At 41.6% G+C, this 56307-nt stretch carries 53 protein-coding genes; 29 read left to right on the top strand and 24 right to left on the bottom strand.

The window, feature by feature from the left end:
• Nucleotides 1-284: 284 nt before the first annotated feature.
• Nucleotides 285-2891, bottom strand: a complete 2607-nt coding sequence (acnD, locus tag AXW61_RS09665) for a Fe/S-dependent 2-methylisocitrate dehydratase AcnD (protein WP_062034155.1) — start codon at nt 2889-2891, stop codon at nt 285-287.
• 261 nt (nt 2892-3152) lie between these two features.
• On the opposite strand from acnD, the gene AXW61_RS09660 reads away from it, so the two are divergent.
• Nucleotides 3153-3875 (top strand): aminomethyltransferase, encoded by a 723-nt coding sequence (locus AXW61_RS09660; RefSeq protein WP_062034154.1) that lies wholly within the window; start codon nt 3153-3155, stop codon nt 3873-3875.
• A gap of 73 nt (nt 3876-3948) precedes the next feature.
• On the opposite strand, the gene AXW61_RS09655 is transcribed toward AXW61_RS09660, so the two are convergent.
• Entirely contained in the window at nt 3949-5139 is a 1191-nt protein-coding gene (locus tag AXW61_RS09655; RefSeq protein ID WP_062034153.1) for a PQQ-dependent sugar dehydrogenase, read from the bottom strand.
• Nucleotides 5140-5475: 336 nt separating this feature from the next.
• Nucleotides 5476-5721 carry a hypothetical protein gene (locus tag AXW61_RS09650; RefSeq protein ID WP_004695190.1) on the bottom strand — a complete coding sequence of 82 codons (246 nt, stop codon included), beginning with the start codon at nt 5719-5721 and terminating at the stop codon, nt 5476-5478.
• Nucleotides 5722-6014: 293 nt separating this feature from the next.
• On the opposite strand from AXW61_RS09650, the gene AXW61_RS09645 reads away from it, so the two are divergent.
• Nucleotides 6015-6824 (top strand): tetratricopeptide repeat protein, encoded by an 810-nt coding sequence (locus AXW61_RS09645; RefSeq protein WP_062034152.1) that lies wholly within the window; start codon nt 6015-6017, stop codon nt 6822-6824.
• Nucleotides 6825-6865: 41 nt separating this feature from the next.
• Here AXW61_RS09645 and AXW61_RS09640 read toward each other — a convergent pair whose 3' ends face one another.
• The 3 genes from AXW61_RS09640 to AXW61_RS09630 form a co-directional block, all read right to left on the bottom strand.
• On the bottom strand, nt 6866-7789 hold the full coding sequence (locus tag AXW61_RS09640; protein WP_062034151.1) for an AEC family transporter: 924 nt from the start codon (nt 7787-7789) through the stop codon (nt 6866-6868).
• A gap of 100 nt (nt 7790-7889) precedes the next feature.
• The gene (locus AXW61_RS09635; protein WP_062034150.1) at nt 7890-9005 is read right to left on the bottom strand and encodes an NADH:flavin oxidoreductase/NADH oxidase; all 1116 of its coding nucleotides are present in this window, start codon (nt 9003-9005) and stop codon (nt 7890-7892) included.
• A 108-nt stretch (nt 9006-9113) separates the two neighbouring features.
• Nucleotides 9114-10394 (bottom strand): carbohydrate porin, encoded by a 1281-nt coding sequence (locus tag AXW61_RS09630; RefSeq protein WP_062034149.1) that lies wholly within the window; start codon nt 10392-10394, stop codon nt 9114-9116.
• Between the two features lie 353 nt (nt 10395-10747).
• Here AXW61_RS09630 and mutM point away from each other — a divergent pair, with 353 nt between their 5' ends.
• From mutM to AXW61_RS09615, 3 genes are read left to right on the top strand one after another with little or no spacing between them, the layout of a single operon-like run.
• The gene (gene mutM, locus AXW61_RS09625) at nt 10748-11602 is read left to right on the top strand and encodes a bifunctional DNA-formamidopyrimidine glycosylase/DNA-(apurinic or apyrimidinic site) lyase (RefSeq protein WP_062034148.1); all 855 of its coding nucleotides are present in this window, start codon (nt 10748-10750) and stop codon (nt 11600-11602) included.
• Nucleotides 11599-11889 carry a peptidylprolyl isomerase gene (locus AXW61_RS09620; protein WP_062034147.1) on the top strand — a complete coding sequence of 97 codons (291 nt, stop codon included), beginning with the start codon at nt 11599-11601 and terminating at the stop codon, nt 11887-11889. Before mutM ends, AXW61_RS09620 begins: the two co-directional genes overlap by 4 nt.
• Nucleotides 11886-12314: a hypothetical protein gene (locus AXW61_RS09615; RefSeq protein ID WP_062034146.1), complete on the top strand. Its 429-nt coding sequence runs from the start codon at nt 11886-11888 to the stop codon at nt 12312-12314. The genes AXW61_RS09620 and AXW61_RS09615 overlap by 4 nt, the downstream gene beginning before the upstream one ends.
• A 1-nt stretch (nt 12315) precedes the next feature.
• On the opposite strand, the gene AXW61_RS09610 is transcribed toward AXW61_RS09615, so the two are convergent.
• From AXW61_RS09610 to typA, 3 genes are all read right to left on the bottom strand, one after another.
• Nucleotides 12316-12651, bottom strand: a complete 336-nt coding sequence (locus tag AXW61_RS09610; protein ID WP_062034145.1) for a gamma-glutamylcyclotransferase family protein — start codon at nt 12649-12651, stop codon at nt 12316-12318.
• 127 nt (nt 12652-12778) lie between these two features.
• On the bottom strand, nt 12779-13213 hold the full coding sequence (gene mscL / locus AXW61_RS09605) for a large conductance mechanosensitive channel protein MscL (protein ID WP_062034144.1): 435 nt from the start codon (nt 13211-13213) through the stop codon (nt 12779-12781).
• Nucleotides 13214-13414: 201 nt separating this feature from the next.
• A complete protein-coding gene (gene typA / locus AXW61_RS09600; RefSeq protein ID WP_010327435.1) occupies nt 13415-15253 on the bottom strand; it encodes a translational GTPase TypA in 1839 nt (612 codons plus the stop codon).
• 171 nt (nt 15254-15424) lie between these two features.
• On the opposite strand from typA, the gene AXW61_RS09595 reads away from it, so the two are divergent.
• The 3 genes from AXW61_RS09595 to AXW61_RS09585 all read left to right on the top strand — a co-directional run bounded on the left by AXW61_RS09595 (nt 15425) and on the right by AXW61_RS09585 (nt 19361).
• On the top strand, nt 15425-16795 hold the full coding sequence (locus tag AXW61_RS09595; RefSeq protein WP_062034143.1) for a uracil-xanthine permease family protein: 1371 nt from the start codon (nt 15425-15427) through the stop codon (nt 16793-16795).
• Nucleotides 16796-16862: 67 nt separating this feature from the next.
• Nucleotides 16863-17888: a class I SAM-dependent methyltransferase gene (locus AXW61_RS09590; protein ID WP_062034142.1), complete on the top strand. Its 1026-nt coding sequence runs from the start codon at nt 16863-16865 to the stop codon at nt 17886-17888.
• Between the two features lie 9 nt (nt 17889-17897).
• On the top strand, nt 17898-19361 hold the full coding sequence (locus AXW61_RS09585; RefSeq protein WP_062034141.1) for an amino acid permease: 1464 nt from the start codon (nt 17898-17900) through the stop codon (nt 19359-19361).
• A gap of 688 nt (nt 19362-20049) precedes the next feature.
• Here the strand turns inward: AXW61_RS09585 and omp38 are convergent.
• Nucleotides 20050-21066, bottom strand: coding sequence for an outer membrane protein Omp38 (omp38, locus tag AXW61_RS09580; protein ID WP_062034140.1), 1017 nt, complete (start codon nt 21064-21066; stop codon nt 20050-20052).
• 375 nt (nt 21067-21441) lie between these two features.
• Here omp38 and AXW61_RS09575 point away from each other — a divergent pair, with 375 nt between their 5' ends.
• From AXW61_RS09575 to AXW61_RS09565, 3 genes are all read left to right on the top strand, one after another.
• On the top strand, nt 21442-21966 hold the full coding sequence (locus AXW61_RS09575; RefSeq protein WP_062034139.1) for a GspH/FimT family protein: 525 nt from the start codon (nt 21442-21444) through the stop codon (nt 21964-21966).
• Between the two features lie 100 nt (nt 21967-22066).
• On the top strand, nt 22067-23242 hold the full coding sequence (locus tag AXW61_RS09570) for an acetyl-CoA C-acyltransferase (protein ID WP_062034138.1): 1176 nt from the start codon (nt 22067-22069) through the stop codon (nt 23240-23242).
• Nucleotides 23243-23425: 183 nt separating this feature from the next.
• On the top strand, nt 23426-23878 hold the full coding sequence (locus AXW61_RS09565; RefSeq protein ID WP_062034137.1) for a VOC family protein: 453 nt from the start codon (nt 23426-23428) through the stop codon (nt 23876-23878).
• A gap of 14 nt (nt 23879-23892) precedes the next feature.
• Here the strand turns inward: AXW61_RS09565 and AXW61_RS09560 are convergent, their stop codons facing one another.
• The 6 genes from AXW61_RS09560 to AXW61_RS09535 form a co-directional block, all read right to left on the bottom strand.
• Nucleotides 23893-24246: an SMR family transporter gene (locus AXW61_RS09560; RefSeq protein ID WP_058870222.1), complete on the bottom strand. Its 354-nt coding sequence runs from the start codon at nt 24244-24246 to the stop codon at nt 23893-23895.
• A 103-nt stretch (nt 24247-24349) separates the two neighbouring features.
• Nucleotides 24350-24835 (bottom strand): DUF934 domain-containing protein, encoded by a 486-nt coding sequence (locus AXW61_RS09555; protein ID WP_062034136.1) that lies wholly within the window; start codon nt 24833-24835, stop codon nt 24350-24352.
• Nucleotides 24828-26471 (bottom strand): nitrite/sulfite reductase, encoded by a 1644-nt coding sequence (locus AXW61_RS09550; RefSeq protein WP_062034135.1) that lies wholly within the window; start codon nt 26469-26471, stop codon nt 24828-24830. Before AXW61_RS09550 ends, AXW61_RS09555 begins: the two co-directional genes overlap by 8 nt.
• A gap of 381 nt (nt 26472-26852) precedes the next feature.
• Complete coding sequence (locus AXW61_RS09545) at nt 26853-29255, bottom strand: glucose/quinate/shikimate family membrane-bound PQQ-dependent dehydrogenase (protein WP_062034134.1); 2403 nt, start codon at nt 29253-29255, stop codon at nt 26853-26855.
• Between the two features lie 184 nt (nt 29256-29439).
• The gene (locus AXW61_RS09540; protein WP_062034133.1) at nt 29440-30717 is read right to left on the bottom strand and encodes a carbohydrate porin; all 1278 of its coding nucleotides are present in this window, start codon (nt 30715-30717) and stop codon (nt 29440-29442) included.
• A 119-nt stretch (nt 30718-30836) separates the two neighbouring features.
• Nucleotides 30837-31955, bottom strand: a complete 1119-nt coding sequence (locus tag AXW61_RS09535; RefSeq protein WP_062034132.1) for a CaiB/BaiF CoA-transferase family protein — start codon at nt 31953-31955, stop codon at nt 30837-30839.
• Between the two features lie 209 nt (nt 31956-32164).
• On the opposite strand from AXW61_RS09535, the gene AXW61_RS09530 reads away from it, so the two are divergent.
• The 4 genes from AXW61_RS09530 to AXW61_RS09515 all read left to right on the top strand — a co-directional run bounded on the left by AXW61_RS09530 (nt 32165) and on the right by AXW61_RS09515 (nt 37518).
• Nucleotides 32165-33175 (top strand): AraC family transcriptional regulator, encoded by a 1011-nt coding sequence (locus AXW61_RS09530; RefSeq protein ID WP_004695134.1) that lies wholly within the window; start codon nt 32165-32167, stop codon nt 33173-33175.
• A gap of 191 nt (nt 33176-33366) precedes the next feature.
• Complete coding sequence (locus tag AXW61_RS09525; RefSeq protein WP_062034131.1) at nt 33367-34572, top strand: acetyl-CoA C-acetyltransferase; 1206 nt, start codon at nt 33367-33369, stop codon at nt 34570-34572.
• A 283-nt stretch (nt 34573-34855) separates the two neighbouring features.
• Complete coding sequence (locus AXW61_RS09520) at nt 34856-36988, top strand: 3-hydroxyacyl-CoA dehydrogenase NAD-binding domain-containing protein (RefSeq protein ID WP_062034130.1); 2133 nt, start codon at nt 34856-34858, stop codon at nt 36986-36988.
• 188 nt (nt 36989-37176) lie between these two features.
• Nucleotides 37177-37518: a hypothetical protein gene (locus AXW61_RS09515; protein ID WP_005400239.1), complete on the top strand. Its 342-nt coding sequence runs from the start codon at nt 37177-37179 to the stop codon at nt 37516-37518.
• 32 nt (nt 37519-37550) lie between these two features.
• On the opposite strand, the gene AXW61_RS09510 is transcribed toward AXW61_RS09515, so the two are convergent.
• Both AXW61_RS09510 and AXW61_RS09505 read right to left on the bottom strand, forming a co-directional pair.
• A complete protein-coding gene (locus AXW61_RS09510) occupies nt 37551-37985 on the bottom strand; it encodes a GNAT family N-acetyltransferase (protein ID WP_062034129.1) in 435 nt (144 codons plus the stop codon).
• A 59-nt stretch (nt 37986-38044) separates the two neighbouring features.
• Entirely contained in the window at nt 38045-39259 is a 1215-nt protein-coding gene (locus tag AXW61_RS09505; protein WP_062034128.1) for an SAM-dependent methyltransferase, read from the bottom strand.
• A gap of 106 nt (nt 39260-39365) precedes the next feature.
• On the opposite strand from AXW61_RS09505, the gene AXW61_RS09500 reads away from it, so the two are divergent.
• The 3 genes from AXW61_RS09500 (at nt 39366) to AXW61_RS09490 (ending at nt 42029) form a co-directional block, all read left to right on the top strand.
• Nucleotides 39366-40007: a hemolysin III family protein gene (locus tag AXW61_RS09500; protein ID WP_062034127.1), complete on the top strand. Its 642-nt coding sequence runs from the start codon at nt 39366-39368 to the stop codon at nt 40005-40007.
• A 143-nt stretch (nt 40008-40150) separates the two neighbouring features.
• Entirely contained in the window at nt 40151-41464 is a 1314-nt protein-coding gene (locus AXW61_RS09495; protein WP_062034126.1) for an MFS transporter, read from the top strand.
• Nucleotides 41465-41606: 142 nt separating this feature from the next.
• Nucleotides 41607-42029: a hypothetical protein gene (locus AXW61_RS09490; RefSeq protein WP_062034125.1), complete on the top strand. Its 423-nt coding sequence runs from the start codon at nt 41607-41609 to the stop codon at nt 42027-42029.
• A 7-nt stretch (nt 42030-42036) separates the two neighbouring features.
• Here the strand turns inward: AXW61_RS09490 and AXW61_RS09485 are convergent, their stop codons facing one another.
• A complete protein-coding gene (locus AXW61_RS09485; RefSeq protein WP_062034124.1) occupies nt 42037-43047 on the bottom strand; it encodes a metallophosphoesterase in 1011 nt (336 codons plus the stop codon).
• 101 nt (nt 43048-43148) lie between these two features.
• Here AXW61_RS09485 and AXW61_RS09480 point away from each other — a divergent pair, with 101 nt between their 5' ends.
• Nucleotides 43149-44777, top strand: coding sequence for a phospholipase D family protein (locus AXW61_RS09480; protein ID WP_081408285.1), 1629 nt, complete (start codon nt 43149-43151; stop codon nt 44775-44777).
• A 4-nt stretch (nt 44778-44781) separates the two neighbouring features.
• Here the strand turns inward: AXW61_RS09480 and AXW61_RS09475 are convergent, their stop codons facing one another.
• Nucleotides 44782-45606 carry a lysophospholipid acyltransferase family protein gene (locus AXW61_RS09475; protein ID WP_062034164.1) on the bottom strand — a complete coding sequence of 275 codons (825 nt, stop codon included), beginning with the start codon at nt 45604-45606 and terminating at the stop codon, nt 44782-44784.
• Between the two features lie 387 nt (nt 45607-45993).
• Between AXW61_RS09475 and hflX the strand changes: the two genes are divergently transcribed.
• The 5 genes from hflX to AXW61_RS09450 all read left to right on the top strand — a co-directional run bounded on the left by hflX (nt 45994) and on the right by AXW61_RS09450 (nt 49686).
• Nucleotides 45994-47325, top strand: coding sequence for a ribosome rescue GTPase HflX (gene hflX, locus AXW61_RS09470; RefSeq protein WP_062034123.1), 1332 nt, complete (start codon nt 45994-45996; stop codon nt 47323-47325).
• Between the two features lie 43 nt (nt 47326-47368).
• A complete protein-coding gene (locus AXW61_RS09465; protein ID WP_004695106.1) occupies nt 47369-47740 on the top strand; it encodes a hypothetical protein in 372 nt (123 codons plus the stop codon).
• Between the two features lie 10 nt (nt 47741-47750).
• Nucleotides 47751-48425, top strand: a complete 675-nt coding sequence (locus AXW61_RS09460) for an LrgB family protein (protein WP_004695104.1) — start codon at nt 47751-47753, stop codon at nt 48423-48425.
• Nucleotides 48426-48512: 87 nt separating this feature from the next.
• Entirely contained in the window at nt 48513-48956 is a 444-nt protein-coding gene (locus AXW61_RS09455) for a DUF2147 domain-containing protein (protein WP_004695103.1), read from the top strand.
• A gap of 280 nt (nt 48957-49236) precedes the next feature.
• A complete protein-coding gene (locus AXW61_RS09450) occupies nt 49237-49686 on the top strand; it encodes a DUF2147 domain-containing protein (protein WP_004695101.1) in 450 nt (149 codons plus the stop codon).
• Between the two features lie 47 nt (nt 49687-49733).
• Here AXW61_RS09450 and AXW61_RS09445 read toward each other — a convergent pair whose 3' ends face one another.
• The 3 genes from AXW61_RS09445 to pdxA are packed head-to-tail and all read right to left on the bottom strand — an operon-like array spanning nt 49734 to nt 52394.
• Complete coding sequence (locus AXW61_RS09445) at nt 49734-50579, bottom strand: symmetrical bis(5'-nucleosyl)-tetraphosphatase (protein ID WP_062034122.1); 846 nt, start codon at nt 50577-50579, stop codon at nt 49734-49736.
• A 1-nt stretch (nt 50580) separates the two neighbouring features.
• Entirely contained in the window at nt 50581-51393 is an 813-nt protein-coding gene (rsmA, locus tag AXW61_RS09440; RefSeq protein WP_062034121.1) for a 16S rRNA (adenine(1518)-N(6)/adenine(1519)-N(6))-dimethyltransferase RsmA, read from the bottom strand.
• A 32-nt stretch (nt 51394-51425) separates the two neighbouring features.
• Nucleotides 51426-52394 carry a 4-hydroxythreonine-4-phosphate dehydrogenase PdxA gene (gene pdxA / locus AXW61_RS09435; RefSeq protein WP_062034120.1) on the bottom strand — a complete coding sequence of 323 codons (969 nt, stop codon included), beginning with the start codon at nt 52392-52394 and terminating at the stop codon, nt 51426-51428.
• A 492-nt stretch (nt 52395-52886) separates the two neighbouring features.
• Here pdxA and rplM point away from each other — a divergent pair, with 492 nt between their 5' ends.
• On the top strand, nt 52887-53315 hold the full coding sequence (rplM, locus tag AXW61_RS09430) for a 50S ribosomal protein L13 (protein ID WP_004695096.1): 429 nt from the start codon (nt 52887-52889) through the stop codon (nt 53313-53315).
• Nucleotides 53316-53327: 12 nt separating this feature from the next.
• Nucleotides 53328-53714: a 30S ribosomal protein S9 gene (rpsI, locus tag AXW61_RS09425; protein ID WP_004695095.1), complete on the top strand. Its 387-nt coding sequence runs from the start codon at nt 53328-53330 to the stop codon at nt 53712-53714.
• 126 nt (nt 53715-53840) lie between these two features.
• Here the strand turns inward: rpsI and AXW61_RS17925 are convergent, their stop codons facing one another.
• Nucleotides 53841-54170 carry a hypothetical protein gene (locus AXW61_RS17925; protein WP_062034119.1) on the bottom strand — a complete coding sequence of 110 codons (330 nt, stop codon included), beginning with the start codon at nt 54168-54170 and terminating at the stop codon, nt 53841-53843.
• A 123-nt stretch (nt 54171-54293) separates the two neighbouring features.
• On the opposite strand from AXW61_RS17925, the gene AXW61_RS09415 reads away from it, so the two are divergent.
• From AXW61_RS09415 to AXW61_RS09405, 3 genes are read left to right on the top strand one after another with little or no spacing between them, the layout of a single operon-like run.
• Entirely contained in the window at nt 54294-54947 is a 654-nt protein-coding gene (locus tag AXW61_RS09415; RefSeq protein WP_004695093.1) for a glutathione S-transferase N-terminal domain-containing protein, read from the top strand.
• 8 nt (nt 54948-54955) lie between these two features.
• Nucleotides 54956-55387, top strand: coding sequence for a ClpXP protease specificity-enhancing factor (locus AXW61_RS09410; RefSeq protein ID WP_062034118.1), 432 nt, complete (start codon nt 54956-54958; stop codon nt 55385-55387).
• Between the two features lie 17 nt (nt 55388-55404).
• The gene (locus AXW61_RS09405) at nt 55405-56064 is read left to right on the top strand and encodes a hypothetical protein (protein WP_062034117.1); all 660 of its coding nucleotides are present in this window, start codon (nt 55405-55407) and stop codon (nt 56062-56064) included.
• The last annotated feature ends 243 nt before the right edge of the window (nt 56065-56307 follow it).

The following is a 56307-nucleotide window of genomic DNA, read 5'->3' as shown; positions in this document are numbered from 1 at the left end:
AATTGGTTGTACGATAGATTTTAGGTGTGGGCTTATTCATTTGAGAATTATATTGTGGAATAAGCCTTTAGAGATAGGTTTGTGCAACAAAGCCCCATGTCTTTAATAATTAATTCTTCCACGCCACACCTCTAATAAAAATAAACCCCACTTAACAGTAGGGTCTTTTTACAACAATTTCAATGACTTTAATCTCCCCTAGCCCCTCTTTTTAAAGAGGGAAACTCCCTCCTTTTTCAAAGGTGAGGAATATATTCCGTAAGGGGAGGATTTAAAGAATTACATCAAGCCACATTACCTTCCAAGAAATCCTGTGCAAAGCGCTGTAACACCCCACCCGCTTCATATACAGACACTTCCTCTTCGGTATCTAAACGACAAGTGACAGGCACTTCAACAATTTCACTCTTGCCTTCATCCGTTGAACGCTCAATCACTAAATTCAAAGTTGAACGTGGCGCAATATTACCAATCACGCTATAAAGTTCCGTACCATCCAAACCTAAAGTTTTACGGTTTACACCCGCTTTAAACTCAAGAGGCAATACGCCCATACCCACCAAGTTGGTACGGTGGATACGCTCAAAACCTTCAGCGACAATTGCTTCCACGCCCGCAAGACGCACACCTTTTGCAGCCCAATCACGGCTTGAACCCTGACCATAATCCGCACCCGCAATAATAATTAACGGCTGCTTACGATTCATATAAGTCTCAATCGCTTCCCACATACGCATTACTTCACCTTCAGGCTCAACACGTGCTTTCGAACCTTGCTTGATCGTACCGTCCGCACGAACCACCATTTCATTAAACAATTTCGGATTGGCAAAGGTCGCACGTTGTGCCGTCAAATGGTCACCACGATGTGTTGCATACGAGTTAAAGTCTTCTTCAGGTACACCCATTTTATGCAGATATTCACCTGCTGCCGAATCCATCATAATTGCATTCGATGGCGATAAATGATCCGTGGTGATATTGTCAGGTAAAATCGCAAGCGGACGCATATTTGACAATGTACGAGGTGCAGCTAAAGCCCCTTCCCAGTACGGCGGACGGCGGATATAGGTACTTTGCGGACGCCAGTCATATAAAGGACTTGCTGCTTTTTCAGTAACACCCAAATCAAACATTGGAATATACACTTTACGGAATTGTTCAGGTTTCACCGCTTCTTTAACCAATGCATCAATTTCTTCATCAGAAGGCCAAATGTCTTTCAGGTAAATTGGATTACCGTCTTTATCTGTACCTAATGCATCTTTTTCGATGTCAAAACGAATTGTTCCTGCAATCGCATAGGCTACAACCAGCGGAGGTGATGCCAAGAACGCTTGTTTTGCATAAGGGTGGATACGACCATCGAAGTTACGGTTACCCGAAAGTACCGCAGTTGCATACAAATCACGGTCAATAATTTCTTGTTGTAGTTTAGGATCTAAAGCACCAGACATCCCGTTACAGGTGGTACATGCATACGCCACAATACCAAAACCGAGTTTTTCCAAGTCGTCCAACACACCTGCTTCTTCCAAATACAATGCTGCGGCTTTAGAACCTGGTGCAAATGATGATTTCACCCACGGTTTGCGGGTTAAGCCCAATTCATTGGCTTTACGTGCCAATAAGCCCGCAGCAACGGTATTACGTGGGTTTGATGTATTGGTACAAGAGGTAATCGCAGCAATAATCACAGCACCATCAGGCATTAAACCATCGGTACGATTTTCAACAACACCTGCAATGCCTTTTTCTTTTAAATCCGCAGTTGATACACGAGCATGTGGGTTTGATGGGCCTGCAATATTACGTGTTACCGTTGAAAGATCGAAGCGAAGTACACGTGGATATTCCGCTTGTTTCATATCTGATGCCCAAAGACCAATTTCTTTGGCATAGTTTTCAACCAGTGCAACTTGCTCAGCTTCACGACCTGTCAAGGTTAAATAATCAATCGTGTTTTGGTCGATATAGAACATTGCCGCAGTTGCGCCATATTCAGGGGTCATATTGGAAATCGTGGCACGATCACCTACAGACATGCTGTCCGCACCTTCACCAAAGAACTCAAGGTACGCACCAACTACACGTTCTTTACGTAAGAATTCAGTCAATGCTAAAACGATATCGGTTGCTGTGATCCCCGCTTGACGTTGTCCAACAAATTCAACACCGATAATATCGGGTAAACGCATCCACGATGCACGACCGAGCATCACATTTTCAGCTTCTAAACCACCGACACCAATCGAAATCACACCAAGTGCATCGGTATGTGGCGTGTGTGAGTCTGTACCGACACAAGTATCTGGGAATGCCACACCTTCACGGCTTTGCACCACAGGAGACATTTTCTCCAAGTTGATTTGGTGCATGATGCCATTACCCGCAGGAATCACATCAACATTTTCAAAGGCTGTTTTTGTCCATTCGATGAAATGGAAACGGTCTTCATTACGACGGTCTTCAATGGCGCGATTTTTCTCAAAGGCATCGGGATCAAAACCACCGTATTCCACAGCTAAAGAGTGATCGACAATCAACTGTGTTGGCACCACAGGATTCACTTTGGATGGGTCACCGCCTTGGTCTGCAATCGCATCACGTAAACCTGCAAGGTCAACCAATGCCGTTTGTCCAAGGATGTCATGGCAGACGACGCGAGCTGGATACCAAGGGAAATCGTGATCTTGTTTTGAGAAAATCAGTTCTTTTAGTGACTGCTCCAAAATGGCAGGATCACAACGACGCACTAACTGTTCAGCCAATACTTTTGAAGTGTATGGAAGTTTTGCATAAGCGCCTGGCTGAATCTGTTCAACGGCTTCTCGCACATCAAAGTATTCTAGCTGGGTGCCTTGCAGTGGTTTGCGGTGATTATTGTTCATAGCGTTCCTGCCTTTGGTGTTTCATTTTTCTTCACTGTCTTTACTAGACAATTCATCTTTGTCTGCTAGGCATACTACACTGTCGAAAACCTATTTCCCAAATTACTTATATTTCATAAACTTAGATATAAAAACAGGGTTTTTTGAAATATTTAGTTACATTAACTTTTAAATATTTACGCTAAATATGATTTTTTCTGAAAAATAGCGGAAAATAGCTCTCATTCTTTAGTATTAGATTTTAAGGTAGGCGAGCAATTCATGAGCGATCTAGCTTTCTCCTCTTTCACTTTAATTGGTGTAGATGCCCTCAAATTTTTACAAGGCCAAGTGACGGTCAACGTTGAAGCTTTAGCTGAAAATACAACGCAATACACCGCCATTTGTGACTTGAAAGGCCGTATCCACTTTGGCTTGTGGTTGACAAAACGCAATCCTGAGCATTTTGAAATTGTCACCACACAAGACCAGTCGGAAGAGTTTGCAAAGCACATTAAAAAGTTTGGCGCTTTCTCTAAAATGAAACTTGAACCTGTGGGTTCAGTTTTCCCAACCTTTACGCAAGACCGTACCACCTTTTCTGCTGAGCCTACCGATATTGCTGCATGGCAAGTGCAAGCCATTACTCATGGTGAGGCATTTATTGACCAAAGCATTGAGCATATGTTTCAACCTCAAGAACTTCGGTTACACCAGCGTGGAGGGGTACACTATGACAAAGGCTGTTATTTGGGACAGGAAGTGATTGCACGTTTATGGTTTAAAGCTAAACCTAAAGCATGGTTACATTTAATTCAGGGTACAGGCAGTGCACCTGCGCAAGCTGAACAGTTGAATAAAGGTATTCAAGTGGTGAACAGCGCTGCGATTGATGGCGGTTATATCGCGTTGGTGGTGGCACGTCCTGAGTCTTTGACCGAACTGGATGTGACGGTTTTAGACTTACCAGAACGCTTAAATGGTGATGTGGCGAGACCTGCTTAAGTCTTTAAATTTTATATTATTATGATAAATGAGCCTCTAAAACTTATTCTTGGTTTTGGGGGCTTTTTTAAACTTAGAGCGATGAGGAATATTTCTTCCTCACATAATAAACCACACCGCCCTTATCATCAGAAAAATAAAAGGAATTTGCATCTATACGGTAAATATCTGCAGGTCGACCATACACATTTTTACCCACTAAAAAACCATCCATAAAGGTTTCAAGTTTTTGCCCTTTACGCATAATCACAATTTTATAACCATGACCAATCGTGGCATCCGTAGAACCATGCAGAGCCACTAAAAAAGTATTTTTAATGAGGTCATCCGTATTTGGATCATCAAAATAGTCAAAGCCTAGTGCAGATGAATGCGCAGGAAAATAAGCGTAAGGAGATGGTACATTTTTACATCCTGTTGGACGTTTAAATTTTGGGTCTGCTAAAATTTTACCATTCGACGAATAACAAGATGGCCAACCATAATCTGCATCACGCTTGAGTGCATAAAAAGCTTCATCAGGTTTATGTTTACCCAAATGGTCTGCACCTTGATTGGTGGCAAATAAAAATTTACCCACCCATTTCAAACCGACAGCATTACGCAAGCCTGTGGCATAAATCTTTTGTTCAGAACCATCGGGGTTCATTTCTAAAACTGTCGCTCGAACTTTTTCTTTCTCAGTACAAGCATTACAACTGGAACCGGCTGAAACATAAATTTTACCGTTCCCACCTACTGCAATGGTTCGTGTTAGATGCCAGCCACCATATTTATAACTTAGACCATAATCAGGAAAAGTCGCTAAAACTTCGGTTTTGTACGTGGGTTTCATCTCACCTTGGGTAAATTTCCGTCGGGTGAGCTGATGCGTTTCAGCCAAATACAGCCAATCTTGTCCTGAAGAATCGGTATAAAATTGGACTGAATTTGGATTCTTCAAACCTGTCATATAAGGAATAATTTTGCCGAATTTTCCTGTTTCAGCATTCCATTCATCCAAAATATAAACGATGCCTTTTTTATTGTCGGTCAAATCGTGCATATCTGTGACAAATATTCTACCGTCAGGTGCTTTGCTAAAAAAACGAACACGTTTTAAGCCCTCAGCCGCAGGAATGATTTCGTAATTTGCGGGGAGATTTAGAGAAAAGCGCTTCCCATTTTTCAAGCTGATTTGATGAGGCACAAGATTTGGCTGCCCTGCTAAAACTGCCATTGAACCAACTAAACATATGAATAAGATTGAGAATATTTTTATCATTTAGAGACGTCTCGATTCATCTTATGAAAAGTAACCTTCTTTTTTATAGGATATAACTTGAATGATGAGTGCATAGTCAAACGCTTTTGCTAGAAAAACGTATAGGCTCTTCTATACAAACTATTATTTTATATTATCTTTTAGCCTGACCACTGCAAGTATCTTTGCAGTGGGTAAATCCATTCACACTCGTTCTGCGGCTATAAACAGAACATAAAAAATATTGCTTTAACTCTATAGCAAGCATCAGTACTTGGGTAAAAGGCTCATCCAAGGACTTAAACTATTTTTAGAGCCTTATTTAATAGTTCACTCATTTTCAATGAATATGAAATATCAAAAATCATGAAACAGTTTATTCATGTCTTTGCAGAGATAGTCTTTAAATGAAAAGTCTCGTGCATGTTTAGCATCAAATTTTGCGGTCACACCGTCTTTTTCAAAAATATATACACGGTCATCTTTGCTCACTAAAAACTCACCACCTAATTTCATCAATAAGGCATCAATTTTTTCGCCATCTGGAATCGACTCATCGGCCAAAACTTTTAAATAATTTCGCTTAATTGACTTAATAAACATGCTGAACTCACTACTCATTTTCAGCGCTATTTAAACAGAATCTAAGCCAGAATCCTAATAAAACCCGAATCTCATCAGCTACAAATACCAATAACACGTTTCAGACTTTTCCACTGCACAGCACGCGGTTTGTATTGGAAAAAGATATACCGATCAACACAATCAACGGAAATTTGTAAGACCAAGACACAATTCAGATATTTACATTCACACAATTCAACTTATGATGTGAAATGACTCAAAAAAAATACACACATAGATGGACTTATGTGTAAGAAAAAGGTTTATAAAACATGAAGAAAATCGTACTTGCAAGCTTAATTGCACTCTCTAGCCAGCTTGCACTTGCAGCCTCCACTCAAGATACCATCACCCCCGAATTTGCCAAGATTGAAGAAATGGTTAAAGCCAACAATATGGCGGGGGCATATCAAGCGTTAGAAAAACTGGCAAAGTTTGGCAACCCACAAGCCATGTACAACTTGGCTTATTTGACTCAGACTGGCCAAGGCACAGCGAAGAATGAGAAGAAAGCCATTCAGCTCTATCAAGATGCTGCAAACAAAGGCTACCCTGTTGCGCATTATGTGCTTGCGAAAAACTATGTCACGGGTACTTTAGGCTTGCCTCAAGACATTAACAAAGCCAAACAACACTTTGAAGCCGCATCTAAACTAGGCTTTGATGATGCAACCGTTGAATATGCCGTGCTGTTATTTTCTGAAAATAAACCAGAATCTGAAAAGTTAGCCCTTAAGAAACTTGAGCCTTTGGTAAAAAAAGGCAACTATCAAGCCATTCATGCACAAGCCCTGTACGACATCAGCACAGGCTTTAAAAACAAACAAGAAGCACCCATTCAAAAAGGCCTCAACAGCATTCAAGACTTAGCCAAAAAAGGCTATATTCCTGCCCTGATGGCCGTAGGCAATATGTTTACTAATGGCAATATCATTCCGCAGAACTTGCCTGAAGCGAAGAAAATTTTCACCGCTTTAGCCAAGGAAAATGTGCCACAGGCCAAAGAGTCTTTGGCGATGGTTGATAAAATGATTGCCGATCAAGCCAAAGCTCCTGCTGCAACAGCTGCGGTCAAAAAATAAATAGCTTCTTCAAAAAATACTCTCAATTGAGAGTATTTTTTTCACCACCAAAGACCAATCAATACACTAACCACCACAAAACTCAATAGCGTGCTGATCATCAGTGGAGTGAGTGCTTTTTCATTCAAACCATACACTTGCCCAAAAATTCCAAATAGAGACGGCATCGGCAAAGCCGCAATCAAGGTCCCTGCATAAATCATCTTTGGGTCCAATGCAGTCAAATAGGTCAACCCTAAATAGACCAAGAGTGGCATACAAATATTTTTAGACACCACCAGATAAACCGTTTGCAGGTTAAAAGACTGAATAGTGAGACCCACCATTCCCCCACCAATAATAAAGAGCGCTAAAGGTGCAGCAGTCTGGCCTAACATCGCAAACACTTGGTCGATTAAATGTGGAATTTGAATTTCGAAAATCGCACAACTCATACCAAGCATCACCGACAAAAACAGTGGATTTTTAAGTAGCGTAAGAAATGTAGTTTTTAAAATGGAGGCTAAATTGGCCTGTCTTTGTCGCCCTATTTCTGCCAGCGTGAGCATCAATGGAACCAAAAATACACTTTCAATGATCACCACCAATGAAATGTAAATCATCGCTTCACTTCCCATCAGCAGCGTCAAAATCGCTGCTCCCAATAACCCCGTATTGGACATGGATGCACCCAGTGAAAAAACTGCGGCGTGGGTAAAGTGATTCTTAAACAGCTTTTGACCTAAAATAAAAGCCGTAATAAATAAGCCAAAGGTCACAGCGGCATAAACATAAAAATATGACGGATACCAAATTTCATGCAAATCTTTTGAAGCTAAGGCATGCAACAATAAAGCAGGTAACGCAATTTTGATGACAAAAGTACTGATTGCAGTCATTTGCTCTTTAGCGAGCAACTGGATTTTGACAGAGGCAAAACCGAGAAAGAGCAGGAAAAAAACTGGAAAAATTACCGAAAAAATCATTCAAGCTGTTCCTTTTCCAGATGATGTAAGTAAAGACCTATCCTAGGATACACCTTTACTCAGTTGAAATATTTTAAAAGACCAATTGGCGAATATGTGATTAAAACGCAGAAAATAAATCTTTGATCCCGTGTGGCTGACACCGTAAATACTGCGGTGCGATAGAGACTTTCCCACCCAGTTCTGCGGCTGCATGCCACGGCCATCGTGGGTCATACAACATGGCACGCGCAAGACCAATAGCATCGGCTTCTTTTGCTTCTAAAATATGTTCAGCCTGCTTGGCTTCTGTAATCAAGCCCACCGCAATGACTGGAATTTTCACCGCTTGTTTCACTGCATGGGCAAAAGGCACTTGATATTTGGCCTTAATCTGAATGTCTTGTTCCACATGCAAGCCACCACTTGAAACATGAATATAAGCCGCACCGAGTTGCTCCAATGCTTTCGACAGCCCAACCGTTGAATCAATATCCCAACTTTCTGTTGCAGTCGACTCCATCCAGTCGGTAGCAGATAAACGTATACCCACGGGATAGTTTTCAGGAACAGCTTGTTTAATGGCTTGGAACACTTCTAAGGTAAATCGAATGCGGTTTTCAAAACTTCCGCCATATTCATCGGTACGTCGGTTCGAAAGCGGTGACATGAATTGATGCAACAAATAGCCATGGGCTGCATGTAGTTCGATCAGCTCAAAACCTGCATCTACAGCGCGTACTGCAGCACTAGCAAAGTCATCGATGATGTCTTGCATCTCCGTCACACTCAAAGCATGTGGTGCGTGCTCTTCGGGCTTAAAGGGCACATCACTGGCAGACACCGTTTGCCAACCATGCGGTTCATTCGGTTTGATCTGACCTTTTCCCGACCAAGGTCGGTCGGTCGATGCTTTACGCCCTGCATGTGCCAGTTGGATGGCAAAAGGCATTGGAGAGAGTGTTTTGACTTTTTGAAGCAAGACCTTCATTTGTGCACGTTGCAAATCATTCCACAGCCCTAAATCCGCAAAACTGATTCGTCCCACAGCTTGTACGGCTGTCGCTTCAATAATACATAATCCCGCACCAGACAAAGCATAATTGGCCCATTGTTGCTCATGCCAATAGCTCAGCTCACCCGCATCATTGGCTGAGTATTGGCACATCGGTGCAATCACGATTTTATTTGTTAAGTTTAGATCCCCAAATTGAATGGGTTGAAATAATAATGGCATCATAGCTCTCCCTGTACTCATTATGATCTATAACAAATAAAGTGCCTTGCATTCAACGCTAAAAGTGCAAATCTGCTGTCAAACCTTTGCACTTTTATAGCTATCCATTTAAAAAATAATGCGGCTTCCAAGCCCCAAGACCAGTGCATTATCCACCACATGGCTTGAACCTGAGTTGACCACATACTGAATGTTGGGACGTAACATTAACCACGGCGTAGCGTTATAGCTATAGTTCAGTTCAATATTGTATTCCGCGCTCGCATCATACTGTGCTTTACCCGCAGTGAATCGATCATTTAGGTGTACTCGATTCACACCCAAACCTAGAATATCCGTCGGATGCTGTTCAAATACCCCAATATATTTCAGCCCCACTTGTTGTGAGTTATCTACTTTATTAGTAATGCGGTCATGCCATGTAAAGTTGGCAAAACTATGCAAACCTTGGCGCCCTGCACCCGTTGAAGTCAGTTGCTGTTCGATGACAAGCCATCCTGCAAATGTCCGGTCTTCGCCAACCACACCTTTGCCATAAGCCACGTCATATTGGTTATTCGGATCATCTGCGGTGTTATAAATCCCACCAACCCGATAGCTCCCCGCCAAACCATTGAACAGTGCTTTCGGTGTCCAAATCACTTCCACAGGAATAGTCACACCATCGGCATGCTCTGTGTCTAGGCTCCAACCTTGTCCTTCGGCTTTTCCATTGCCATTATCTGGATTGAATTCATAAACACCCACTTGAGTTGTCACTTCAGGGGTCAGTTGGTACTTAATACGACCACCCCATTGTGAAACCGGCGTATTCATCCAGATATTACCCTGCCATTTCCCCATTTGCGCGGCACAAAAGGCATTACTGACAAAATCACACGCCATCACATCAAAATCAGAACCCAAACCCAGTCGCCCAACTTTGACACTGAGCCCTTGTTCTTTAAATCGCTTTTCAATCGAAAGCTCAGATAAACGGCTGTCTTGGTTTCCACGGCCATAGGTGGCTTGCACATTGGCTAATTGCGGTGCAGAAGGATCTTGCAAATCTCGAATTGAGGTACTTTGTCCTTGACGCGCAGTCGCAACAAAACGAATGGTGACCCCTTCCCAGCCGGCTAGCTTTTCTAAATCAAATTGTGTACCTAACCAAAACTGCGAAGCGGTACTTGGGCTTGCACCTGCATTATGCCCGCCATCCGCCAAATAGTTGGTATCTGTTAAAGCATTGGCTTCAAACTTAATGCCTTTTTGCGCCAATTCAGTTCGTTTTCCCTGCCAGTCACCAAACAAATACTGACCCTGTACATCTAACATCTGCTCCGCATGACTCACTGTCGCCCAGGCACACATTGCTGTTGCAAATAAAGAGAAAGAAAACTGTCGCATAAAACCCAAGCCCCAAACTAAAATGAAGAACAATCCATTTCATTTAAATGAAAAATTTAATGAAAAGTACATAATTTTTAAACAAAGATCTCAGCAAAATTTTTATCATTAAGTCAAAAAAAAGTTATCAATATTGCCCACAGCTATAAATAGAAGATTGGGTTTGGGTGATTCATGACAGTTTTCACTCAATTCAAGAGTGTAATTTAAGGAGGATGATTCCTGATCACAACAGACAACCCCGCAGTTTAGCTTTGTACAAATGCGCTAAAAGCAAGTCCCTGACTGAAATCACTTGCAATCTTGCGTGTACACCGCAATATTAGCCTCAAGTTTTATCGTCTCATGTTGCCATGCCAGAATTACCTGAAGTTGAAACCACCAAAGCCAGTTTAGCGCCGTTATTAGATCAACAAGTGCTCAGTGCTGAAGTTCGCCAGTCGAGCCTGCGCTGGCCGATTCCCACCGATCTCAACAAACTGGTGGGACAGCGTTTAATTCAACTCAAACGCCGCTCTAAATACATTCTGGCCGTTTTTGAACAAGACACTATGCTTTGGCATTTGGGCATGTCAGGGAGTTTCCGTATTTGTGAGGTCGGTGAAACCCTGCGTAAACACGATCATTTGATTATTCGTTTTGAAGATGTCGAGCTACGCTATCATGACCCGCGCCGCTTCGGCTGTATTTTATGGCTGGATGAATATTCGCAAACCAAGTTAATCGATACCCTTGGGCCTGAACCGCTGAGTGCTGATTTTAACGCTGAATATTTAAGTCAAAAGTTAAAAAGCAAACAGGTCGGCATAAAAGTTGCAGTCATGGATAACCATGTGGTGGTTGGTGTCGGAAATATCTATGCCACAGAGAGTTTGTTTAATTTGGGCATACACCCTGCGCAAGTGGCGTCTAGTTTAACACCCAGCCAAATTGAAAAATTGGTGGTCGAGATTAAACGTATTTTGCAGCAGGCCATCGATTTAGGTGGTTCTACCCTGCGGGACTATTCCAATGCGATGGGTGAAAATGGCTACTTTCAACAAACCTTATTGGCTTATGGCCGAGCAGGTGAAATGTGTGTGAACTGCGAAACCACGCTTGAAAACATCAAACTGGGACAGCGTGCTTCTGTGTTTTGTCCCGAATGCCAACCGCTGAAAAAAGTGCAACCTAAGCCCAAAGCCACAGTTCGAGGAAAAATCAAATGAAAACTGCTATTGTTCGTCATATTTTGGTCAAAGACAAAGACCTCGCTGAACAACTGAAAAAGAAAATCCACGATGGTGCCGATTTCGCCAAAATTGCCAAGCAATATTCCACCTGTAACTCAGCTAAGCGCGGTGGTGAACTGGGTGAAGTCAAAAAAGGCCAATTGGTGCCTGTAATTGATAAATTGGTTTTTAGTGCAGCTGAAAAGGTACTACATGGCCCCATCAAGAGCCAATTTGGTTTTCATTTACTAGAAATTAAATTTCGTATGGATGGCTTAAGATGATTAAACAAGATGGTATTAAGCTTACAAAAATTGAATATCGAACACTCAATTCAAAAGCACAAGAAACATATAATTTCCATAAAATGGCAGCGATACTAGCAGATTATGGCTACAACTGTCTTTGGCTTAATGACGACTGGAATGGCGCAGATTGTATTGCTGTTCATATTGATGGTATTTCAGATTTTAAAATTCAGCTAAAGGGCAGTATTTCCTTTGCACGAAAATATTGGGCAAAGAATATCTATATTGCCTTTTTTGAACAAGGTGATTTATATATTTACCCTCATGACTATATATTAGTACAAGTAGAAAATAATATTGCAGATAAGACATGGTTGGGAAAAGGGACATATTTCCAAACTAAAATTACCAAAAAATTTAGAGAAATTCTTGAGCCTTATAAAGTTCCTAAAGTAAACTAGTTCATCGTTGCTTTGGTTTCATCTCATAAGTCCACGCATCAACAAGTTCACCAGAGGCTAACACTCCCTGCACCTTTACCCGTTGGTACTGTATCCCTTCAAATTCATCCAACGCATCCCAATGTTCGGTTAATTTTTCACTGCTAAAAAAATATCCTTCAACTGCTGCTGCTTGCGGATCTAAAACAATGGCGAATAAGCCTTTGTCAGGTCCCCAATCCAAAATATGCACCACGCCATGCACATAGCCTTTTTGCCATGTTCCACCTATACGCTCTAAAAGATGGGCATTTTCATGATTTGGACGGAGCGTCCCATAGACAAATAATTGGTTCATATGGCATCACCACAGCTATTCAATCAGCGCGCATCATAAAACCAAAACTGTACAAAAACCAGTCTTCGGATAAGTCTCAGACATAAAAAAACGGCACTTGATGTGCCATTTTATTTTAACGGTTCGATTACTGACGTTTTTTCAATTCATCACGAATTTCACGTAGCAACGCGATATCTTCTGGCGTTACTGCTGGTTCTGGCGCTACTTCTTCTTGTTTACGGCGCATACGATTAATCATTTTCACCATTAAGAACACCACCCATGCCAAAATGATGAAGTTAATTAAAATCGTAAGGAAGTTACCATAGGTCAGGACATTTACACCTGCTTTGGTTAACTCATCTAAAGACTGTAAATTGTTTGGGTTATCGCCCAAAACAAAGAACTTTTGTGTGAAATCCACACCACCGCCAGTGATCACAGTAATCAATGGCATGATGATATCTTTCACTAATGAGTCAACAATTTTACCAAATGCCCCACCAATAATCACACCGACAGCCAAGTCGATCATGTTGCCTTTTACCGCAAATTCGCGGAACTCTTGAATAATACTCATTTAAATCTCCAGTTTTTTTTGAATTTAATTTATGTGACGAAGTATACATTAATTTTATAGCTTCATTTCCACGTAATTTACTCGGAAATCATCTGCTTTTATATATTGGTTTGCTAATTTTAAACAAAAAAATGCCATCAATAAATTGATGGCATTTTTAAATTTTGCTGCCCCGCATGAGGACAACATCATTTTTAAAACTTATTTACCAGAACGGTTACGTTTACGTTCGTTTTCAGTCAAGTAACGCTTACGGATACGGATTGACTTAGGTGTTACTTCAACTAATTCATCATCTTCAATGAATTCAAGCGCTTGTTCAAGCGTATATTCAACAGCAGGAACAAGAGTCAACGCATCATCAGTACCAGAAGCACGTACGTTTGTTAACTGTTTTGCTTTAGTTGGGTTAACTGTCATGTCATCTGAACGAGAGTTAATACCAATGATCATACCTTCGTAAACTTCTAACTGAGGTTTAGCAAATAGACGACCACGGTCCTGCAATGTGAACAATGCATAGCCAAGGCAAGTACCTTGAACCATAGAAATCAACACACCGTTTTGACGTTTCGCAACAGTACCTTGTTTCATTGGACCGTAATGCGAGAAGCTTGAAGTCATGATTCCTGTACCAGAAGTCATGGTCAAGAATTCTGAACGGAAACCAATTAAGCCACGTGAAGGAACAGTTGCTTCAATACGGATACGGCCTTTACCGTCAACTTCCATATTCGTCATTTCGCCTTTACGGTGACCCATTTGTTCCATTACAGAACCTTGGTGCTGTTCTTCAACGTCAAATGTTACGTTTTCATATGGCTCTTGCTTTTCGCCATCAACTTCTTTCAAGATTACTTGTGGACGAGATACGCCCATCTCGAAGCCTTCACGACGCATGTTTTCAATAAGAACTGAAAGGTGGAGTTCACCACGACCTGATACTTTAAAGCTATCAGGACTATCAGTATCTTCAACACGAAGTGCAACGTTATGAATTAATTCGCGGTCAAGACGTTCACGAATATTACGTGAAGTAACAAATTTACCTTCTTTACCAGCAAACGGAGAGTTGTTTACTTGGAAAGTCATCGTTACTGTAGGTTCATCTACAGACAATGCTGGTAAAGCTTCAACATTTTTAGGATCACAAATGGTGTCAGAAATATGAAGTTCATCAATACCTGTGATACACACGATATCGCCTGCTTGAGCAGATTCAACATCAACACGTTCTAAACCATGGTAACCCATGATTTTTAAGATACGACCATTACGTGTCTTACCGTCTTTATCAATCACAGTTACTGGTGTGTTTAATTTTACAGAACCACGTTGAATACGACCAACACCGATAACACCTACGAAGCTGTTATAGTCAAGTGATGAAATCTGCATTTGGAATGGACCATCAACATCGACTGCTGGTGGTTCAACAATGTCTACGATGGTTTGGAACAATGGCGTCATATCTTCAGCAAGTTCTTCTGGAGATGGACCAGCAACACCACGAAGACCTGAAGCGTAAACAACTGGGAAGTCTAACTGTTCGTCAGAGCCACCAAGGTTATCAAATAAATCAAAAACTTGGTCAATTACCCAATCTGGACGCGCGCTTGGCTTGTCGACTTTGTTGATAATTACGATTGGCTTCAAACCACGTGCGAACGCTTTTTGCGTTACGAAACGAGTTTGTGGCATTGGGCCTTCTTGAGAGTCAACAAGAAGAAGTACACAGTCAACCATCGACATTACACGTTCAACTTCACCACCGAAGTCTGCGTGTCCTGGGGTGTCGACGATGTTAATACGGTATTCTGTATTGGTACGTGCATCTAACCATTTGATTGCAGTGTTTTTTGCAAGAATGGTAATACCACGTTCACTTTCAATCGCGCCTGAATCCATGACACGCTCAATCTCGCCTGCACGATCGCCAAGTGCACCTGATTGCTGTAAAAGTTTGTCTACTAGAGTGGTTTTACCGTGGTCAACGTGCGCAATGATGGCAATGTTGCGGAGAGTTTTGATATCTGACATGTAAATTCGATACGCCTAAAGTTTGAGGGCAAATTATACAGAAAAATAATAGAATTTAGTAGTGACAGTTTATTGACAGACTCATTTTTTTTGATAAGTGGTGTGTAATTAATTTTGTAAAGCTGTGTAAAGCGATTAGAATAGCGCCACCTTGCTAACACCCTTTGACATATGTCTGATCAAAATCTCTCTCCCAATCAAACAGATCAACTCGATTTGGTCTATGGTTTAAACGACCGCCCTCGCCCAATCATTGCTTTTCTTGCTGCCTTTCAACATCTCCTTGCAATTATTGTCCCAATTGTTACCCCAGGCTTACTTATCTGCCTAGCGCTTGGTGTGTCGAAAGAAGACACCAACATGATTTTATCCATGTCTTTGGTCATTTCAGGGATTGCAACCTTCTTACAATGTAAAAAAGTTGGACCTTTTGGTGCAGGCTTATTGATTGTTCAGGGCACCAGTTTTAACTTTATCGGCCCGATTATTGGAATCGGCTCTGCCATGGTTGCTGCAGGTACTCCAGTAGAATCCGTCATGGCTGCAATTTTTGGTGTGGTAATCGCAGGTTCATTTATTGAAATGGGCGTGTCACGTATTCTGCCTTGGGTGAAAATGCTCATTACCCCATTGGTCACAGGCATTGTGGTGTTATTGATTGGTTTGACGCTCATTAAAGAAGGTCTGATCAGCATGGGTGGTGGCTATCAAGCCATGTCAAACAATACCTTTGCGAATGCAGACAACTTAATCATGTCGTGTACAGTGCTAGCACTGATCATTATATTGAACCGTATTCGTATTACTTGGGTGAAAAGCTCGGCTATTTTAATCGCACTGATTGTCGGTTATGTATTGGCAGGGTTTATGGGGCATCTCGACTTTTCCGGTCTTCAGGATGCACCTCTGGTTCAAATTCCAGCCCCAATGCACTTTGGTTTAGACTTCTCTTGGAGTTTGTTTATTCCAATGGCCTTTATTTACCTTGTGACCTCTTTAGAGGCGATTGGTGATATAACAGCAACCTCTAAACTCTCGAACCAACCTGTCGATGGTGCAACTTGGATGGAGCGTATTAAAGGCGGTGTCTTGGTGAATGGTGCAAACTCTTTCCTTGCTGGTATTTTCAATACCTTTCCTAGTTCGGTCTTTGCACAAAACAATGGCGTGATTCAACTCACTGGCGTTGCGAGCCGTTATGTCGGCATTTGGATTGCTGCGTTATTGGTGATTTTGGGTTTACTCCCTGCTGTTGCAGGGGTGATTCAGGCAGTCCCTCAAGCTGTTTTAGGCGGCGCTGTAATGGTGATGTTTGGAGCTGTTGCCGCTTCGGGAATTAACATTCTGTCAGGTATTCATCTTGACCGCCGCGCACTACTGATTATTGCCATTTCATTGGCGCTTGGCTTGGGTGTTGCACAAGTTCCACAAATTTTGGAACACTTACCTGAATTATTCCGTAACATCTTTAGCTCGGGTGTTGCGACAGGTGGTATTGCAGCCTTGTTATTAAATATTATTCTTCCTGAAACGAAAAAATAATTGTTCATTTCAGTATGCACTTTGCCCAGCACTGTCTGGGCATCGTTTTTACAATGGAGTATATAAAATGGATCCACGAAGTGAAGTTGTTCTTCGCCAGCAGGAATTTCTCTCTGGTTCAGTTTTACTGGTCAATGCACCGTGTGACGAATTAAACACACAGCTAATTGGTACTGTAGAACCACATTTTTGGACATGGAATTTTAACGAATTACAATATTTCCAAAACCAACAAAGTGATGTGCATTTTGGTACAGATTTGCCTGATGTCGCTTTTGATCAAGCCATCGTGTTTGTTCCAAAGTCAAAAGAACTACTCAATTATGTCCTACACCAACTGGTGAGTCGTTTGGCCGTAGGTGCATCGATCTTTTTAGTCGGTGAAAAGAAAGGCGGTGTAGAACGCGCTTCTAAACAGCTGCAATCTTTTGGTAAAACCCTCAAATTAGACAGCGCTCGACATTGTCAAATGTGGCAGTTAGTCACCGAAAAAACCGTAACCGCAAAACCTTTGGCCGATTGGGCACAACTCTATACCGTGCCAACACCAAAAGGTGAATTACAGATTTGCGCATTACCGGGTGTGTTTAGTCAAAATCGTCTAGACGTGGGCACAGCTGTGTTATTGCCTCACCTTTCACAGGTCACTTCTGGAAAAATTGCAGACTTTGGCTGTGGTGCAGGTGTAATCAGTGCTTATTTGGCCAAGTTAAATCCGAAAAATCGCATTTTTGCACTGGATGTCGATGCCTTTGCATTGGCTTCAACAAAAATGACTTTTGAGAAAAATAACCTTTTACCAGAACAACTTGAGATTAAGGCGGTACACGGAATTGAGGATGCTCCTCTGTTTTTACACGCAATCGTCAGTAATCCCCCATTCCATCAAGGCATTCATACAGATTACAATGCCAGCGAAAATTTATGCAAAACATCCCGTCGCCATCTTAAATCGGATGGCGAGTTGTGGATTGTTGCCAACCGCTTTCTGAATTATCCATTACTCATTGAGCAAAGTTTTGGCCAATGTACAACCAAAGCCGATCAACAAGGCTTTAAAGTGCTGTTTGCTAGCACACAAAAGAAATCTTAAGGAACAATGATGAGCGAAACGACTCAACCAGCTCAACTCAAGCGGAAGCTTGGAGCTCGCCATCTGAATATGATCGCCATTGGTGGTTCAATTGGTACAGGTTTATTCCTTGCCTCAGGTGCAACCATTGCAAATGCTGGCCCTGGCGGGGCGTTATTGGCCTACTGCTTAATTGGTGTGATGATTTACTTTCTCATGACCAGTCTGGGTGAGTTGGCAACACATAACCCAACATCCGGTGCATTTTTTACCTATGGCACCAAGTATGTTGAAGGTGGTTTTGGTTTCGCCCTTGGCTGGAACTATTGGTATAACTGGGCCATTACGGTTGCATTTGAATTGGTTGCAGTCCAATTCATTATGAAATTCTGGTTTCCCGACCTACCTGGTTTCTACTGGAGTGCTCTCTTCCTAGCCGTTGTCTTTGGGATCAATGCACTGACAGTCAAAGGCTTTGGTGAAAGTGAGTTCTTCTTCTCCTTGGTTAAAGTTCTTGCCATCATTGTATTTATCATCATTGGTATTTTCATGATCGCTAAAATCATGATGACGCCAGGTGTCGCAACTTTTGCCAACTGGACCAAAGGTGAAGCACCCTTCGTTGGTGGCTTATCGGCACTGATTGGTGTCGCGATGATTGCAGGATTCTCGTTTCAAGGTACCGAAATGGTCGGTGTTGCTGCAGGTGAATCAAAAGATCCGCAAAAGACGATTCCGATTGCCATCAAACAGATTTTTTGGCGCATTCTACTGTTTTATGTAGTGTGTATTTTCATTATCGGCACACTCATTTCATATGATGATCCACTTCTGCTACAAGCAGCTTCATCAGAGAATATTGCACTCTCTCCATTTACCTTACTCTATGAAAAAGCTGGGTTTGCCTTTGCTGCCAGCGTGATGAATGCTGTGATTTTAACTGCGATTCTATCGGCAGGTAACTCAGGGATGTATTCATCGACGCGTATGCTGTTCAATATGGCTCAAAATGGCAGTGCACCTAAAGTGTTTGCCAAATTAGACCCACGCGGCGTACCCATGAATGCACTTTATGCGACAACCGCAATTGCTGCACTTTGCTTCTTAACTACTTTCATTGGTGAAGAACAAGTTTTCAACTGGTTGCTTAACATGTCGGGTATGTGTGGCTTTATCGTTTGGTTAGGGATTGCTGTTTCACACTATCGTTTCCGTAAAGGCTATGTTGCCCAAGGGTATAAGGTTGAAGACTTAGCTTATCGTGCAAAATTCTTCCCCTTTGCACCGTGGTTTGCCTTTATTCTATGTGCGATTGTTGTTTTAGGTCAAAACTACCGAGCAGTACTTGATGGCGAATGGCTCTCTGTTTTATCGACCTATATTGGTATTTTCTTATTCTTGGTGATTTGGCTAGGCTATAAATGGAAATACAAAACCAAACTGGTTTCTTATCAAGAGATGGATGTCAGTCCAATGAATCCTGATCGCGAATAAAATCCATTCATAATAAAAGACAGCCTTCGGGCTGTTTTTTATTGCCCTCATTTCATTTTTTATTCTTTCATTCAAAACATAAAAAATTAATAAATAAAGTAATTTTCAATAAGACAGTTCAATTATTGACGTCACATAAAAGCGATACCTATGATTCGGATCTAGCCTAAAATTAGTTAATATTCTTCGATCAATATCGGCTCACTTGTGCGATGAACAATTAACATATTGAGGCAGTAAAAAGGCATATTTGATTTAGCCTCTCAATTCACACAGCCATAACTAAATGTTACGGATCATTGAGCACTGATCTCGATCTAATTTTTAGACAGACAATAAAGTAACTTCAAATTATCCCAAGCTAGAAATGTTATCTCATTGGCAAACAAACCCATGTAAAAGTAGATAACTAAGAATCCCCATTCACTCTAAAAGCAAAGTTATTATGATGTCGTGAAAAATTAGTATATGAAACTACCCTTTTCATTCTTCTTATATTCATCCTCTAAAATGAAATACTTCTAACTGTGTCTTATGTCCTATGCGTAAATAACCATGACCAACGTAAGCCTTAAAGACTTTTACATTGAGCTTGAGTTTATTTTCAACGATGTGAGTTAACATAAATTTCATTATTTTAGACATAAAAAAACGACTCCGAAGAGTCGTTTTTTAGTTAAAACTCAGATTATTGAGCTTGAACTGTACGGCTGCCAGAAATTGTCGCGAATACACGACGGTTCATAGCACGACCTTCTTTAGTGTTGTTGTCAGCAATCGGTTGGTCCCAAGCGAAACCTTGAGTAGACAAACGAGCTGGGTCAACGTTGTATTCGTTTACTAGAGACGATTTAACAGAGTTAGCACGAGCTAAAGATAAACGTTCGTTCAATGCACGTGGACCAGTGTTGTCTGTGTGACCTTCGATGCGAGCAGTAGCGTTTGGATATTCAACTAACTTCTCAGCAACTTTAGCGATTTCTGGCTTGTATTGGTCTTTGATGTTTGATTTGTTTGTATCAAAGAACACACGAAGTTCCATGTTAAGGTCTTCAGTTAACTCTTGTGGTTGAACTGGAGCAACTGGCTCAACTGGAGCAACTTCTACTACTGGAGCAGCAGGTTTCAAGTGACCACCAAGAACTACGTTAAGACCAGCAAGTGCTGTGTAGTTCCAGAAGTCTTCATCGATGTTGTAAGTAGCACGAGCTTCAGTACGTAGAGATAAGGCATCGTTTAAGCGCCAGAAAGCACCAAAACCAGCATTACCTAGGGTACCTTCATCATCAGGTAGCAAACCATCATAATCATATTTGTAGTGACCAGCACCTAAAAGTACGTATGGCTTGATTTTGCTGTCATAGTTTTTAGTGATCAAATCAGAAGTAACATAGAAGTTACCATTGATTTGGGTTTGCTTATATTCACCATATGTTTCAACGCTATCTTCAATATCACCTTTTACTTGGTTGTATTCAGCTTCGAAACCTAACCAAGGAGTCAATTCAACACCAATAGCTGCACCAACAAATAAATCATCTTTTAATTCAGCTGATTCTTCATAAAGATGATCTTCGTAGCTGTTATTGTGTTTAGTGTCTTGCCAAGTATAACCAAGCATTAAAGGAGTAATAGTTACGCCCGCGTTTGCAGCAGCTAAAGGAGCAGCTACGAGCATTGCTAATGCAATACGACTCATTTTCATGGATTTATCCTCCAGAGATAACAATTGTTTTTCAAGCTTAAGCTTAAAATTATTTAACCATTCTGAGATAGGCTTTTTTATACCCCAGTTTTATTTTTAAGCTATTCGCAATGAATCATACAAACACTTTATTTTTTTTCCAAGTGCTTGATAACTTTAATCAAGTAAATTATTGACAAAATTACTTACAATTTCCGTTGTAATTCGGTAATTTTTTACTCAATTTTTACTTGCGAATAGCTTATTTTCACTTGTATTACATTTTAACAGTTTTTTAAACAAGTTGAGTACTACTAATTATGTATAAAATTTGTTTGATAAACAAAGCTTTAATAAATAAAAAATAGCTCTATAACAACAAAACTGGATAACCATATGTTTTTTATCAATAAAAAAGGGTTCACTTTATTCGAACTCATGATCACTATTAGCATTATTCTGATCATTTGTACAATCGCACTTCCTCACTTTCATCAGTATATGGCCTCACAAGAGCGCAGCAAAACACTGAATACATTACGAAATAGTATTCAGGCAGCCAAAAATATGGCCAACCTGCAACGTCAAAATATCACCATTTGCCCAAGTCAAGACCTCGTTCAATGCCAAAATCATCAGTGGAACATGGGCTTTATTGTATTTATCGATAATAATAAAAACCGACAAGTAGATACCAATGAAACGATTATTCGGACAGAACAACAGCAGCTTAAATATGGCAATCTTGATTGGCGTGGCGCACTCAGTCTTCCATCTTTAAGCTTTAAAGCTGAAAATGGTCTCCCCCTTGGCTCAAATGGAACCTTCTATTACTGCTCTATACAAAGTCAGGATCACTTTAAACTGGTCATGAGCAAAATGGGTCAGACCCGAACAGAACTCATCAATACTTGTAACTAGACCCATGAGTCCATAATCACGTTTTCAGCTTTTCTCTCTAGCAAATTTGCATATACTGCTTAAGTTTCCAACAAAACGCATAAGTGATTCGGAGAAGAAAATGGCAGACATCGTAATTGTGAATGGTGCTCGTACGGCAATGGGCGGTTTTCAAGGCAGTTTAGCCAGTGTAACCGCGCCTGAACTCGGTGCTGTGACAATTAAAGAAGCAATTTCTCGTGCTGGCCTACACGCAAACGATGTAGAAGAAGTAATCATGGGGTGTGTTCTACCTGCGGGATTAAAGCAAGGTCCAGCGCGTCAAGCGATGCGCCAAGCAGGTTTACCTGATTCAACAGGTGCTGTGACCATCAATAAATTATGTGGTTCTGGCATGAAAGCGGTAATGCAAGCTGCAGATATGATCAAAGCAGGTTCGGCAAATATCGTAGTTGCAGGTGGCATGGAGTCGATGACCAATGCTCCTTATGTTTTAACCAAAGCACGCGCAGGCTACCGTATGGGGCATGGCGATGTTAAAGACCACATGTTCCTTGATGGCTTAGAAGATGCAGAAACAGGTCGATTAATGGGTTCTTTTGCACAAGATATGGCCAATACCCGTGGCTATACGCGTGAGCAAATGGATGCCTTCGCGATTCGCTCTTTAGAACGCGCACAAACAGCGGTCAACGAAGGTTACTTTGCCGATGAAATCGTGCCTGTGACAGTTTCATCTCGCAAAGGTGATGTTGTCGTTGATAAAGATGAACAACCATTCAATGCCAATATTGCAAAAATTCCAAGCCTTCGCCCTGCTTTTGCTAAAGATGGCACCATCACTGCAGCAAATGCAAGCTCAATCTCAGATGGCGCATCCGCACTAGTTTTAACGTCAGCAGAAAATGCATCGAACAAAGGTTTAACACCATTAGCGAAAATTGTGGCTTATGCATCCAATTCACAGCATCCATCAGAGTTCACCATTGCACCAGTCGGTGCAATTGAAAAAGTGCTTAAGAAAACAGGTTGGAATGCACAGGACGTAGATCTTTGGGAAATCAATGAAGCTTTTGCGATGGTGACCATGTGTCCAATCGATGACTTCAAACTTGATCCTGCAAAAGTGAACATCAATGGTGGAGCTTGCGCATTGGGTCACCCTGTCGGTTCAACCGGTTCACGTATTATCCTGACTTTGATTCATGCGCTTAAACGCACAGGTGGTAAAAAAGGGATTGCAGCACTCTGCATCGGTGGTGGTGAAGCAACTGCTGTAGCGATTGAATTACTTTAAGATTCAAGCAACTTTCTTTTATTGACATATTTTATACAATGAAAGACTGGCTGATTAGCTGATATAAAAGCGACATTTATGAAAATCCCTCGACTGCGAGGGATTTTTTATTACAAGATTGTATTAGGGTCGATCTTAACGACTTGTTAAAATAACGACGAAAAAAACAACAAGGATAAGACAATGCAACTGAATCACTACCTCAACTTTGATGGTCAAACTGAAGCCGCTTTTAATTTTTACAAGTCTGTCTTTGGTGGAGAGTTTGCAACGTTCATGCGTTATGGAGACTTACCTTCAGATGAAAGTTCAGTTACCCTTTCCGACGCTGACCAACAAAAAATCATGCATGTTTCGCTTCCCATCAATGCCAGCACGATTCTGATGGCTTCGGATACCAATGATCAGTTTTGTGCCCAAACCAATACTGTTTTTACTGTAGGCAACAACCACTATATTTCCATTAACTTAGATGCCCATGAACAAGCCGATGCAAAACGCTTATTTGATGCACTTTCAGCCAATGGAAAAATAGAGATGCCTCTAGAGAAAACATTTTGGGGCGCACTCTATGGTGCATTTACCGATCAATTTGGAGTGAAGTGGATGGTGAATTGCCAATTAGAAGAAGGATAAAATGCATCTTCTTTTTAAACATCAATATTTGAGAATTGCGCAATAATAGTGAGCCCCAAGGTAATAAAACCGATACCGAGCCATCCAGCCAAATCGATGTTCTGCCCTAAAAATGCTTTAGCAAGAAGTGCTGTGGCAATGACACCAATGCCAGACCACAGCACATATAAAATTCCCGCTTGCATAAATTTTAAGGCATAGGCGGCACACGCAAAAGAAATCATGTAAAGCACCAGTGCAATACCTTGATCCAATTTATTGACCAAGCCATTACCTTTTGCGGAATAAAAAGTCGAAAGCACATCTGTAGCAATAGCAATAAGTAACCAAATGACACCGGGATTAATTTTTGCAAAAAGTGCCATCATGTCCATTTTACCTGCTTCTTTTTCTTCAATTTGTTCATCAAAAATGCTGCGTATAAATACAAAAAAGCTGGACCAAAGTCCAGCTTTTTATTCACTTGAAAATTTAAGCGCCCGTTTGATAACTGGCTTGTGCAACGGCTGTTGATGCTTGATATGGATTTCTAAAATCATTTAAACCCGCAGCAGCTTCAAGAATGTCTTTACCTTCTTTAATAACAAAGGTATCAAAGCCTGAACGTTTCATGTAATTCAAGACATCTTTAAACACATCACCTGTTGCGCGTAGTTCACCTTGGAAACCTTGGCGACGTAATAGCGCTGCAAATGAATAGCCACGACCATCGTTAAAGCCCGCAAAATCAATAAAGATGGCATCTAACTGATCTAAAGGGAACTCATGCGTTTCAGGAGAAGCATCGACTGTAACCAGTAGTGCTTTTTTACCCGAAACTTCAGCTAATTGATCTAACTGCTCAACCGTTAAAACCACATCACCTTGCGGTAAAACACCATCTTCACCAATCACTTGATAAGTATTGTCTGCAATCGAACCATCTTTAGAGAGGACTTGTAGTGCTGTATTAAGCATATGCACGCTCCTTAAAGGGTTGAATGCCTACACGGCGATAAGTATCAATGAATTCTTCACCCTCAGCACGAAGGTCAAGATAGGTATTTAAAATTTCTTCAACAATGTCTGGCACAACTTCAGCTGCAAATGATGGGCCTAAAATGTCACCAATTGAAGCATCATGATCAGCATTACCACCCAAAGTGATTTGGTAGAATTCAGCGCCTTTTTTGTCTACACCTAGAATACCAATGTTGCCCACATGGTGATGACCACATGCATTCATACAACCTGAAATATTCAGATCCAGTTTGCCAAGGTTATAAATGGTATCTAAGTCATCAAAACGACGTGAAATCGCTTCTGAAATAGGAATTGATTTCGCATTTGCCAGTGAACAGAAGTCACCGCCTGGGCAGCAAATAATGTCGGTTAAGAAACCAATGTGCGCACGAGCTAAATTGTTTTTCTCAAGAATAGTCCACAATTCAAACAAATCTTTCTGCGGAACATCCACCAAAGAAATATTTTGCTCATGCGTGGTCCGCAGTTCACCAAAGGTGTATTTGTCTGCAAGGTCTGCAATCAAATTCATCTCTTCCGTGGTCACGTCACCCGGTGCAATACCCGTACGTTTCAACGAAATCGTTACAATACGGTAGCCCTTCACTTTGTGAGCATTGGTGTTGATATTGAACCACTGTTTGAATTTTGGATGCGCAGCAAACTGTTCAGAAAAATCTTCATCTGCATAATCTTGATAATCAAACGGTATAAATTCTTCGTCTAATTTCTGCAAAATTTCAGGCTGAATTTTTAAAGTTTTAATGGTGTGCTCAAACTCAGCTTCGACTTTCTCAGCAAAAACTTGAGGCGTCAACGCTTTCACCAAAATCTTAATACGTGCTTTGTATTTGTTATCACGACGACCGTGTAAGTTATAAACACGCAGTACGGCTTCTAAGTAAGCAATCAGGTCTTCACGTGGCAAGAAGTCACGAATGAAACTACCAATCACAGGGGTACGACCTAAGCCACCACCGACTTTAATTTTATAGCCAATTTCGCCCGCTTCATTTTTAACGATATACACCCCAATATCATGGAATGATGTCGCTGCACGATCAGTTTCTTCAAGTGCTGATACAGCAATCTTGAACTTACGTGGCAAGAAGGCAAATTCTGGATGGAAGGTTGACCATTGACGGATCAATTCACACGTTGGACGTGGGTCAGCCACTTCACCAGCAACCACACCTGCATATTGGTCTGTAGTCGTGTTACGAATACAGTTACCCGAAGTTTGGATCGCATGCATTTGTACAGAAGCTAGCTCTTGAAGCATGTCTGGAACATTTTCTAGCGCAGGCCAGTTAAACTGAATATTCTGACGCGTTGAAACGTGTGCATAACCACGGTCAAACTCAGTTGCAAGTTGTGCAACTTTGCGCAATTGCGTTGAGTTCATTAAGCCATAAGGCACAGCAATACGTAACATTGGCGCATAGCGTTGTACATAGAGACCGTTTTGAAGACGTAATGGGCGGTACTCATCTTCAGTGAGTTTTCCAGCTAAATAACGTTCCGTTTGGTCACGGAACTGTGCAACACGTTCATTGATCAGTTGCTGATCGAAATCAGTATATAAATACATGGCGTACAGCTAGTAGTTTCATTATAACGGCTGACAGCATAACGAGATTTAAACTATCAACAAAATGCGTTTTTTACATATTTCATAGCTGTTTTATTGATAAGGATAAGTAGATGTACTGTTTGTCCCTAATCCTAAAGGTTTTTTCTGATTAAAGTATTTTTTATTAGATACTTATACATTATTCAGCTAACTCCGTTCAGCCTATCACATACACACTAACCCATTCATTGCTATCACGTGAATTTTAAACTCGGCTTATCTGGGTAGAACTCAATTTTTCTATTCTTTCCTCCTCGTCACTTTGCCCTTTTAAACCAACTTCACATAAAAATAGCCTGACGAATCAGGCTATTTGAAAGTTTAAATGACTACAGCAGATTATTTTGCATCGGGTAAGGCATATGCCACCAAAGCATCTCCCATCTTGGTCCCAAATGAACCATGACCACCCGCCATAATGACCACATACTGTTTACCATTGGCTTCATAGGTCATTGGTGTAGCTTGACCGCCTGCTGGTAGACGACCTTTCCAAAGTTCATCACCATTGGTCACGTTGATAGCACGGATATAATTATCTTGCGTACCACCGACAAACATCACATTCCCCGCAGTTGAGATTGAACCACCAAGCATAGGCACCCCCATTTTAAATGGTGGTAATTGAATCCCCGGTAAGCTGTCACGGATTGTACCAATACGACGTTTCCATGCAACTTCGTGAGTATTTAAATCCACACCCGCCACAAAGCCCCAAGCAGGCTGTTTACATGGCAAACCAAATGGAGACAAGAACGCACTGATCTCTACACCGTAAGGCACACCATACATCGGTTGTACACCCGCTTCGGTGCCTGCACCTTTGGCTGTTTTCGGACGGTTTGGATCGGCTGGAATGAGTCGAGAAACAAACGGTAAACCGATTGGGTTCATCACCGCGATTTGACGATCAGGGTTAACGGACATACCGCCCCATTCAAATACACCCAAGTTGCCTGGGAAAACTAAAGTTCCATTTTCTGAAGGTGGGGTATAAATACCGTCATAGTTCAGTTTGTGGAAAGACACACGGCACATCAACTGGTCAAACATGGTTGCACCCCACATTTGCTTATCCGTCAGTTTCTCTTTTGGCGCAAGGTCAAAGTCAGAGAAAGGTTGTGTCGCAGAGTAACGCTCACCTTTGGTTTGCGGCCCACGTTTCACTGTTTGTGGTACAGGTTTTTCCGTAATTGGAACAATGGCTGCACCAGTACGACGGTCTAGAACAAAGGCGTTGCCCGTTTTCGTTAATACGTAAATGGCAGGAACCATTTTGCCTGACTTATCTTTAATATCCGTCAATGTCGGCTGTGATGGTACATCCATATCCCACAAATCATGATGCGTGGTTTGGAAGTTCCACACCAACTTACCTGTTGAAGCATTCAGTGCCAGCATTGAGTTAGCATAACGCTCATGCAACTCAGTACGGTTACCGCCCCAAATATCTGGCGTACCCACACCCGTTGGAATGTAAACCATATCCAAGGCTGCATCATAGGCTAATGGTGCCCATGCATTCGGTGAGTTTTGAACATACTTTTGACCCGGAGCTGGAATCGCATTTGGATCTTCTGCACCTGTGTCAAATACCCACAACAATGCACCGGTATTCACATCATAACCACGGATCACACCGGAAGGTTCTTCAGTTGAATAGTTATCTGTGGTTGAACCCGCAATAATAATAGTCGTTCCTGTGACCACAGGTGGCGACGTTGGGATATAACCACCTGGATAAGGGAATGGCATATCTTTTTGTAAGTCAACTTCACCATTTTTACCAAAGTCCGTACAACGCTCACCAGTGTCAGCATTGATGGCAACCAAACGGCCATCATTCACAGGTAAAATTACTTTACGTGGACATAGCTCAGACGATGACTTTTTATGCTGCAAGCTGACTTCAAAACCAGCCGTGTTGTTCGCGTCATAATAAGACACACCACGACAGGTTAAATGCTGAAAAGTATTGTCCGCTTTGAGCTTAGGATCAAAAGTCCATTTCGCCTTACCCGTAGCTGGGTCAAGTGCAACCAGTTTTTGGTGTGTGGTACAGATATACATATTGTCCCCAACTTTAATTGGGGTGACCTGATTGGTGGTTTCACCAGAGTCATTTTCTGTTTTAAAGTCGCCTGTGTTATAGGTCCAAGCGACTTTTAAATCTTTAACATTCTCAGAATTAATTTGCGTTAAAGGAGAATAGCGCAAGCCAGATTGAGTACGACCATAAGCAGGCCAGTCGCCATCAGCAACACCCGGAATGGACTGCGCGGTTGCAGGCTGCTTGCTGCTTAGTTCACCTCGAATTTCTTGAGGGTCATTAAATACAGCATAGATCATCACTGCAATAGTAATTGCCAATGAACCTGTTAAAACCAGTTTTGCACTTTTAGCGTTGTCAAAGCCACGTGTGACCGCTGGAATGAGTAGCCATAAGCCAAATAAACCAAGGATATCTAAACGTGGCGCCAAGGCAAAGAAGTCTGAACCCACTTCCCATAAGCCCCAAACCACCGTACCCAAGACCAGCAACGCATAAACGATTAATGCCGTACTTTTTAATTTTTGCAGTAGAACTGCAGTCGCGATGAAGAGTAAACCTGCAATGATGTAGTACCAAGACCCACCAAGTACTGCAAGATAAACCCCTCCTATCAGCAGGACTAAACCAAAGATTACAGCAATCACAGCTGTAAAAGTTTTAAGCCCTGAACCTGAAGACGGAGTACTCATATTGACCACCTTTTTCTTAGATTCTGTTAAAAGCTCATATCGTTTTAATATCGATATGAGCACCTAGACAGTTTTTAGATTTTAAGTATCTGTCCGAACGACTTATTTCGAACAGTTTTATGCTTTGAACAACCGTTAAAAGTATTTATCAACCTTGCTGGACAAATACTTATCGATCTAGAAACTAAAATGCGGTCTGGAATTTAATTCCGCCGACCCATGCATTTTCACCATTTTTATACGCGCCTACATGGCGGATATATTGGATATTGGGACGAATGGTCAACCAGTTAGCTGCATGAATACCGTAGTAAATCTCGGCATCATATTCTTCACTTTGTAAGCCACGGGCGTCGACACTGTTATTGGTAATATTCGCGTCATTGACATCATCATTGATATTAATACGGGCTAGGCCAATCGCGATTTCGTCTTGAGGGCGAGCATCAAAAGCACCTTTATAGACCAAACCAATGTTCTGCATATCGCGAACCGTATTGGTATCTGAATCATGTAGTGTGAGATTCACAAAACCTGTTAAACCACGCGCAGCATCACCGTGATGTGCTGTGAGTTGCTGCTTGGCAACAACCCAGCCGCCTTGTTTATGTGAGGTTTGCTGTGGGTTTTGAATATCTGTGGCATCTGCAGAACTGTAGTAATAACCCGCACGATATTCGCCAGGTAATTTTTCACCCCCTAACTGAGGAGACCACACCACTTCAACAGGAATAATGGCACCCTGCGAACCGTCGGTACTTAAGTTCCAGCCTTTGCCACGTTCTAAGTTTTCAGGGTTATATTCATACACGCCGACTTGTGCATACAGGTCTGGCCGAAGGTTATATTTGACTCGCGCAGCCCATTGGCTGACAGGCCAGTTATACCACTGGTCACCGACCCAGTTACCAACTTGAGAGCCACAGAGCGCAAGGTTTTGGAAATCACAGTCGAAACTATTGAAGTCTTCACCTTCACCAAAACGACCGACTTTGATATCTAACTTTTGATCCATGAACTTTTTCTTAATCCACAAATCGGTTAAACGCCACGTCTGTCCACGTCCCCACACTTCTTGAGTGGAACTTAAATGCCCATCTAAAGCATCGGATGTTTGAGAAAGTGAACGCCCATTGCGTTGGGTAATGGTGATTTGGGCCTCAGTATCTTGCCAGCCCAAAATCTTGTCTAAATCGAAGTGCGTACCAAATGCAAACTGGTCTGCATATTCGGTACCATGACTTGAAGAATGTGAGGCATCGAGCAACGTTGCCATTTCACCCGTATAGCCAAAGCTAAAGTCGTAGCCTTTTTGTTGCAATGCACTGCGCTGACCATTCCAGTCACCCAGCATCCAAGGGCTTTCTGCCTCAAAGGCATTTGCAGCATACACACTTTGAAAGCAGCAACTGAGCGCTAAGAGACTGAGGTTAAAACACCAACTTCTTTTACATTTATTCATAATTGGTGACCTTTCTTACAAAATTACAACTAATCGATATGATACGCTTTATTTGTATAAAAACCCATTTTATGACGTTTTGTTGTTTTAAATTTATACAAATTATCGTTATATGATATTTACAAGGAATCAAAACCAAGTGGTTTGCCTATAAATTCATATCTTATTTTTGAACGTGAAAACTTAATTGGACAAGCTAATTGTTGTTCGCTTTTTGTACTCCCCTCTTGTAAAGGTACAGAAACCACCCACGCACGATCTTTAGCCAACTGCGAATCGAGTGCTTCATCCAACTTTAATACAGGCTCAACGCAGACATCTTGCTGCTGAAAAATTGCGTTCCACGTGGCAAAATCTTGAGTTTTAATTTTGTCTTTTATTGCTTGTTTCACCACCTGACGGTCTTCGGTTGCCAGTGAGGCTCCTTTTTCAGCCACAATCGGTAAGTCTAAAATCTGGGCCAACCCATGTAAAAACTGTGGCTCTAAACTCCCAATCGATAAATAACGCCCATCTTGCGTTTCATAATAGTCATAAAAAGTCGCACCATTGAGATAGCTTTGCTCAGGCCCTTGTTTTTCCTGTCCTGCTAAGCTCGCAGCTGCGGCCATGCTACTGAGCCCTACCACACAGTCGGTCATAGAAATATCAATATACTGCCCCAAACCACTCCGCTGCCTTTCAATTACTGCCGCTAAAATTCCAATCACGCTATGCAAAGAGCCTCCAGCAATATCCGCAATTTGAATCCCCATTGGTGGTGGTCCACTGTGCTGTCGCCCGCTATGTCCCGCGATCCCTGACAAAGCCACATAGTTGATATCGTGTCCTGCTTTATTTTGATACCCCCCTGTTTGCCCATAACCCGTAATGGAACAATAGATCAAGCGTGGATTAATTTCAGATAAGGTCTGATAGTCGAGTCCCAATCTTTGCATCACACCTGGACGGAATTGTTCAATCACAATGTCATAGTCTGAAATTTTCGATTTGATCAGTTCAATATTGGCAGGATCTTTCAAATCCAATGCCACTGCATGCTTATTTCGGTTGAGATAACTATGTGCAGTGGCCTGTCCATTGGCATAAGGTGGCATTAAACGGATCAGATCAGGACGGGTTGGAGACTCGATATGGATCACTTCTGCACCTAGGTCTGCTAAGTACATTGTTGCAAAAGGTCCGGGCAAAAGTGTAGAAAAATCGAGAACTTTCAATCCTTTCAATGCCATATCCATGTTTATTTTCTCTTTTTATGTTGATTTTTTAGCTATTTTAGAAATATAAAAGCAACAAAACAATGTCATGTTCAGCCATTTACCTTGATCATTTCGGCAATTTAACATGTAAAAAGGCAAAAAACTTTAGTGTAAATTGCCTAAAATACTTTTTTTAGCGTCATTTAGGTCAAACGCAAGTGAATATAAAAGAGACTGAAGGATTAAATATGAGCCGTGATACCATTAGTATCCATTTTGTCAATGCGGCTTTAACTGGCGTAAAACGTCTCGGCATGGATGTCGAAACATTACTTTCTCACGTAGGGATTGAGGCAGAACTGCTGCGTCAACCTAAAGCCCGTATTTCTCCAGAACAATATACTCGCTTCGTTAAAATGTTATGGATGGTGACCCAAGACGAACATGTTGGCTTCGATAAGCAACCACGTCGTTTAGGTACGTTTGCCATCATGTGTCAGCTGATTATTCATGCCAAAACCTTAGGTGATGCTTTAGAACTGTCTTCACAGTTTTATAAATTGTTTGGTGATGAGTGGTCGGTGACCTTAGAACGCGACAAGCACGAAGCTCGTCTTGTTCCTCAGATTCCGAAATCGATGGATCCAGATCACTTCATTACCGAAAGTATGCTGATGATTTGGCACGGTCTCGCGTCTTGGTTGATTGAACGTCGTTTACCACTAGAACGTGTACACTTTGGTTATGAACGTCCGACTCATGCAGATGAGTACGATGCCCTGTTCTTCGCACCTGTGATGCAGTTCGACATGCCGCGTACCGAAATCACTTTTGCCGCGGATTATTTGGACTTACCAATTCGTCAAAATGAAGAAACCTTAGAAGAGTTCTTAAAAGCCGCTCCGGCACAGTTGCTGGTGAAATTTAAAAACACCAACTCACTCACTTCACGTATTCGTGATGTATTGAAGAGTCAAATTGGTGAGGAAATGCCAACTCTGAATGATGTGGCTTCTATGCTGTATTTATCTCCACAAACGCTGCGTCGCCGCTTAGCTGCTGAAGGTAAAAGTTACCAAGGCGTGAAAGATGCATTACGTCGTGATGCCGCAATCCACCTACTATTGAACCCAGGTTTGACTTTAGAAGATGTGGCACAACAAGTGGGCTTTAGTGAAACCAGTACCTTCCACCGTGCCTTTAAAAAATGGACTGGAGTTACACCCGGTTTATATCGCCAACTACACGGCTATCACTAATTTTCTAGTTTAACGACGGTTCGGCACATTGCTAAACCCAAGATTTCGATCTTGGGTTTTTTTATGCTCAACTCTTCAGTCTATTGGCAAAAAGACTCATCTGACCTGACCCGTTCTAGTCATTGCAACACAGTCATTAATTTGTACACTCGAAATACATAACAACTTAAAAGTCATAAAAAGGAACAGCTATGAGCGAGGCTTATATTATTGACGCCATTCGCACTCCACGCGGAAAAGGAAAGAAAGATGGTTCATTGCATGAAGTAAAGCCGATTACTTTACTGACAACATTATTGAATGAACTCAAAGATCGTCATCACTTAGATACGTCTAAAGTAGACGATATTGTCTTGGGGTGTGTCACGCCTATTGCAGACCAAGGTGGTGATATTGCTAAAACTGCGGCAATCGCAGCGGGTTGGGACAACGATGTTGCAGGTGTGCAAATTAACCGTTTTTGTGCATCAGGTTTAGAAGCGGTCAACATGGCTGCGCAAAAAGTACGTTCAGGTTGGGAAGACGTTGTTGTTGCAGGTGGTGTTGAGTCGATGTCCCGTATTGCAATGGGTTCAGATGGTGGCCCGTGGGCATTAGACCCTGAAACCAATTTAAAATCACACTTTGTTCCGCAAGGCATTGGTGCGGATTTAATCGCAACCTTGGATGGTTATACGCGTTCAGATGTCGACGCATTTGCTGCAAATTCGCAACGTAAAGCGGCAGCAGCACAAGCTGTGGGTTATTTCAATCAATCAGTGGTTGCGATCAAAGACAAAGCAGGCGTGACCATTTTAGATCAAGATGAATTTATTAAACCAACCACAACAGCAGAAGGTTTGGCAAAACTCAATCCAAGTTTTGAAATGATGGGTGCAATGGGTTTTGATGCAATTGCATTACAACAATATCCGGAAGCGCAAAAAATTAATCATGTGCATCATGCAGGAAACTCATCGGGTATCGTCGATGGTGCAGCGCTTGTATTACTTGCTTCTGAAAAAGCAGTCAAAGAACAAGGTTTAAAACCACGTGCCAAAGTATTGGCAACGGCTTTGGTCGGTTCTGATCCAACCATTATGCTAACTGGGCCTGCGCCTGCTGCGCGTAAAGCGTTGGAAAAAGCTGGTTTAACGATTGACGATATTGATCTATTTGAAGTCAATGAAGCCTTTGCATCTGTGGTAATGCGCTTTATGACCGAATTAAAAGTGCCTGCTGAGAAAGTCAATGTGAATGGTGGTGCAATTGCAATGGGGCATCCATTGGGTGCAACAGGTGCGATGATTCTTGGAACTTTACTGGATGAATTAGAGCGTCAGGGCAAAAAGCGTGGCTTGGCAACATTATGTGTGGGTGGTGGCATGGGTATTGCGACCATTATTGAGTTGGTATAACCACCTAAATTTTATTGAGCATTTGATACACAAATCAGTCATACGCAACCTACCCATTTTTTGAATCTAATGTTTTTGCAATCCTTTCGATAGGAATAGTCATTAAAACAGGTTTTGCGTATGACAATGGTTTTGCCTACTTTTGCCGAAACAAAAGTAGGTCGAACCGAAGGTTAAACCCGAAATTAAAATAAATTTGGAATGACTCTGCGATGCTGAAAATTCATACAACTATGCAGAAGTACACATTTCAAGTTCAAAAAATCATTTGGATAAAAACTTTATGAGCGCAATTCAATATTTAAAAAATGACGATGGCATTGTTATTCTGACTTTAGATTCTCCGAATCAATCAGCAAATACTATGAATGCAGATTTTCGTGTAGCTTTGGAAAATATTGTTTCTAAACTGAAATCTGAAACTTCTATAACAGGGATTATTTTTCGTTCAGCGAAAAAAACTTTCTTTGCAGGCGGCGATTTGGATGAGTTGATTCAAGCTCGTTTGGAAGATGCCACTCCATTTTTTGAAATGATTCAGAAAATGAAAGCAGAGTTTCGCTATATCGAAACTTTAGGTGTTCCTGTCGTTGCAGCATTGAATGGTACAGCTTTAGGTGGTGGTTGGGAAATCGCTTTAGGTTGTCATGCACGTATTGCATTGAATGATCCTAAAACGAAGTTTGGTTTGCCTGAAGTGACTTTAGGTCTACTGCCGGGTGGTGGTGGTATCGTGCGTATGGTACGGCTTTTAGGATTACAAAATGCTTTTCCATTCTTAATGGAAGGTAAGCAGTTTGGTGTAGATAAAGCAAAATCTCTTGGTTTAATTCAAGATACTGCGAAAACACCTGAAGAGTTGATGGACAAAGCGATTGCTTGGGTAAAAGAACATCCAAAGTCGCAACAACCGTTTGATGTAAAAGGTTATAAAATTCCGGGTGGTGATCCTAAAACACCTGCGGTTGCGCAAATGCTGGCGATTGCTCCAGCGATGCTCCGTGATAAAACTAAAGGTTGCTATCCTGCACCTGAAGCAATCATGGCGGCTGCAGTTGAAGGTGCGCAAGTCGATGTTGATACAGCGCTGACTATTGAATCACGTTATTTTACCTATCTTGCCACAGGTCAAGTTTCAAAAAACATGATCGGTACTTTTTGGCATGGAATGAATGCAATTAAAGCAGGTGCGAGTCGTCCTAAAGACGTTGCAAAATGGCAAGCAAGTAAAGTCGGTGTACTTGGCGCAGGTATGATGGGGGCAGGTATTGCTTACTCTACAGCAATCAAAGGGGTTCCCGTTGTATTGAAAGATGTTTCTGTAGAAAATGCAGAAAAAGGTAAAGCCTATAGCCAAAAATTACTAGATAAAAAAGTAGCGCAAGGTCGTATGACGGCTGAAAAACGTGATCAGGTTTTAAGTTTAATTACTGCTACAGCATCTGCGGAAGATTTAAAAGGCTGTGATTTAATTATCGAAGCGGTATTTGAAAATCAAGAACTCAAAGCGAAAGTTACTCAAGAAGCCGAAGCATTCCTTGCAGAAGGTGGTGTGATGGCTTCAAATACTTCGACATTACCGATTACTGGTTTGGCAAACGCATCGAAGGATCAAGCAAATTTCATTGGTCTGCATTTCTTTAGCCCAGTCGATAAAATGCAATTGGTTGAAATCATTAAAGGTAAAAACACCTCTACTGAAACTTTGGCAAAAGCATATGATTATGTACAGCAAATTGGCAAAATCCCGATTGTTGTCAATGATAGTCGTGGCTTCTTCACCAGTCGTGTATTTGGTACTTTTGTTCAAGAAGGTCTGCGTTTACTGCATGAAGGTGTACATCCAGCTCGTATTGAAATGGCAGCACTCAAAGCAGGTATGCCTGTTGGCCCATTGGCTATTCAAGATGAAGTTGCATTAACACTTTCTGAACATGTTGCCAATGAAACGCGTAAGGCGCTTCAGGCTGAAGGTAAAGATTTACCTCGTTCAGGTGCAGATGATGTGATTCAAACCATGATTCATACTTTCGACCGTAAAGGTAAAGCTGCTGGTGCAGGTTTCTATGATTATCCAGAAGGTGGGAGAAAGCATCTTTGGGAAGGTTTGAGCCATTGGAAGAAAGATGTAGATATTTCTGAACAAGAAATGATAGACCGCTTCCTGTTTGTACAATCGCTAGATACCTTACGTTGTTATGAAGAAAATGTTCTTGAATCTGTGATTGACGCCAATATCGGTTCGATCTTTGGGATTGGTTTTACGCCGTGGACAGGGGGTGCAATTCAGTTTTTAAATCAATATGGTTTAGACCAAGCTGTACAACGTGCCAGTCAACTTGAAGCGAAGTATGGTGAGCGTTTCAAAGCACCACAACGTCTGGTTGAATCGGTGCCATCGGGTCAGATTCGCTAAAACTTCCACCTTAAAAAAGGGATCGGCAGATCCCTTTTTTATGTTCTCAGCACACAACAAAATTAACCTGCTGATTCAGCATCTAATTTTGACTTATTTTAGTGCATTCTTTTCAAGCCCGATGCAGTTTTTTGTGTTATAAAGTTACATAGTTTTAGATTTATTTTTATTCAATTGGGCTGTTGCACATGACTGACAATACTTCTCCTGAAAAATCACCATGGGGTTGGAAAGCACTGATTATTGCTTTCATTTTAAGTGGAATTTTCTTAGGTATCTTCTACCTTGCGATCACCAATGAGCCTGACTATATGCCAAGTCAGCAAACGCAGCAAAACTCTCAGCAACATGCTTTTAAAAATGCGCCTGCAATGTCTGAAGAAGCGATGGCCAAAGCACAAGCGGATAAAGATGCGCGCGAAGCAAGAGCTCAAGCAGCTTCTGAAGATACCACAGAACATGCAACCGCTGATGAGCACGACATGAGTGCCGATGAACATGCGAAAATGTCAACTGAACATGGTCACTAATATGCTGTGACTAATAAAAAAGCCCTGAAAGATCAGGGCTTTTTTATGGATGATAAACGCATATGGATATGCGGAATGCCACAATCCAAATACTCCTCACCCTCTTGCATAAAGCCCAAAGCCTGATAAAACGCTTGCGCATGCACTTGAGAGGACAAGACTAAAAATGGACGCTGTTGCTGTTGGGCATATGCAATCACCGCCTGCATCAGGACTTTGCCCACGCCCAAACCACGATGGGACTTCAAAACTGCAACACGACCAATACTATGATTTTGCAAAAGTCGTGCGGTGGCGATGGCTTGATCTTGCTCATAAACCACAAAATGAACTGCGATTTCATCTTGCTCATCCCATTCATCTTCAGCAGCAATGTTTTGCTCTTGAATAAAGACCTGCTCACGAATCATTTTCGCAGCCTGTTGCAACTCTTCCCATGCTCCATGCGTAATCTTCAAGCTTGGCATTTTCATTTCTCTATAAATCATCTCTGTATTGGTCATTGCACTAAAAAGTGATGTTCAGATCAGCATTTACAGCCTACATCCTGCTGATCCCATTGATTATTCAATAGCAATTCCAGTGAGTGTTTTTGAATACTATACATCTCTTTCAAGGCTTGAATTTGTGCCAAGACTGCAACATCGGGCGCTTGATAATCCTTACGCTTGGTTGCCAAAATCATTTTATTCTTGCTGGTATGCTCAAGTGCTACAAACTCAAACACTTTGGTTTCATAGCCATAGGCTTTGAGTAATAAGGCACGAATAGTATCGGTCAGCATTTCAGCTTGCTGTCCTGCATGAATGCCAAACTGCAACATCGGTTGCAACACGAGCGGAGCTTTCAGCTGTGGGCGCAATTCTTTATGACAACACGGCGCACACATGATCATTTCAGCATTTAAACGAATGCCGGTATGAATCGCAAAGTCCGTCGCGACATCACATGCATGCAGCGCAATCATCACATCGAGGCGTTCAGGTTGGTACGTCCGAACATCACCCTGAAAAAAATCAAGTTGCTGGAAATCCGACTTGTTCGCAACCTCCTGACAGAACTCCACCATCTTGCTGTTTAGCTCAACCCCAGTCACAAAAGGGTTCAGATCTTGCTTCAGCAAATAATCATATAAAGCAAAAGTTAAATAGCCTTTTCCTGAGCCAAAATCGACCACGCGCAGTTGTTCAGGCAGTTGAATATGACTTAGTGCCCCTGAGAAAATTTCGACAAACTTATTAATCTGCTTCCACTTACGCGCCATACTGGGAATGATGTGCGCTTTTGCATCGGTAATACCAAGCGGCTGTAAGAAATAACTGTCTTGATCGACAAAACGCTGTTTGACACGGTCATGACCTTTCTGCTCAACAGCTTTGGTTACCGTTTTATTTTTACTTTGCGTCAGTATGGCTTTCTTCTTGTTCTTCTTCAGTTGCCACTCTTGTTCAGTTGTCAGCAGATTGGCTTGTTTACACTGCGCCAAAAGTGCAGTTACCGTATCAAGTGCTGTGTCTAATGAATAATTTTTGGTGACATCTTGGGTTTTATGGCGATATAAACAGCTCAATACAGGCTGTCCTTGCAACATGACGACTCGAAAAGTCATCTTCTCGAGTTGCTCCAGTTCACCCTGATATTGACTCAGAATCATCCGATCAAAACTTTGAGATTCAAGCGCTTGCTGGAAGGCTTGAAGGAATTGCTGCTCTTGCGCAGAGGACGATACCGAAACGGTCATAATAGAAACCAAAAAAAGAATTGCGATTAAATTTTAAAGCGTCTTACGCTAAATGCAAATTTGAATTACGATACAGTTGTATATTTTATAAAAATGCACATGACTTATGAGCGCTCACCCTGTTGTAAACTACGATCCTGTTGAAGAAAGAATCAATTTTATTAGCCATGCTATTGGAGCAGGTCTTGCACTCATAGCGGGTATTTTATTGATTATCAAAGGGTCTTACTTAGAAACAGCGCAGTGGATGGGGCTGTGGGTCTATGCTTTGAGCCTATTTTTATTATTTGCCGCATCAAGCTTGTATCATTTTGCGGAATCTCCAGAGCGTCGCGGCTGGTATAAAAAATTAGATCACACTGCTATTTATTATCTGATTGCGGGAACCTACACTCCATTTTTGTCTATCGCACTGCCCACGCAAAAAGCCCATTACCTACTCATTGCACTTTGGGTGATTGCACTCATTGGTACACTATTCAAGTTAGTTTTCATTCATCGCTTTGAAAAAATTTCACTGATTGCTTATCTGCTTATGGGTTGGCTGGCTGTACTGGTAATGGATGATATGCAACGCTTTTTATCTAAACCAGCTTTGACTTTTTTAATCATTGGTGGACTTTCCTATACCATCGGTGCATTGTTTTATGCGCTAAAAAAGGTAAGATATACGCACGCTATCTGGCATATTTTTGTATTGATTGGTGCAGGATCACATTTCCTGTCCATCTATCTTTACGTGATATAACCCGCGCACACTACATTTTTTAGTAACCCTAATTCCGTAGTCTGCCCGAGGAACATTCGTATTTTTTTAAAAAATTACGCCTTTTTTAAAAAGATGACGCTTTTAAAACTCAGTTCGACTATTTTTTAAGTGTAAGGTCTACCATGGCGTCATTAAATACTGCTGTTGCTGAACAGCAGCCTGTAAACTCAAAATTCCGCGTACTTACAGCCAGTCTGGTAGGTACAACTATCGAATTCTTCGATTTTTATATTTATGCCACTGCGGCTGTCATTATTTTTCCGTACCTGTTCTTTCCAGTAAGTACCGATCCAATGACTGCGACCATTCAGTCTTTGGCAACCTTCGCGATTGCCTTTATTGCACGCCCGATTGGCGCTGCACTCTTTGGACATTTAGGTGATCGTATCGGCCGAAAGGCGACCTTGGTTGCAGCTTTGCTGACCATGGGACTTTCAACTGTGTGTATAGGCTTATTACCCACCTATGCACAAATTGGAATTGCCGCGCCATTACTACTTGCACTGTGTCGTTTAGGTCAAGGACTCGGCTTAGGTGGTGAATGGTCGGGTGCGGTATTGCTTGCCACAGAAAATGCACCTGAAGGTAAACGTGCTTGGTATGGTATGTTCCCCCAACTGGGCGCGCCGATTGGCTTTATCTTAGCAACTGGTTCATTCTTAACGCTGGGTCATTTTATGACTGAAGAAGCGTTCATGACTTGGGGCTGGCGTATTCCCTTTATCTCAAGTGCATTATTGGTAATTGTAGGTCTCTGGATTCGTTTACAACTCCATGAAACTCCTGCGTTCCAGAAAGTTTTAGACAAGCAAAAAGAAGTTAACATTCCATTTAAAGAAGTGATCACCAAGCACTGGGGCATGTTAATTTTAGGTACCATTGCAGCCATTTGTACCTTTGTGGTGTTCTACCTCACGACAGTATTTGCTTTACAATGGGGTACCAAACAGCTGGGTTACACCCGTGAACAGTTCTTACAACTTCAACTGGTCGCAACCCTCTGCTTTGCTGCATTCATCCCCTTGTCGGCGGTTTTTGCGGAAAAATTTGGTCGTAAAACCACCTCTATTGCAGTCTGTATTGCTGCGGCGTTATTTGGTTTAGTATTCTCAAGCATGTTGGAATCAGGCAATACCCTTGTTGTGTTCTTGTTCCTGTGTATTGGTTTATCCATCATGGGTTTAACCTATGGACCAATTGGTACTGTGCTCTCTGAAATTTTTCCAATATCCGTTCGTTATACAGGTTCAGCGCTAACCTTTAACCTTGCGGGGATCTTTGGAGCATCATTTGCACCTCTCATTGCCACCAAGCTTGCAACCACCTATGGTTTACACGCAGTAGGTTACTACCTCACGGCGGCATCGCTTCTGTCATTATGTGCGTTCTTAATGATCCGTGAAACCAAAAATGATGATGTCAATAATCAAATTTAACCCTGAATTTGATGTCTAAAAACCAGCACAATGATGCTGGTTTTTTTATACCAATGCTTTAACAAACGCTACAAAAACCATATTTAAAATCTGTCGTTTTACTTCAAAAATAGAGAAAGATACAGATGAATAGGACCGAAAAATGGATGAAAAAATACAACAACTCACCAATGAACAACTCCTTGATGTCATCGTATTAGTTGAAGAAAATAAAATTATTCAAGCCATTCAATACATCGCCACACATACCGCTTTTCAATACGATGATGCACAAGAGATCGTGACTGAACTCACAAAGCGGCATGATGCTGCACTAAAAAACATGTATCGCCATAAACGACATCAACAACAACGCATATCAACCGCTGAATTAAGACACCACAGCACCTTTGTGTCTGAAGGACGGAGCTTTACACAACAACAGCCACAAAGCCCGCATAGCACAGCAGTAAATAACCTCGATGCAATACAAGACCTACAAGCGCTCCATACAAAAAACCACAACCTTTGGATCGTCTTGGCTGTGGTCATTTTGGTTTTAAGCTTTATTTTTTATTGGTTCTAAACCCAACTTAAATCAGTTCAATAATATCGATCGTCGGTGGTACGCGAAAACGAAACGGCACACCCACCATACCTGTTCCAACCGTGACAAACACATCCGCATGTTCATGTCGGTACAAGCCTTTTTTGTGTCCTAATATAGATACTTTTTTCATTACATAGTCTGTGAGCCATGGCAGTTCAACTTGACCACCATGGGTATGACCCGAAAGCATTAAAGGACGGCTGGGTAAAGCGGGTATCATATCGACCGTGTCTGGATTGTGCGATAAGATGACCCATGGTTTGTCCTGCGGTAAATGCGGCATAAAACGCATATCCGCATTACCTGCCCACAAATCTCCGACTCCAATCAAACGAAACTCTTCAAATTCAACAATCTGACCTTCAATATCAATCACATTATTCACCTTCAAAGCATGTCTTAACAAATTTTGAATCGGCGGGCCTGGATATTGTTCATCATGATTGCCATTGACCGAATAGACTGGCGCATTAATTTCTTGCAATACTTCTAATTCTTCTGCCAGTGTATTTTCAGGTTCATATGTCCAATCCCCTGCAACCACCACCAAATCAGGTTTTTGTTCATTCAGTCGTTTGACGATTGTTTTCAGTTGTCGCTCATGCCCTGAAAATAGACCAATATGTAGATCGGCAATTAAGGCAATACGAACAGGTTTGAGTAATTTATAATCTTCTTGGATTTGATATTGAGTGGTTTTGACATGTACAAAATGCGGTTCGATGAAACGTGCATAACACAGCACACCACTAACCAAAAACACAAAAATAGCTTCATGCCATGAATAATAGCCCTGAAAGCCGGCATATAAGCTAAAGAAAAACAAAGGAATGAGTAAATAAGAGAGATAAAAAGCCAACAAATGCACAAAGGCTTTAAACGGATGAATAGTCTCCGTATTGGTTTGACTGATCCATGCCTGATACACCGCCCACCCCGCAAGCAAGGCCATCGCAATATAAAAATAGAACACGACGGAGTGTATATTCATCATAGACTTTTACTCACAAACTGTTCATCAAGAACACATAATCTTCTGTTTATCTTTTCACAGCTCAGAATTATACTCAAACCAAATTTATAGACCTTATGACGATGGAAAAACCTCACGGCTTAGCGAAACAAACTTTATTCCGCTCATCTTCGACTCAGCAAGGTGCCAAACTGTTGTTGCTGAGCTGTATGGTTTTGACTGTCCCAGCGTGTAACACCTTACCCAAGCAGATCCCACAGACGCCCGTCTATGCCTTTGATTTGCCAACCGATCAAACCAGTTTAGGCAAAATCGTACTGCCTTTACGTGAACAAAATCCAGGCCTTACAGGTTTCCATGTTCTCTATAATCCACTCGAAGCATTGGCCGCGCGTATCCATCTCATTGATAAGGCAGAAAAGACCTTAGATCTACAATACTATATTTGGGACAACGATCGTATTGGTTCTTTAGCGCTTTATTCTATTTTGAAAGCCGCTGATCGCGGGGTGAAGGTTCGATTACTAATCGATGATAACAATGCCAAGAAAATGGAAGGCATTTATTTGGCGCTCGACCAACACGCAAATATTGACATCAAACTGTATAACCCCTACCGCTTCCGTCACTATCGCGCGATGGATATGGTCTTAAATCTAAAACGCATCAACCGTCGTATGCACAACAAAAGCTTCATTGCCGATAATCAAATTTCGTTGATTGGTGGGCGTAACATGAGCAATCAATATTATAACGTCAGCGACAGTTATCAATTTTCCGATGTTGATGTGATGTTGGTCGGCTCTGCCTCAGATGAAATTGTGCATTCCTTCGATGAATACTGGAATGACGACTATGCCTTTCCAGTGCGTCAAATTGTCAACGCCAACCATTACAGCTTGCGTTATGAGGGTTTAAAAACCCAGTTAGAGCAGCACTATCAGGAAGTGACCGTACAAAATTATTTGGATCTAGCCAATCGTTCGCAGGCCTTTGAACACTGGCTAAATGATAGTATCCAGTTCGATTGGGTCAAAGCCGAAGTGGTGAAAGACTCACCAAGCAAAACCAAGTCTCGTGCGAAAAAAGAAGAACATTTAAACTTCCAGTTGCAAACCCATTTAGAAAAGCCAATGGAAAGCATCGACATCATTTCTGCCTATTTTGTGCCTGAACGTAAAGGCAAAAAACATCTGGCAAATCTAGCTCAAAGTGACATTCAAGTTCGCGTACTGACCAACTCATTTAAAGCCAATGATGTGCCATTGGTGCATGCTTTCTATGGAAAATATCGTGAAGACTTGCTGGAAAGTGGTGTTCAACTCTATGAATTTTTAGCTACGCCTGCGGCCGAAGCCCTAAATGAAAACAATGAAGAAATTTCGAAAAAAGCCAAAGTCAGCATCAAAGGATTAAGCCGCTCGAGTCTACATGCCAAACTCATGGCCATTGATGAGAAACAGGTTTTTATTGGTTCATTTAATTTTGATCCCCGCTCTGCCAACTTAAATACAGAAATTGGGGTTTTACTGAACAGTCCGCCGCTGGCCAAAGCGGTACACTACACCATGGACCAAAACCTCAGTAAATATGCCTATAAGCTGGTCCTAGACGCAAACAAAAACATTAACTGGCAAATCAAACAAGCTGATGGCTCTACCAAAACCTATACCACTGAACCAAAAATGAATTGGTTTAAACGCGCTGGTCTCAAAGTCGTTTCTTGGCTACCGATTGAAGGCTTTATGTAAGCCTTCAAGCTTGTTGCATGTTGGGTTGGGACTTCAAAACTTTGTGATGTAAATCAGCCAAACCTTGCACCATTTTTTGTTGGACCAGTGCCGTTAAACTCTCAACCGTATGTCCTGCGGTACAAATGGCTGGGAGCGCAACTAAATGTGCCGTGACTTGTGGCATTTCTAGTACTTTTTTAACATGCTCGGCAAAACTAATGTTACCGATAAACGGAGAGACTTGGTCAAGCCCACCCTGTTGATTCACATAGCAAATCAAACAAATTTGCACATCACGCTGGGCCTCAATTGCTGCGCCTAATATACGTCCATGCACCTTTTTCACTTTAGAACCATCGGTCGTGGTCGCTTCCGGGAAAAACAACACAGGAATATCTTGTTTTAAAAACGCTGTAATTTGCTCTCGAATTTTGATGGAATCGCCTGAACCACGTTGAATAAACAAAGTTCCACCACTTTTTGCCAGCTTGCCAAACACAGGCCATTTTTCAATTTCAGCCTTGGCCAAAAAGAAAACTCGTGCGCCTGAACCTAAAACCGCGACATCTAACCACGAAATATGATTGCTGACCCAAAGTGCAGGCTTACGTGGAATATCCCCGTGGACATGAACATCAATGTTAAAAACCTTGCACAGTCGACGACAGAAATACTGCACGTAACGGGTATTTTGTGGATTGTTAATGTCTTTATACAAGCCATGTCGATAGACCAAATAAAACCCTTCGGACACGGCGCCAAGCCCCGAAGCCAACTTTTTACCATACAGAAAAAGCTTAGAGACACCTTTTAGTGATGTTGTTTTTATTTCAATATTCGATTGCATAGACGGTTCACTTGGCACAGCTTCATTCAACATTTAATCATTGATTTCGGCTCATTCTATACTGATCTTGATCAACTTGCATTGATCATAAAAACCGAAGGACTAGATGATTATTTTCAATTTTAATCGTTTAAACAAATTAATTAAAATAAATCAATCGAAATACCAAAACATAGTGTGTGCATGAACGATCAAATGAATCCTCCAGCTCCGCCGTTAAATCCTGTTCAGGCACTGAAATTTATTATAGGGCTCAGTATTTTATACTTTGGCACCTTACTGCTTTTGGTTCACTTATTTCGCTCAATGTAAGGCAACGGCATAACTATTTCGCTCAATCTCAGCAAATTCATCTACACTAGAGTTTTCAATGTGAGATCGAATTTAGTGGAATATTTTGAGCAGAAGCAAGGTGGCGAAAAAACCATTTTAGTCAGTGTTGCCATCCATATTCTGGAAGACCTTGATGCAGAAGAATTTCGCTTGCTTGCTAAGTCGGCAGGTGCAGAAATTCTGGAGCATGTTCACGCTCAAAGATTCAAACCCGATGCTAAATATTTCATTGGTTCAGGCAAAGCAGAAGAAATTGCTGCTCGTGTTGAGGAGCTTGAAGCCACACTGGTGATTATTGACCATGCCCTAACCCCTAGTCAGGAACGTAATCTGAGTCGCATTATCAAGTGCCGCGTCATTGACCGTACACGCCTTATTCTAGATATCTTTGCACAACGTGCCCGTACCCATGAAGGGAAACTTCAAGTCGAATTGGCTCAATTGGATCACTTGTCTTCTCGACTGGTCGGTACAGGCATTAGACTCGATAGCCAAAAAGGCGGGATTGGACTCCGTGGTCCAGGTGAAACGCAACTCGAAACTGACCGTCGTTTACTTCGTGTCCGTGTTGGACAACTTAAAGATAAATTAGAAAAAGTCCGTCAGACCCGTATTCAAGGGCGTGCTGCACGTCAAAAAGCAGCAATTCCAACCGTTTCTTTGGTTGGTTATACCAATGCGGGCAAATCGACCCTGTTTAACACCCTTGCCAAATCTGATGTTTATGCCGCAGATCAGTTATTTGCAACCTTAGATCCAACCTTAAGACGTTTGGAATGGGACGGTATTGGCCCGCTGGTCCTAGCCGACACGGTTGGTTTTGTGCGTAATCTTGCGCATGCTTTAGTGGAATCGTTTAAAGCGACGCTAGAGGAAACATTAGAAGCCAGCTTGCTGTTGCATGTGATTGATTCGAGCAGTCCAGACCATATGGAACAAATTGAAGCTGTTGAAAAAGTGCTCAAAGAAATTGGCGCAGATATTCCAATCCTACGGGTGTATAACAAGATCGATCAAAGTGGCGAACAAGCCAAAATCATTTACGCTGAACCCAATGTACCTGAGCGTGTCTATGTCTCAGCACATACAGGCGAAGGATTTAATCTACTACGCCAAGCGGTCCAAGAGTGCTTGATGGGCCAAATTCAAAATTTTGACGTCTTACTCAAACCTGCCTATGGAAAATTGCGTAATCAACTGTACGCCCTAAATGTGATTCAATCTGAAAATTATGATGATGAGGGCAACCTACACCTACAAGTGTATATTGCGCCACATAAACTTGAACAATTGATCAAACAAGCACATTTACCGATTAATGAAATTTTAGGTTTGAAAGCAAAACAATTTCATCGTGAACTCGAAGAATTTGAAATCAAAAGCTAAATCGGTTAAAACGTGATAAGTAAAATGTTAATGACAGAACAAAATGGAATGGATAAAAACTGTTGATTGGAAAGCATGGATCGGCACGGTTGCCCTGATCATCATCTTTCGTGAAGCGGCTGTGTGGATCACTGGACGTTTTGGACATCCTGAACTGGGCAATTTAATTGGACTCATTAGTTTATTAATCGTCCTTTTGGGTTGGAGAAAATTTCATAAAATTCCAGCACGTTTGGTCGATACCAACAATAAAATCATGAAAGAAAGTGCCTTTGCTTTTCTACCTATCAGTGCAGGTTCTCTACTGATGATGACGCATTTAGGCAGTGAAATCCCAATGTTTTTGGTGGTGCTATTTGTCAGCACACTAATTCCACTGTGGGTTTACGCAAAAATGTCTAAGAAATGGCTTTAGGAGTGTGCACATGATTCCCATTATTTTCGGTTTTTTCCTAACTCTCGTTGCCTATTTACTGGCAAAGCCACTCAACAAAAAACTGCCACAAATTCCCGTGATTGTTTTTGGCATGTGCTTTGTGATTGCACTGCTCTTGTTGTTAAACATTCCGTATGAGCAATATATGGCACAGGTCAATCCAGTGTTTAACCATCTGCTCGGTTATGTCACGGTCGCATTAGCAATTCCATTGGCTGCCATGCGCTATGACGACCTCCCCCTCAAAGCCGTGGTGGGTATCTTGGTCTTTGCCAGTATCAGTGCGGTCGGACTGCCGATGGGACTGGCTTATCTACTACATTTGTCCGATCCTACCATTATGGCATTTGCCACACGCGCAGTCACAACGCCAATTGCGATTAACATTGCAACACTGCTGCAAGCCCCTGTGAGTCTGGCTATTTTAATCGTGATTTTATCTGGTGTGATTGGTGCTGCATTTTCGCCACTGATTCTCAAACACATTAATGACGAGCGAGCATCGGGCTTAGCGCTAGGTCTTGCAGCTCATGCCATCGGTACAGCTCAAGCATGGCAACGGGGAAGTATTGCTGGACGTTACGCAGCCTTTGGAATGGCTGTCAATGCAGTATTTACAGCAATCTGGTTACCGTTGTTTATTCTATACTTGCAAAAAATGTGATATGTTCCTCACATAAACAATTGTATTGTTTAAAAAATCGACTTAAGATGAGTTTGTCGTTGATTAAATGATAAAAGGATTTTGTTCATGAGCAAATTGACACTTGCAATCGCATTCGCTACAACCGTTATGGGTAGTACAGCTTTCGCTGAAGATATTAGCGGCACTTGGAAAAATATTGATGACAAAACTGGGTCGTCAAAAGCCATCCTTGATATTCGCCAAGAATCAAATGGGACCTATACCGCTAAGATCGTTAAAGTAACGCCTCGTCCGGGTTATACACCAAAAGAAACTTGTATTAATTGCCCTGCGCCGTATACCAATAAGCCCATTTTAGGCATGGATGTGATGAAAGGTTTGAAACACAGCGGTAATACCAATTACACGGGTGGAAAAATCATTGATCCACTGTCTGGTAATATTTATAGCTGTAAAGCAAAACTCAGTTCGAATGGCAAACGCTTAACCTTGCGAGGATACGTGGGCATATCGGCTCTAGGTCGCAGCCAAACTTGGATTCGAGAATAATCTAGGTTCTTATTACTGAACAGGCCTGGTCTACGCAATCACTTGATCAATTCATTTTAGATTTTGTAGACCACTACTGAGTCACTTATACATTACTCCAAACTTAGTCTGATGGTTTCAAATTCAATGAATAAAAGAGTTTCAGCTAAGCGTGTATGATTTTTCAATTTTTAAAGGCAACTGCCTAATTCATATCTAAACACAAAACAGTTTGCCTTGTGCAAACTGTTTATTTTTCTGTGTCTTGGATATCTTTTTGTGAAACTATAGAGAACCTTATATGAAAAGTAAGTTTTTTATCGCGGGATTAACATTGTCCATGCTTTGCGGGGGAGCATTTGCACAGGACTTAACAGGGACATGGCAACAAATTGATGATAAGTCAGGTTCACCAAAAGCCATTATCGAAATTCGTAAAGAATCGAACAATACTTACACTGGAAAAATTGTAAAAATTACACCACGCCCAGGCTATACCCCAAAAGAAACTTGTGTGAATTGCCCTACGCCATATACCAACAAACCAATTTTAGGTATGGACATTATTAAAGGCTTAAAGCATGTCGACGGCACCAATAACTATGAAAAAGGTCGTGTGATTGATCCGCTGTCAGGCAAACTTTATGATGCGAAAATGAAACTGAATGCCACAGGAAAGCGTCTTTCGCTACGTGCATACATCGGTGTTTCTGCTTTAGGTCGTAACCAAACCTGGTTAAGAATCGACTAAGAATAAAAAAAGCCACGAAGTTCGTGGCTTTTTTAATGCGTGTGCTATTAAACGGGATTATCAACTGCAAATAAGGTCTCATCTTCTAAACGATAAGCCATTAATTGATGTCCCCAAACACAACCGCCATCTACATTTTGAATCGAGTCCGAAATGGTTTTACCTTGTAAAGCAGCCCAGTGACCAAACACAACTTTATGGGTTTGCGCTGCTTGTGAAGCAAATTCGAACCATGGTTTGAAGCCTTCAGGCATCGGGTCGCTGAGTGAATCTTTAAAACTAAACTCCAAACGCCCAGCACTATCGGTTAAACGCATACGAGTCAAATAATTTACGATACAACGTAAACGCGCATGTCCCGTTAGTTCATTCGACCATAAGGTAGGCTCTTTGCCATACATTTCTTTTAAAAAGGCATCGACAACATCAAAATCATCCGCTGCAATGACCGCCTCAACTTCTGCGGCTAAAGCAGCAGTTTGTTCCGCTGTCCAATTGGTTGGAATGCCTGCATGAGTCAGAATCGTCTTTGCGTTTGGGAACACACACAAAGGTTGTTTACGTAGCCAATCAATCAAATCATCACTATCAATCGCATCAATCACATCACGAATGTTATCTTTGTCTTTAATTGCTTTAATGCCACGTGCAGCCGCCAGCAAAGTTAAATCATGATTGCCTAAAACTGTTGCAGCCGCATTACGCTCTACTAATTTTTTAATAAAGCGTAAAGCACCCAATGAGTTTTCACCACGGGCAACCAAATCCCCAGCAAACCAAATAAAATCTTGGTCAGGATCAAACTGAATAGTCTTTAGCAAGGCTTTTAGTGCTTCAAAACAACCCTGCACATCACCAATGACATAATTGTATCGAATCTCTGCACCTGTCACCTTAAGCCACCATTTGATCTGCTAATGCCACAAATTGAGCCAGTGTTAAAGTCTCTGGACGTGCCATCGGATCAACACCCGCTTGTTCAAAACCATCTTCAACCAACATGCCTTTTAAGCTATTACGCAAAGTTTTACGACGCTGAGTAAAGACGTGCGAGACCAAACGTGCCAAGGCTTTTTCATTTTTTGCCACAATCGGCTTAACCTCATACGGCTCTAAACGGAACACCGCAGAAGTCACTTTTGGTGGCGGGTTAAATGAACCCGGTGGTACTTCAAACAAGAACGTAGGTTTACAGAAATACTGAATCATCACCGACAAACGACCATATTCTTTGCTATTTGGAGAAGCTGTAATACGGTCAACCACTTCTTTTTGTAGCATAAAGTGCATGTCTTTAACTTTGTCACCAAACTCCAAGAGATGAAACAAAAGTGGCGTTGAGATGTTATACGGCAAATTACCCACAACCCGTAAAGGACGACCATCTTCAAATAAGTTGGTGAAGTCGTACTTCAGTGCATCGGTTTCAATAATGGTTAAACGTTCAGGATGTGGCACACGCCCTGGCAAACCTGCCGCCAAATCACGGTCTAATTCGACAACCGTAAGTGCATCACATTCACCAATCAACGGTGATGTTAATGCTGCCAAACCCGGGCCAATTTCCACAATGTTATCACCTGAACGTGGTGCAACTGAACGTACAATCTTGGCAATCACACGTTGGTCATGTAAGAAGTTTTGCCCAAAACGCTTCCGCGTATGGTGCCCTTCATCTTTAGGGTTTAAGGCATTAATTTGATACATAAAATTTTCCAACGTGAGTTAATCACTGAACATTAGTGACGAGCTAATTCTAACGCTAAATCAACAGCGACCTGTAAGCTTGAGCTTTTCGCAAAACCTGTGCCTGCGAGGGAGAGAGCTGTGCCATGATCGACTGAGGTACGAATAAACGGTAAGCCCAAAGTAATATTAATGGCTTCACCAAACCCTTGCGATTTTAACACAGGTAAACCCTGATCGTGATACATCGCCAAAACAGCGTCGGCATCTTTTAAATTTTCTAGGGTAAATAAGGTGTCGGCAGGTAGGCTCAGGCTCATATTTATGCCTTGAGCACGGTAGCTTTCCAGCACAGGGTTAATCACCTCAATTTCTTCCATGCCCAAATAACCATCCTCCCCCGCATGTGGATTTAGGCCACACACTAAAATGTGGGGATGCTCTTTTTTAAATTTGCTTTTTAAGTCCTGAATTAAAATATCAATCACTTGATACAGTCGTTCTTTGGTAATCGCATCAGGTACAGCTCTTAAGGGCAAATGTGTAGTAGCCAGCGCGACACGCAAGGTCTTGGTTGCGAGCATCATCACCACACGTTCAACTCCAGCAAACTCTTGGTAGTATTCGGTATGTCCACTAAAGTGAATCCCAGCATCATTGATAACTGACTTTTGTACAGGTGCAGTTGCAACACCTACACTTTTACCGGACAGAGCATAATCGGCCGAACGTCGTAGCTGCTCTAAGACATAAGGCGCATTTTCAGGATTCAGTTCTCCGGGTACAACAGCCTGATTTAAAGCAACATGCTCCACATAAAGCTGACCATCTGGTGATGAATTCTCTTGACCTGAATACTCAATCAACTCAACAGAAATACCTAAGCATTCTGCACGCGAACGCAATAAGTTTAGATCTCCAAGAACCACGATCGGACGTTCATCTATACGAGCAGCAAGGCTTAAACAAATATCTGGACCAATCCCAGCAGGTTCACCACTGGTGACATATAAAGGCAGCATAAGCAACTCAAATAAAATGCGTTTTGACTATTATACAACGTCTCATCCAGTATCTCCGCATTCACCGTACTCAACTTGAACCTATTCTTTTATATTTAAATCCTCACTTATCCTGTTTTCACATCCCATCGACTTTCAAAGAAAAAAATAAAGCCTCAAACACATCAAACATGAGCAAAGAAATTGAGAGTCGCAGCTCCTGCACTATCCGTTATTCTAAAATGGTTCTATCGTGATGATCCCGCATTTCATTCAGTGAAGTCATAAAGTTCAATATCGCTGTTTCCTCATTTTTTAAAGTTTGAACGCTTTTGTGATTTTTTAAAAAGAATAAACTTTGATCTCTTCCTTTATGCAGGGAAATACCTTAAAATACGGCTCTTAAAATTTTATATTTTCATTTGTGATTCTGAGCAACTTCGTTTAGAATCGCGTCTCCTTTTGTTTGGACAGATTCCATAGTCCAAACCAACTATAATAGGTAGTGGTTTAATGAAAACTCTCAGCGCTAAGCCTGCTGAAGTTCAACACGACTGGTACGTTGTTGATGCTTCTGGCAAAACTTTAGGTCGCCTTGCGACTGAAATCGCTCGTCGTCTACGTGGTAAGCACAAGACTTCTTATACTCCTCACGTTGACACTGGCGATTATATCGTTGTAATCAATGCTGAAGAAATTCAAGTGACTGGTAAAAAAGCGCTTGATAAAAAATACTATCGCCACACTGGCTTCCCTGGTGGTATCCGTGAGACTAACTTTGAAAAGTTAATCGCTCACAAACCTGAAGCAGTTTTAGAAAAAGCTGTTAAAGGTATGTTACCAAAAGGTCCTCTTGGTTATGCAATGATCAAGAAAATGAAAGTGTATGCAGGTACAGAGCATCCACACGCTGCTCAACAGCCACAAGTTTTGGACATCTAAGGGATACAGCACATGGCTACTAATTATGGTACAGGTCGCCGTAAGACCGCAACTGCACGTGTTTTCTTGTCAGCTGGTACAGGCAAGCTCGTAATTAACAACCGTACTCTTGAGCAATACTTCGGTCGTGAAACTGCTCGTATGGTTGTTCGTCAACCTTTAGAGCTTCTTGAAGTTACTGAAAAGTATGACCTTTACATCACTGTTGCTGGTGGTGGTATCGGTGGTCAAGCTGGCGCTATCCGTCACGGTATTACTCGTGCGTTGATCGCTTCTGACGAAACACTTAAACCTGCTCTTCGTCAAGCTGGTTTCGTTACTCGTGATGCTCGTGAAGTTGAACGTAAGAAACTTGGTTTACGTAAAGCTCGTAAACGTCCTCAATTCTCTAAACGTTAATTCGTTTACCGAATCGGACAAAAAAGCCTTGGTTTATCCAAGGCTTTTTTTATGCGTCATTTTCAAGTTTTAAGTCTATGCTTTCTGCTTTATTCCTACTACATGCCTCTAGTTGCATATTCCAGCTTATTTTGAAAATTGATGATCTTTGGGAAGTGGTGCATTACACGGCTCGTCGGTTTTCTCATCGACCATTTTCACAGGCCCATCATTATACACAGTGACCTTACAGCCTTTTACTGTATATTCCTGCTGAATGCCGCCATACATCTCATCCTCAGATACAGAAGTAGCGACATCACAGGCTTCATCGGCAATACAAGCAGCATATTCAGCAGTTTGCTGCGTCACATCTACCTGTTCGGCTGCATCTTGATTTTGAGCATAACTACTTGAGATGAAAGTCATTAATATAATAACTGCAATCGATTGGGTGATTCTGAGCCTAAGCAGCATGGTTCTATCCTTATTTTTCATTTATTCCAAGTTGTTCGATTGTATAAGCATATTAAAGTTAAGATGATTTTATTGGCTATTTTTAGTATTCTAACCGATTCACTTCACCTAGTTTCTTGAAATATGTCTGTCGAAACTACTCCGCTTCAAGGAATTACGCTGTATAGCCATGCAGATGATTTTCGCTCCCATTGGATTCGTTATGTACTTGCAGAGAAGCAAATCAAATACCATTTGGTTTTAAGTGATGCTGATGATGAAGATCTCGCCAGCTTAAACCCTTATAATCAGCTGCCGATGTTAATTGAAAATGATTTAAAACTATTCAATGCCAATATCATCTCTGAGTATTTAGACGATCGTTATCGTCAAAACAAGCTCTATGCCGACGCACCTATGCCTCGTGCGGAACAGCGTCAGTATATTTGGCGCTTTGAACAAGATTGGTTAAAGCTTGCCGATATGATGCTGCGCCATCCAGATACACTCGATGAACAAGCAAAACTGAAAGCACAAAAAAAACTGAAAGATACACTCATTTCCTTAACACCATTGTTCCAGCATTTCCCCTATTTCATGTCGGAAAGCTTTAGTATTTTAGATTGCATGCTTGCGCCTATCTTTCTACGCTTAAACAGCATGGGCGTGCATTTACCGAAACAGCAATGCCGCCCAATCTATTTATATTGTCAACGTATTTTTAGTCGTCCTGCATTTTTAAAGTCTTTAACTTTGCAGGAGAAAAACCATTATCAATCTGAATTTAAACAGCCGTAGAGAACATTATGTCTGATCAAGAATTAAACCTTACGCCGACTCGTCCATATTTAGCTCGCGCAATTTATGAATGGATTTGTGATAACCAATTGACACCGCATTTATTGGTCGATGCAACCCAGCCCAATACTCTCGTTCCTGAACAGTTTATTCAAGATGGACAGATTGTCTTAAACATTGTCCCTCATGCCGTACATGCGCTACATATGAGCAACGATGCGATTACCTTCTCTGCACGTTTTAGTGGGGTATCTCGTGATATTTATGTCCCACTTAATGCTGTGATTGGCATTTATGCCCGTGAAAATGGGCAAGGCTTATTCTTCGATCCAAGTGAGTATGACAATCATACCCAAAGTGAGCAAAATGCTTTAAAATCAGACAATGAAGAAAAAACTGAACCCGCTAAGAAAAAACCAAGTTTAAGGTTATTAGATTAATAAAATGGAGTAATTATATGGCTTTTGATTTAGTACAATATTTTGCAGAGCAGATTAAAATTCAAAAGCCTGAGCTTCTGAGTCAATATTCAGATGAGGAGCGACTTCAATATCTTTCTGAGGCCAACACCCTCTCCCTTGGAAAACTCATCACTTTGATGCGTCAAGATGGCACCAAGCTCTACCAAGAGATTCAAACTCAGGATCATCTCTATATTCAAGAACTTGCAAGGCATCTCACCACGTCTCCGCAAAATGAATCACAGTTAGCGAAGGCAGACTTAGAACATAGCTTGACTACGATGTTGGGTCTTCAGGTTGCTGAACTCAAACAACTTGATGTCACGGGAAACTTTGGCGAACATGGAATACGTGAGCTGCTTGTCGGTCAAATCGAGCACCTCTCAGGTCTGGCTGATGACTGGGTTTGGACAACAAATGAGCTAACAGAACTAATTGGCTCTAAACCAAAGCCTGAAGAAGAGCTATCATTAGAAGAGACGATGAAGGAGTTTAATCAAATGGTAAATCAACACGCAACAGACCACTCAGATCAGCTACACACACAGGTAGCAGAGCAAAGTCCAACGCCAACATGGGCAAAACTGATTGAGCCTGCTGTGGCTATCGTGATTTTATGGGGACTTTATTGCGCAGCAAGTCAAATGTTTGTCTAATCCCCAAGGGATGCACTTATTTTGCGCATCCCTTTATTTTTTAATGAAAAATAATTATATATCTCATCTTTAAAAATCAAAAAAATCGATTTCTTTTTTGCTTTTATTTGTCCAAATGGTAAAAGTTACATTTTGTTACAATAGCAAATAAATTAGGGTGTGTTGACACTTTTAGCTTAAAAAAATAGCGAAGTAGTAAAATCAAATCGCCAAACCCAATTTTACTATTCGCTATGCCTCGTA

Origin of the sequence: Acinetobacter sp. BMW17 (assembly GCF_001592855.1) — a bacterium.
GTDB classification, from domain to species: domain Bacteria; phylum Pseudomonadota; class Gammaproteobacteria; order Pseudomonadales; family Moraxellaceae; genus Acinetobacter; species Acinetobacter johnsonii.
This window is presented reverse-complemented; position numbering and strand designations above follow the sequence as displayed.

Bases quoted from the DNA above. Each gene is read 5' to 3' on its own strand.
- acnD (WP_062034155.1), bottom strand. From the start codon at position 2,891: ATGAACAATAATCACCGCAAACCACTGCAAGGCACCCAGCTAGAATAC.
- AXW61_RS09660 (WP_062034154.1), top strand. From the start codon at position 3,153: ATGAGCGATCTAGCTTTCTCCTCTTTCACTTTAATTGGTGTAGATGCC.
- AXW61_RS09655 (WP_062034153.1), bottom strand. From the start codon at position 5,139: ATGATAAAAATATTCTCAATCTTATTCATATGTTTAGTTGGTTCAATG.
- AXW61_RS09650 (WP_004695190.1), bottom strand. From the start codon at position 5,721: ATGTTTATTAAGTCAATTAAGCGAAATTATTTAAAAGTTTTGGCCGAT.
- AXW61_RS09645 (WP_062034152.1), top strand. From the start codon at position 6,015: ATGAAGAAAATCGTACTTGCAAGCTTAATTGCACTCTCTAGCCAGCTT.
- AXW61_RS09640 (WP_062034151.1), bottom strand. From the start codon at position 7,789: ATGATTTTTTCGGTAATTTTTCCAGTTTTTTTCCTGCTCTTTCTCGGT.
- AXW61_RS09635 (WP_062034150.1), bottom strand. From the start codon at position 9,005: ATGCCATTATTATTTCAACCCATTCAATTTGGGGATCTAAACTTAACA.
- AXW61_RS09630 (WP_062034149.1), bottom strand. From the start codon at position 10,394: ATGCGACAGTTTTCTTTCTCTTTATTTGCAACAGCAATGTGTGCCTGG.
- mutM (WP_062034148.1), top strand. From the start codon at position 10,748: ATGCCAGAATTACCTGAAGTTGAAACCACCAAAGCCAGTTTAGCGCCG.
- AXW61_RS09620 (WP_062034147.1), top strand. From the start codon at position 11,599: ATGAAAACTGCTATTGTTCGTCATATTTTGGTCAAAGACAAAGACCTC.
- AXW61_RS09615 (WP_062034146.1), top strand. From the start codon at position 11,886: ATGATTAAACAAGATGGTATTAAGCTTACAAAAATTGAATATCGAACA.
- AXW61_RS09610 (WP_062034145.1), bottom strand. From the start codon at position 12,651: ATGAACCAATTATTTGTCTATGGGACGCTCCGTCCAAATCATGAAAAT.
- mscL (WP_062034144.1), bottom strand. From the start codon at position 13,213: ATGAGTATTATTCAAGAGTTCCGCGAATTTGCGGTAAAAGGCAACATG.
- typA (WP_010327435.1), bottom strand. From the start codon at position 15,253: ATGTCAGATATCAAAACTCTCCGCAACATTGCCATCATTGCGCACGTT.
- AXW61_RS09595 (WP_062034143.1), top strand. From the start codon at position 15,425: ATGTCTGATCAAAATCTCTCTCCCAATCAAACAGATCAACTCGATTTG.
- AXW61_RS09590 (WP_062034142.1), top strand. From the start codon at position 16,863: ATGGATCCACGAAGTGAAGTTGTTCTTCGCCAGCAGGAATTTCTCTCT.
- AXW61_RS09585 (WP_062034141.1), top strand. From the start codon at position 17,898: ATGAGCGAAACGACTCAACCAGCTCAACTCAAGCGGAAGCTTGGAGCT.
- omp38 (WP_062034140.1), bottom strand. From the start codon at position 21,066: ATGAAAATGAGTCGTATTGCATTAGCAATGCTCGTAGCTGCTCCTTTA.
- AXW61_RS09575 (WP_062034139.1), top strand. From the start codon at position 21,442: ATGTTTTTTATCAATAAAAAAGGGTTCACTTTATTCGAACTCATGATC.
- AXW61_RS09570 (WP_062034138.1), top strand. From the start codon at position 22,067: ATGGCAGACATCGTAATTGTGAATGGTGCTCGTACGGCAATGGGCGGT.
- AXW61_RS09565 (WP_062034137.1), top strand. From the start codon at position 23,426: ATGCAACTGAATCACTACCTCAACTTTGATGGTCAAACTGAAGCCGCT.
- AXW61_RS09560 (WP_058870222.1), bottom strand. From the start codon at position 24,246: ATGATGGCACTTTTTGCAAAAATTAATCCCGGTGTCATTTGGTTACTT.
- AXW61_RS09555 (WP_062034136.1), bottom strand. From the start codon at position 24,835: ATGCTTAATACAGCACTACAAGTCCTCTCTAAAGATGGTTCGATTGCA.
- AXW61_RS09550 (WP_062034135.1), bottom strand. From the start codon at position 26,471: ATGTATTTATATACTGATTTCGATCAGCAACTGATCAATGAACGTGTT.
- AXW61_RS09545 (WP_062034134.1), bottom strand. From the start codon at position 29,255: ATGAGTACTCCGTCTTCAGGTTCAGGGCTTAAAACTTTTACAGCTGTG.
- AXW61_RS09540 (WP_062034133.1), bottom strand. From the start codon at position 30,717: ATGAATAAATGTAAAAGAAGTTGGTGTTTTAACCTCAGTCTCTTAGCG.
- AXW61_RS09535 (WP_062034132.1), bottom strand. From the start codon at position 31,955: ATGGATATGGCATTGAAAGGATTGAAAGTTCTCGATTTTTCTACACTT.
- AXW61_RS09530 (WP_004695134.1), top strand. From the start codon at position 32,165: ATGAGCCGTGATACCATTAGTATCCATTTTGTCAATGCGGCTTTAACT.
- AXW61_RS09525 (WP_062034131.1), top strand. From the start codon at position 33,367: ATGAGCGAGGCTTATATTATTGACGCCATTCGCACTCCACGCGGAAAA.
- AXW61_RS09520 (WP_062034130.1), top strand. From the start codon at position 34,856: ATGAGCGCAATTCAATATTTAAAAAATGACGATGGCATTGTTATTCTG.
- AXW61_RS09515 (WP_005400239.1), top strand. From the start codon at position 37,177: ATGACTGACAATACTTCTCCTGAAAAATCACCATGGGGTTGGAAAGCA.
- AXW61_RS09510 (WP_062034129.1), bottom strand. From the start codon at position 37,985: ATGCCAAGCTTGAAGATTACGCATGGAGCATGGGAAGAGTTGCAACAG.
- AXW61_RS09505 (WP_062034128.1), bottom strand. From the start codon at position 39,259: ATGACCGTTTCGGTATCGTCCTCTGCGCAAGAGCAGCAATTCCTTCAA.
- AXW61_RS09500 (WP_062034127.1), top strand. From the start codon at position 39,366: ATGAGCGCTCACCCTGTTGTAAACTACGATCCTGTTGAAGAAAGAATC.
- AXW61_RS09495 (WP_062034126.1), top strand. From the start codon at position 40,151: ATGGCGTCATTAAATACTGCTGTTGCTGAACAGCAGCCTGTAAACTCA.
- AXW61_RS09490 (WP_062034125.1), top strand. From the start codon at position 41,607: ATGGATGAAAAAATACAACAACTCACCAATGAACAACTCCTTGATGTC.
- AXW61_RS09485 (WP_062034124.1), bottom strand. From the start codon at position 43,047: ATGATGAATATACACTCCGTCGTGTTCTATTTTTATATTGCGATGGCC.
- AXW61_RS09480 (WP_081408285.1), top strand. From the start codon at position 43,149: ATGGAAAAACCTCACGGCTTAGCGAAACAAACTTTATTCCGCTCATCT.
- AXW61_RS09475 (WP_062034164.1), bottom strand. From the start codon at position 45,606: ATGCAATCGAATATTGAAATAAAAACAACATCACTAAAAGGTGTCTCT.
- AXW61_RS09465 (WP_004695106.1), top strand. From the start codon at position 47,369: ATGGAATGGATAAAAACTGTTGATTGGAAAGCATGGATCGGCACGGTT.
- AXW61_RS09460 (WP_004695104.1), top strand. From the start codon at position 47,751: ATGATTCCCATTATTTTCGGTTTTTTCCTAACTCTCGTTGCCTATTTA.
- AXW61_RS09455 (WP_004695103.1), top strand. From the start codon at position 48,513: ATGAGCAAATTGACACTTGCAATCGCATTCGCTACAACCGTTATGGGT.
- AXW61_RS09450 (WP_004695101.1), top strand. From the start codon at position 49,237: ATGAAAAGTAAGTTTTTTATCGCGGGATTAACATTGTCCATGCTTTGC.
- rsmA (WP_062034121.1), bottom strand. From the start codon at position 51,393: ATGTATCAAATTAATGCCTTAAACCCTAAAGATGAAGGGCACCATACG.
- pdxA (WP_062034120.1), bottom strand. From the start codon at position 52,394: ATGCTGCCTTTATATGTCACCAGTGGTGAACCTGCTGGGATTGGTCCA.
- rplM (WP_004695096.1), top strand. From the start codon at position 52,887: ATGAAAACTCTCAGCGCTAAGCCTGCTGAAGTTCAACACGACTGGTAC.
- rpsI (WP_004695095.1), top strand. From the start codon at position 53,328: ATGGCTACTAATTATGGTACAGGTCGCCGTAAGACCGCAACTGCACGT.
- AXW61_RS17925 (WP_062034119.1), bottom strand. From the start codon at position 54,170: ATGCTGCTTAGGCTCAGAATCACCCAATCGATTGCAGTTATTATATTA.
- AXW61_RS09415 (WP_004695093.1), top strand. From the start codon at position 54,294: ATGTCTGTCGAAACTACTCCGCTTCAAGGAATTACGCTGTATAGCCAT.
- AXW61_RS09410 (WP_062034118.1), top strand. From the start codon at position 54,956: ATGTCTGATCAAGAATTAAACCTTACGCCGACTCGTCCATATTTAGCT.
- AXW61_RS09405 (WP_062034117.1), top strand. From the start codon at position 55,405: ATGGCTTTTGATTTAGTACAATATTTTGCAGAGCAGATTAAAATTCAA.